The following is a 57,671-nucleotide window of genomic DNA, read 5'->3' as shown; positions in this document are numbered from 1 at the left end:
ATCCAGCAGGTTCTGCCCAACCAGTTCGGCGTTCACCGGATGGGCGCGCATGGTCATTTCCAGGTCATAGGCGAAGACGTAGAGACTGCCCTGTCGGAAGGCGCCCCGCGGATCGTTGCATTCCTGGAGAAAACGCTCGCGGCCGTGTTTGCGATAAAAGTCCACGGCTTTGCGGACCATTGCCTGGGCGTCGAGCGGCGTGACCAGCCCCGCCAGCGAGGTCGCGGTATCGCGGATCGGGACCAGGGCCGAAATCCAGGTGCCCCACCGATCGTCAACCGGCCCCTCGACGGTCGCGGTGCCGGTCTCGAAGACCTGGAGCAAGTCCGCCGAAACGTCTGGGTAGATCTGTCCGGGCGGAGAAGCGTCTACCGAGTCGGGCGGCTCGCTGTCGACGAGGAAAAACACCCGACCATCGGCCTGACGTCCCATGAGATAGACAAACCGAAACCGCGGGTTGGTCGAGCGGACCGTCGAAAGTTGTGCCTTCAGTTTGAGGTAATCGGCGTTCTCCAGATCCGCCGCCGTCCCGGAGAGCGACTGGAGTCGCTCGATATTCACCGTCTGAGACACCACCCGGAGTTGCTCCAGCAACGCCTCGCGAAGTTCGCGATCGGCCCGCGCGACGGTCCACCAAGAGAAGATCCCCCCGACCAGCAGAATCGTCACGGCCGCACCGACCCACCACAAGATGCGCCCTTCGCTCGGGCCGATCGCGCGCACTTCTCTCATCTCACCATAACACCCTGTGGATCGCGTATTGCTTTGCCGCGCCGTCGCGGCATCCTCCGCGAAGCATCCCGCGAACGGCCGAAAGCAGTCGACGTAAAAATGCTTTATTCTGTTTGCTTTATCCTCAAACCGAGCGGAAGAGATGTCAAATGGCCAAGCCTAATTATGCGTTTGCAAAACGTCAGAGAGACCTCGCCAAAAAGCAGAAAAAAGAAGAAAAGCAACAGCGGAAGGCCGTGACCACCGAGACGGAAACGCAAGAGACTCAGCTACCGTCGGACACCGACGAGAAAACGACCACGTCCTAAAACAGGTCGTCCATGACTCGCGGCGCCGAGCGTTTGACGGTCGTGGTCGGTTTTCGCGTGGCTGGACCAGCGACCTTGATCGGCTCGGGACCGAGTAGCATTAGGCGGTTTTCCTCCCGCACCATCTCCAGGATTCCGCTCTTGGATTTGGTTTCGGTCCCCCGATTCGGATCGACGCGAACCTGCACCAGACCGGGCGGCGGCTCAAGCGTGGCGAGCGGCTGATCCTTGAGTGCCTTGCGCATGAAATCGATCCACATTCCCAGCGCGGCCTTGCCGCCCTCCTCCCCCCGGCCAAGCTTGCCGAAGTCGTCGAAGCCCATCCAGGCAATCGTTACGAAGTTGGCCTGATAGCCCGCGAACCAGGAATCGCGGACATCGTTGGTCGTGCCGGTCTTGCCGACAATATCCTCGCGATTCAGCTTCTTGGCGCGCGTCCCCGTGCCATGCTCCACCACTTCACGCAGCAGCGAGGTCATCTGATAGGCAATCCGCGGATCGATCGCCTGCTCCGCGGGATTGCTCGGTTGGAGTCCCTGGGTGCTGGCCGTCGCCGTTCCGGTGCGGTACCAGCAATCGGCGCAGGCTTGCGGCGGATTGGCCTCGAAGACGATCCGACCGTTGCCATCCTCCACGCGCGCAATGAAATAGGGGATGACGTGATAACCGCCGTTCGCAAAGACGGCATAACCCTCGGCGAGTTTGACCGGCGAGAGTTCGCCGGTACCGAGCGCCATCGAGAGGCCCAGCGGCAGGGCTTCGAGATCGAAGCCAAAGCGGCGGAGATAAGTCTGGGCCTCCTCGATGCCGACGCTCTGCAACAGATTGATGCTGGCCAGGTTACGCGAAAGCGCCAGGGCCTTGCGCATGCGGATCGGCCCGAGTTCCTTGTGGTCGGCGTTTTTGGGGTTCCAGCGCTCGTTGCCGGGTATCTTGACCGCCTGGTCCTTGAGCAGACTGGCCGGGGTCCAGCCTTTGTCGAGCGCGGCGGCATAGATGAACGGCTTGAAACTGGATCCGGGTTGACGGCGCATGTCCACGGCACGGTTGAATTTCGTCTCGTTAAAAGAGTAACCGCCGACCAGCGCGCGCACGGCTCCGTCGCGCGGGGCAATGGACACCAGGGCGCCGCCGACGCGCGGGATCTGACTCAGCTCCCAGCCGCCTTTTTTTGCCCGTCGGAGACGAATCAGGTCGCCCGCGAGCACCGCTCCGGAGGATTTACGCCGCGGACCGTTCCAGCGGGCCAGATTGCGCTGGGTCCGCGCCCAGGAGAGACGGCCTGCGTCCAGCGTGACGCGCTGACCCTGGCCAAGATAAATCTCCGCCCCGGCCGAGGTAACCCCGGTCACCAGCCCTGGCTCCAGCTCCGGGATCCGGACCACTGTCGCCAGATACTCGTCCATCCGTTCCTCTGACATCCCGGCCAGATTCACGACCGCCTCGGGACCGCGATAGCCGTGTCGGCGGTCATATTGACTCAGCGACAGCCGCAGGGAATCCTGGGCCGCGGTCTGCAGCCAGGATTCGACCGTGGTCGTCACCCGATACCCCTGGCTGATCGCGTCCTCGCCGTAAAACCGCAGCATTTCCGAGCGCACCATTTCGGCGATGAAACCAGCGTCCAGCTCTGGCTGACGGCGTTGCAGGAGCGCGGTATCGGGCGCATTGAGGGCGATCTCATAGCGATTCGTGTCGATGTAGCCGAGTTCGCGCATCCGCCCCAAGATGTAATCGCGCCGCTCCAGCGCGCGGGCCGGATTCGTCACCGGATTGTTCGTGGACGGGGCCTTGGGAATGCCCGCCAGCATCGCCGCCTCGGCCTCGGTGAGCTCGTCGAGGCGCTTGTCGTAATACAAGGATGCGGCGGCGGAGATGCCGTAAGCGCGATGTCCGAAGAAAATCTGGTTCAGATAGAGTTCCAGGATCTCGTCCTTGGTCAGGGCCTGCTCGACATGCAACGTCAGCAGCACCTCCATGAGCTTGCGCTGAAAGGTCTTTTCCGGTGACAGGAAAAAATTGCGTGTGACCTGCATGGAGATGGTACTGCCGCCCTGGGCCTTTTCGCCGGTCGTGAGATAACTGATCAAGGCCCGTCCCATGCCGACGGTATCGACGCCGCCATGCTCGAAAAAGCGACTATCCTCGGTGGCGAGAAAGGCATTGACCACCAGCGGCGGAATCTCGCCGATGGCCACCGGACGGCGACGCTCGATGCCAAACTCCGAGATAAGCGCGCCATCGGCGCTGAAGACTCGCAGCGGTTCCTGAAACTGAACCGTGCGCAGACTCTCGACATCCGGCAGATCGGGAAGGGTCACGCTGATGAAAACCGCCAGGCCCAGCAGGCCCAGAGCCAGCAGTTGCAGGGGCATGCCCAGGAGACCCAGGAAATGGCCCAGCCAGCCCAAAAAGGAGCGCGGCGCACGCTTGGCTGGACGCGGCAAGCGGGTTTTGCGCCGGGATGCCGTACTCGCCTGCCGAGACACGTCCGGTTCTGCAGAGATGTCTGGCGGGGTGTGCGGGGAAGACGTCGACGTCGCCCGGTTGGGTTGTGGTTCCAAATTTCACTCCGCCCGCTTCGGACAAGCCGATGAAAATGGGGCTTTTTAAGATGATAGATATCGCAATGGTCTGTCGCTGGGATTGTACATCAAGGTCGATGTCGCCCGAATTCCAAACGCCCGCACCCCAGCAATTCTTAGTTTGAACGTCACTGTATCGCCTACAGCCGTTTCAGATACTCTAACCCACCGAGTTGCCGCATCTGGCGTCCAATCCAGGCGGCGCGTCGTTTGACGCGCGCGGACGGCGCGTCCAGGCGATAGAGGATCGGGTTTGGCAACACGGCTGCAAGCAAGGCCGCATCCTGGAAGCCGAGATCCGAGACATGGCGACCCAGATAACGCCCGCTAGCGGCGCCAACGCCATAGGTATCGGGGCTAAATTGGGCGATGTTGAGATAGACCTCCAGGATTCGCTGCTTTGACCAGAAGGTTTCGAGCAGGATGGTGAACCAGACCTCCAACCCCTTGCGCAAATAGTCGCGACCAGACCAGAGAAAGAGATTTTTGGCCGTCTGCTGGGTGATGGTGCTGGCGCCGCGCAGCCGCCCCCCATCCTGGAACGTCGCCAACGCCCGGCGAATTTCCACCAGATCGAAGCCACGATGGGTGGGAAAGCGCTGATCCTCGGCGGCAATCGCGGCCAGCGCCACGGGGAGCGGTATCAACTCCCAATCGACCCAGCGATGGAAGACGGATGGCGCGTTGCCCGACGTAACGCGGCTCGCGATCCAGTGTGTCGCCATGACTGCGGAGGTTGGCGGATTCACCCAACGCAACAGGAGTACCGCCGCCATCGACAGCAACAGGACGCCCGCGACAAGGGCCATCGCCCCTTTCGCAACGGCTCGCAGTCTGCGCTTCCATGGCACCTCAGACCGCATGGCGGATCGCCCAGGCAAGATCGGCGGCCTGACGATTCCCGGCCACGTCATGGACCCGAAACACCTGAACGCCGGCCATGACGCCAATGGCGGTGGTGGCACAGGTCGCGGGCATCAGGGCCGCGGGATCGAGCCCGCCGCAGAGGGTGGCCATGAAACGTTTTCGACTGGTTCCAAGCAGGATTGGAAATCCCAGCGCCACCAACTCCCGAAGTCCCGCCAACAAGGCCAGATTGTGCTCCATGCGTTTCCCGAACCCGATCCCCGGATCGAGCAGGATCCGGTCCTCGCGAATTCCCGATGCCAGCGCGGCATCCGCGCGGGCCGCGAGAACGTCACGAACCTCGCGCACGACATCCGTGTAGCTCGGACTGTCCTGCATGTCTTGGGGTCGGCCCTGACGATGCATCAGCACGATCGGCGCACCGGACTCTGCCGCCAACGGCAGCATCCGAGGGTCGTCGCATCCGGCCGAGGTATCGTTGATCCAGCTTGCCCCCGCCGCGAGCGCGGCACGGGCGACCTGGGCCGAGGTGGTGTCGATACTGATGGGCACGGCGGCCGGAATCCGTTCATGCAAGCGCCGGATCACGTCCAGGACGCGCCGCTCCTGTTCGTCCGCGGGAACCGGCCGCGCACCGGGACGAGTCGATTCGCCGCCCACATCGATGAGATCAGCGCCCTGATCGACCAAGGCGAGGCCCTGAACGACGGCGGCCTCCAGGTCGAGATAGCGGCCCCCGTCCGAGAAGCTGTCCGGGGTGACGTTGAGAATTCCCATGAGACGAGGCGGACGCTGGACCGGCGGATCCTGAGTAAGTCGTGAAAAGGTCTTCATGGATGGCACTCCCATTTGATAGTCTTTGGCGCTCCGAGAAGGAAGCGCGCATGATTCCGCCCGCGCGGCGCATCATGCCACGGGGGGATGAGCCCGGTGCAGCATCGCGAAGCCTGTCGGCAGCGGGAAAACGGCTCCTGGATTCACGCCGATATCAACCGAGATTCGTGCCTCATGACACAAGCCCCGACGTCCCGATATGCCCTGCTGGCCACCGTTGCGCTGATCGCCGGTTGCGCGAGCAGCGGCCCGGTCGGGCCAGCGCGGCCGGTTCACACCCCCTCGGAGGCCGGGCATCTCACCCTGCTTCGGGACGGCTCGCTGGTTGGACTCTGGGCGCCCATGCGGGTGAGGCTCGATCAAGATGACCTCTTTCGGCTGGGCCGCAACCAACAGGTCAGCCTTCAACTCGATCCTGGCGACTATCTCCTGGAATACTCCATCGGTTTCAACAACTGCAGCCGGGTGATTCACCTCAAACCCAGGCAGGTCTTTCGTCTGCGGTTACTGCCGAACTGCATGATGTACGAGGAATAACGATCGAGCACGATCAGTTTTTTCAACCATAACAAGGGTGGACGGATCGATGATGTCGAAGATGAACGTCGATGAACGCAGGGGGGCCGAGCGCGTGTCCTGGGAATATCAAGCCAGTCTCTTGCCGCTGACCCTGGAACCGAAGGCGCCAGCGGTGGGCATGCATCCTGTCACGGGACAGAATATCAGCGAGGGGGGGCTTCAGGTTCGCAGCACTCGCCTGTTCGCGCTCCACGCGAATCTGCTGGTGGAAATGCAGTCTCCCGAGCATCCAGAGGGTATTCAGGCCGTTGGTTCGGTCGCCTGGATCTCGCCGGGTGCCGCAGAGGATCAGTGGTATCTCGGCATCGAATTCTCGGATGTCGGAGATGGCGCACTGCACAGCATCCGCGCCCTGACGCACCTGTCATCCATCAACCGCTGAGCGGAATCCGTTCTGCCACCTGGAGCAACCCGCGCAGCACCAGATCCGGAATTTCCTGGAACGGCCGATCGAGCGCCGACCGCAGCCGTTGCGCATCGCCACCCGTCAACAGCAGACGGGGAGTCGCGCCGGCCTGTTCGGTCAGACGGTCCAATAAGCGCCTCGCAAGCGCGGCAATTGCCTGGACACTGCCGGCGGCCACCGCAGTGCCGGTATCCTGTGCCCAGGGATCGCCGACCGGTTCGGACTCGATACGCGGAATCTGCGTGCCAGCCAGGAGACTGTTGCGCATCATCTCGATGCCCGGAAGGATTAGACCGCCCAGATGACGCCCATCGGCCAGCAGCAGGTCGAAGGTGGCCGCGGTTCCGGCATCGAGAATCAGCGTGGGCTGCCGTGGCGCTGTCCCGGCATCGTCGAGCGCGGGCGCATGAGCCGCGATCAGCGTCAGCCAGCGATCAACCCCGAAACGCGCTGGCTCGGCATAGGCGATCCGCACCCCGCCGAAGTCAGCGCGGGTGCTGACGAACTCCGGATCCAGCCCCCAGTAGGCGCGGGTCACCCGCCGCAGCGATTCCGCCACCGCCGCGCCGCCGACATTGCTGACGAGGATGCGAGAGGGCGCCCCGAGCGCTTCCCAGGCGGCGAGCAGATCCAGCGTCATGCCGCCGCCATGGCGCAGAATCCGCACCTCCCCAAGCCGTCCGGCCGCCTGGGTGGTCCAGCGCAGATTTGTGTTTCCAATATCCAGCAACAACATGAGTAAAAACCCCTTGGGTGATTTCCGGAAAACGTCTTATCCACCGGTGGCTCTGACCGCCTAACGGCAGTCGGCTTGAAGGATTGATGCTCGCGACCCGCAATCGGGCCTTTGCGACGTTCGACTGTCGCACGCTTTGGTGATTGCCGTATGTTACGTCGCGGGGCCTGATTGATCTGCGTCGCGGGGCCTGATTGATCTGGACGCCGTCGGCCTGCACGAAAATTTTACCGCGATCTGAGAGGGTGTAGACAAAAATAATTGAGCTGCTATTTGTATACCAGTCTACAACTGAGCTGGTGTGCGCTGATGTCGAAAGCTGGTCGTCCCCCCAAGATTCACGAGGCGGAGCAAGCGGTATTGCGTCAAATTGTCACGGATCGCCCGACCTCCACGCTGTCAGAGATTGCCCGGGAACTCGCGGCACGGACGGGAATCGAGGCTCATGAAGCCACGATTCGCAAGTCCTTGCGGGAGGCGGGCGTCACGCGCCTCCGGGGCGAGAGTGGTCTCGAGGCGCAAGCGCGCGCAACGCCGCGTCGGTATGGGTATACGGATGCGCATCGTCGCCACGACCCCGACCAAAGCTACCCAAGTTGTCTGACCGATGCGGAGTGGGACTTGGTCGCCGCTCTCTTTGAGATGCCGGGCGGGCGGGGTCAACCGCCCCGCGTGTCGCGCCGGAGCATCCTGGAGGCGTGTTGCTACGTGGTGCGCACGGGGTGCGCGTGGCGGATGCTGCCGCACGATTTCGCGCCTTGGCAGAATGTCTACAAGACGTTTCGCCGTTGGAGTGCGGCTGGGAAGTTTGAGCAGATGCATGATCGACTGCGGGGGCAATGGCGCGAACGCGAGGGGCGTGAGATCGCGCCGACGGCGGCGGTGCTGGATGCGCAATCGACCCGCGGCTCGCCGCAGGGTGGACCGAGCGGCTTTGATGCGGGCAAGCAGGTCAAGGGGCGCAAGCGCAGCCTGGTGGTCGATACCTTGGGGTTCGTGTTGGCGGTGAGCGTGGTCGCGGCCAATCTTCAGGACCGCGATGCCGCCTCGGGCGCCGTCGCTGACGCGGCCGCCAAGTACCCCCAGATCAACACGCTGTTTGTCGATAGCGCCTACGCCGGTCAATTTGCCCAAACCACCGAGCAGACCCACGCGATCCGCGTGGAAGTCGTGCGCCATCCAGCCAACAAAAGCGTTGGCTCCTGGCACGTGGACGGGGCGCCTGACCGAGTGGTGATCGCCAACGCCGACGGCTTCGTTCCGCTGCCGAAGCGCTGGGTTGTCGAGCGCACCCATGCGTGGAATGAGCGTGCCCGTCGATTGATCATGCATCATGACCGTCTGCCAGCGGTCTCCGAAACCTGGGTTTGGCTGGCGGAGGCGCGCATCCTGCTGCGGCGGTTGACCACAACGGTTTGATTTTGTCTACACCCTCTAAGGCCGCAAACTCACCTCACCGGCCTGAAACCGCCTGAGTCCGTCGGCCGTTTCCAATTGCAGGGATCCGTCGCTGGCAATTCCGGCATGAATTCCCTCGATTCCCCGATGCGTGCCGGTCTCGGCCCCGCTCAACAAGCGGACCGGTTGGCCCAGGAAGGCATCGAAGCGGCGCCATTGGTCGAGAAAGGGTTCCAGTCCCTCGCGCCCGAAGGTCTCCAAGGCCGCCAGCAATGCCTCCAGCAGTCGCGCCACCAGTTCATTGCGGCTGAGCGGACGCCCATCCAGCACCTGATGCAGATCCGTCCAGGGTTGATCGATGTCGCTCCCCTGCGCCGGATCCATGCGCAGATTGATGCCGACCCCAACCACCAGATGGCTCGGTCCCTGCGACTCGCCCGCCACCTCCAGCAGCAGACCCGCGAGCTTGCGGCCATGCCAAAGCAAATCGTTCGGCCACTTCAGGGCCAGATCCCTGGCCCCAGCGGTCCGCAGGACATTCGCCACCACGGCGCCAGCGGCAAGACTCGCCCCGCCGAGCGCCGAGGGGGCCAGTGGCGTGCGCCACAGCAAGGAGAGATAGAGATTGACGCCAAACGGCGAGACCCAAACGCGGCCCCGCCGTCCGCGACCGGCACTCTGGCGCTCGGCCAGACAGGCAGTGCCGGATGGCGCCCCGGCGGCCGCCTCGCGCATCAGAAACGCATTGGTGGAATCGATCTGGTCATGGATCTCCAGACACGCCAGTCCGGCGCGTCCCGCCAGCGACAGGGACGCCAGGATACGCTCGGTATCCAGGAGTTCGAGGGACGCGGGCAGACGGTAGCCACGTCCGCGCACGGATTCCAGCGCGAGCCCGTAGTGTTCGGCGGACTTGCGCAAGGCTTTCCAGACCGCGACGCGACTGATCCCCAAGTGCCGGGCAATCGCCTCGCCGGAATGAAACTGACCGTCGGCGAGCAGGCGGATGAGTGCGAGATGACGTTCCACGGCAGACTCACGCAAGGCTGGCAAGCCAGGCGGCGCGGGCTTGCGCGACCCTGTCGGACACGGGGTCCAGCAGCGTCAGTTCGCAGGTATCGGCGCTCGCGGGCTGAGGGTCGGCGGTCAGGGTCATCAATTCGTCGCGCCGGAACAGATGCAGCGGGACGCCGCCGGGCTGTCCGGCAGCGCGCGCGACCAATCGGTCCAGGTTGTCGGCGGTCGCGCGCAAGCCGTCGACCGCGATCAGCAGATCGCCCGGCGCCAGACCGGCGCGCTCGCCCGCGCCGCCCGAGATAACGTGCTGAATCGTTGCCTCGGCGCCGTTCGGACGCAGGCGCACATCGAGCGTCGGTGCGGGGTCGATGGGATCGAAGCCTTCGACACAGCCGCCGGTATCCTTCGCTCCCCGGCTCGGCCGCAGACGCATCCCGACCCCGACGGTCGCGAGCAGCGCCGCCAGGTCGATATCCTCGGTGGAGTCCAGCGCCTGGGCGAAGAATCCATCCAGGTCGAGACCGGAAACGGCGCTGGCGACGTCCTCCACGCCACGTTCCGGCACGCCAATGCCGGTGCGCCCATGGCGGCGCCAGAGTTCGCGCATGACCTCGTCGAGCGAATGGACGCCGTCGGTCCCGTGACGGATGGTCAGATCCAGGGCCAGCGCGACCAGCGCGCCCTTTGCGTAATAGCTGACCAGCGCATTGGGCGCGTTTTCGTCTGGCTTGTAGAACTTGGTCCAGGCATCGAAGCTGGCTTCCGCCAGGGTCTGGACCCGACGCCCAGGGTTGCGCATGACACGGGTGACGGTCGCGGCCAGCAGGCCGAGATAGGTCTTATGGTCGATGCAGCCACTGCGTGCTAGTGTCAGTTCGTCGTAATACGAGGTGATACCCTCGAAGGCCCAGAGCTGACGGGTGTGGACCTCGCGATCCAGAACGCCGTCGACGAACGCCTGGGGTCGGATGCGCTTGACCTGCCAGAGGTGGAAATATTCATGGCTACAGAGTCCGAGCAAACGCTGATAGCCCTCGGACGGCTGGTCTTCGCCTTGCCGAGGCAGGTCGTCGCGCGGGCAGAGCAGGCTAGTGGAGAAACGATGTTCCAGGCCGCCATAGCCATCGCCGACCACGGTCAGTAGAAACAGATAACGGTCGATCGGCAGTTCGCCGAAGGGCGCCGACTGCTGGGCGCAGATCCGTGTCAGATCCCGAAGCAGGCGCGACTCGTCGAACTGGCCGTGGCCGCTGATCGCGATCCGGTGCGGAACCTCCCCGACCGTGAAGGACAGCTGCCGGAAGCAACCCATTTCGACCGGATGATCGATCAGATCGGCGTAATCGTCGGCCCGATAGACGCCGAAGCCCGGCGGCGTTGCATCCAGCGGGCACAGGCTGGTAGCGACCCGCCAGTCCCGACAGTCGGCATCGTCCGGCGGCGCCAGTTCGACCCGGCAGGGGCGGTCTTCCAGACCATGGACGCGCAGCAGCAGACTCGCCCCATTGAAATAGGCGTGGGTGGTATCCAGATGCGCCGCGCGGACCGAAAGCTCCCAGGCAAAAACCTGATACGCGACCGTCACGGCGCCCGTCACGTCCTCACAGAACCAGGTCTGTTTGTCCAGTTTCTCCAGCGCCAATGGCTGACCGTCCGCAGTCCTCGCGGTGACGCCGAGGAGATTGCGCGCGAAGTCGCGAATCAGGTAGCTGCCCGGAATCCAGGCCGGCATGGAGAGCGTCAGCCGTCCGTCCGGCGGACGCGCAATCAGGATCTCGACGCGAAAGAGATGGGCTCGCGGAGCATCCGGCCGAATGCGGTAGGTCAGATCGAAGGACCGGGGCAGAGAATCGAACATGGCGGACATCTGGCTTGAGAAACGAGCCGATACGGTAACAAAAAAATGCCGTCGGATGCGCGGGACGCATCCGACGGCATTCTCCGGGGCACGGCGCCCCGGGGCTTGAGTCGGCTTACCAGCGCGGCCCGCGGGACGGACGTTCCCCACGTGGCTTGGCCTGGTTCACCTTCAGGTTGCGGCCTTTCAGCGGGGTCTCGTTCAGACCCTTGATCGCGGCATCGGCCTCGGCGTTATTCGGCATCTCGACGAAGCCGAATCCCTTGGAGTCACCGGTGAATTTATCGGTGATCAAGTTCACGCTGGAGATTTCGCCATACGCACCAAAGGCGTCACGCAGTTCCTCTTGGGTCACGCCGTAGGCTAGGTTGCCAACATAGATATTCATTATTCAGGTTCCATTGGAGAGGGCATTGAAGAGAAAGAGAGAACGGTCGAAAAATCAATGCGCAACTGATTCGACAGTCTATGCCTCCAACCGCTGGAGACGAAGCTTGCGAGGATGACTTCAGGCGAGACGTTTTCTCGCGCGAACTCCCTCGAACCAGACAATAGTTGAAAAACCTGGCTCGCAATATCCGTACATCTACGCTAGCGCGAGGGCTTGGCCTGGGAAGCCGCATGGGGGCGAGCACGACGTCCCGGCTTCGGTCCCTGCCCTGCCCGCGGATTCGCGTGCGCTCGTACCACCGGCCGATTCTGTCGACGCGCCGCGCCATTGGCATCGGCGGCGCCACGACGCGCACCCGGCCCCGGCTCTGGATCGCAGGGTGGCGGCGTTAAGGATGGCTCGAAGCCCACGACTGGATTCAACGTAATTTGACGCCCCAGCAGGCGCTGGATGCCTTTGAGCAAACCCATCTCGTCATGGCTCACCAGCGAGAGCGCCTGGCCGCCAGCGCCCGCCCGACCCGTGCGGCCGATCCGATGCACATAGTCCTCGGCGACGTTGGGCAGCTCGAAATTCACGACCTGAGGCAGATGCGCGATATCCAGTCCGCGCGCGGCAATATCGGTCGCCACCAGTGCGCGCACGGCGCCGCGCTTGAACTCATCCAGCGCGCGGGTTCGCGCGGATTGGCTTTTATTGCCGTGAATGGCGGTCGCGGCAATCCCTTCCCGCCCCAGATGCTCCGCGAGCCGATTCGCGCCGGCCTTGGTGCGGGTAAACACCAGCACCTGGCTCCAGCCTTCGCGATGAAAGAGATGCGCCAGCAGATCGCGTTTACGCGACTTATCGACCGGGTGCGCGGCCTGAACCACAGTCTCGGCGGCCGTATTGCGGCGGGCGACTTCGATTAATTTGGGACGCGTGAGCAGGTTCTCTGAAAAACGCCGCATGTCGTCGGAATAGGTCGCGGAAAAGAGCAGGTTTTGACGCCGTTCCGGAAGCAGATTGATGATGCGCTTGACATCATGAATGAAGCCCATATCGAGCATGCGGTCGGCTTCATCGAGCACCAGGATTTCGATACGGGATAAATCCAGCGTGCGCTGACCGGCATGATCGAGCAAGCGGCCGGGCGTTGCCACTAAGATATCGACGCCACGATGCAATTGATTGACTTGCGGCTGCATTCCAACTCCGCCGAAAATAACGGTTGAGCGCAGGGACAAGTGAATTCCGTAGGCATGCACGCGTTCGCCAATTTGAGCGGCAAGCTCACGGGTCGGCGTCAGGATCAACGCGCGCGGCTGGCGCTGCGGATGTCCTTTTTCGGCGAGCAATTGCAAAAGCGGCAAAACGAATGCGGCGGTCTTTCCGGTGCCGGTTTGAGCGCCGGCGAGCAAATCATGGCCCGCCAGAATCACGGGAATTGCTTGCGCCTGAATTGGCGTGGGACGGCCATAACGCTGCGACGCGACAGCGCGCAGTAAATCGGCCCGAAGACCGAGTGAATCGAATGACATGAAAACTCCTGAAACCAGCCTAACCCATTCATTGTCATGGGGCCGGTCTAGGCGAAAAAGAGGGGCGTTCGAGGTGATGCCTGGAGAGAGAGAGGATTCAGCCGCGAGACGACGCATCGACCGGATGATGCGAGGAAGGCAGTGTAAGCGGTAATTGGATCAAAAGCTAGTCGCCGAATAAATTAGTTTTCGTCAGATTTTTCGTTCGCCCTTCGACGGCTCGATAAGTTCACGGTTTGGGGGCGAACGGAAAATCTTTCACTTCACGGCATTGCGTGACCGATACCCCGTTCTATCCGCTTAACAGGAATGAAAAGCATGATGGAACGGCATGCCAAATCAAAAAATTTCTTTAACCTTCAATGGCCTGAAGAGAATTTTCCTTAAATGCCTCACGATCGCTTTTTGATTTTGGATCGTAGCCTTGCTCTTGCATCTTCTGCTTCATCCAGCCGGGTAAAACACCCCGAACATAAATGTTCTCGGCATTATCGGGATCGACATAGCGGGTATATTGGCGATCGCTGACAGGCTTCCGCTGCGCGCCCGCGCCCCGCCGACGCTTCGGCGCCACCAACGGCAGAATTTCATCAAATTGATAGCCGTTATCTTCGATCAGACTCCTGATCTGCAGAACTACCTCTTCCCTGCCCTCCTGACGGCGAACTTTCAGGATACGATTTAGCTCAGCCTGCTTGGTTTCGGCTTCATCAAGCTGGCGCTTGATTTCCTCGACGCTAAGATCAGCGTACTCCACTTGCGATACCTCCAACACTTGATAAATCACGATTGAACTGTACGCGGACGGAAATGACCGCGTATGTTTCTAATTTATGCGATTCTTAATAAATGTCAAGAAGCCTATTCAAGTCTTGCGAGGCCGCCGGATTTTCAACCCGACCTAAAAATCTTTCAATGAGTCAAGATTGAGTGTGGCACGCCGTCGTCAAGCGGCGAAAGCGGATAATAATTGCTCAATCGCGACCCTGCCGCGCGAGGAACATCGCATCACCATAGCTAAAGAAGCGATAACGCTCGGCCACCGCGTGACGATAGGCATTCATCATCGGCTGATAACCGACGAACGCCGCGACCAGCATTAATAATGTGGACTCGGGCAGATGAAAGTTGGTCACCATGGCATCGACGACCCGAAAGCGGTAACCCGGACGAATGAATAACCGACTGTCGCCCCGATAAGGTTTGAGTTGACCATCGGCAGCGGCCGTCTCCAGACTGCGCACGCTGGTGGTTCCAACCGCGACGATCCGCCCACCGCGCCGCCGAGCCGTCTCGATACGCGCGCACGCCTCGGCATCTACGTCCAACCATTCGGCATGCATTTCGTGCCGGTCCAGATCATCGACGCGCACCGGCTGAAAGGTTCCCGCGCCGACGTGCAACGTGACTTCCGCCCGTCCCACACCCAAATCGTCCAGTCTTTGCAGCATGGCTGCATCGAAATGCAGACCGGCGGTCGGTGCCGCGACCGCCCCCTCGCGGCGCGCATACAGGGTCTGATACCGAGCCTCGTCGGCAAACTCGTCCGGACGCTGAATATAGGGTGGCAGGGGAATATGGCCCTGCGTGGACATGATCTCGGCAAAGGTCGCGCCGAGCGCCCGCAGACGGTAGAGCGCGCCTTCGCGCAGCATGACGCGCAGTCCGATCCCAGCGGCCAAATCGATCCGCGAACCCGGTTTCGGCGATTTGCTGGCACGGACATGCGCCAGCGCCTCGTCGGGCTCCAGCAAACGCTCGACGAGGATCTCCACCTGACCGCCGGTTTCCTTGCGGCCGTAAAGCCGGGCGCGCATGACACGGGTGTTATTGAAGACGAGCAGATCGTTCGGCCGCAGCAGTCGCGGCAGATCGGCGAACATCCGATCGCGTGGCGCGAACGCGGGCTCCTCCAGCATCAGCATCCTTGCCCCGGCACGTTCGGCAAGCGGTCGCTGGGCGATCAGATCGGGCGGGAGATCATAGTGGAAGTCGGAGCGGCGCATGGGATCAAGCGCCCGGCGCGGCAGGCGGGGTATGCGCTTCGGCTCGGATTCGCCAAGCCCCATCCGCCTCGCCGCGAACGCGGTTTGCGTGTTTCGTTGTCTGCATACTGTCAACCGCGCCTCGGTGATCGCCGTGCGTTTTACCGCCGAATGCGATTTACGTGAATGGTCTTGCCTGCCCCGACACTCGGATTCGCCACTGATTTCAGATTATCATGCCTGGCCTGCCGCACGCCCCGACTGAGGTTCGACAAACATGATACAACTCGGCATCGATCGCCTGCTGGAGATTCCCGATCTGCGTAAACCGCTCTGGGGCCGGCGCGTCGCCTTTCTGGGCCATCCCGCCTCGGTCACCGCGACGGGTCTGCACAGTCTGGACGCACTCATGGCCTTAGGCGAGTTGAACATCGTGGCCGCGTTCGGCCCCCAACATGGCATGCGTGGCGACAAGCAGGACAATATGGTCGAAACCCCGGACGCGATCGATCCGCGTCACGGGATTCCTGTCTATAGCCTGTACGGCAACGTGCGTTATCCGACCGCGGACATGCTCGACAGTTTCGACGTACTTCTCGTGGATCTGCAAGATATCGGAACCCGCATCTATACCTACGTCACGACCCTGGGCTATCTCATCGATGCCTGCGCCGCTGCCGGCAAGGGACTCTGGATCCTGGATCGTCCCAATCCGGCCGGACGCCCGATCGAGGGAACCATCCTGGAGCCAGGCTGGGAAAGCTTCGTTGGGGCTGGATCGCTCATCATGCGCCACGGACTGACCCTCGGCGAACTGGCCAAATGGTTCGTCGCCGAACGCGGCTGCGCCCTGGATCTCCATCTGGTCGCGATGGAGGACTATCGCCCCACCGAAGGCCCGGGATTCGGCTGGCCGATCATGGAGCTGTCCTGGGTCAATCCCAGCCCCAATGCCTCCAGCCTGAACATGGCCCGCTGTTTCCCCGGCACCGTGCTCCTCGAAGGTACGACGCTCTCCGAAGGCCGCGGCACGACGACCGCGCTGGAACTGGTTGGCGCGCCCGACCTGGCGATCGAGCGCATCCTCAAGCGGATGCGGGACACCTGCCCGAGCTGGACCGAAGGCGCCTTGATGCGGCCCTGCTGGTTCGAGCCGACCTTTCACAAACATGCCGGCCAGCTTTGCTCGGGATTTCAGATTCACACCGACAACGCCAACTATCGGCATGATCGATTTCGTCCCTATCGACTGATCGCGCTGTTGCTCAAGTGTCTGCGTCTGGAAGATCCGGATTACCCGCTCTGGCGCGACTTCCACTACGAATACGAAACCGAGCGGCTGGCCATCGACCTGCTCGCCGGCGGCCCCTTTCTGCGCGAATGGGTCGATGACCCGGAAGGTCAGCCCGGCGATCTGGAGCGACGCCTGCTCGCCGACGAGGAACGCTGGGCCGAGATCAGCGCGCCGCTGCGGATCTATGCTTAAAAACACCGATAAGCCTTAACGGATCCTTAATTCTTGTTGGGCATCTTTCGCGGTTGCGGCTTAACGCAACGCAAGGTACCTTGCACAGGCTCCAAGTCCTCGCTCGCCAAATCTACCAAACCTCATTTGCAACGGAACCTCGACCAATGAAAAAAAGAATGTCTGGTTTCCCCCTTGCCTGCGCCATGATCTGCGCAACCGCCACACTCGCGCCCGCCGCCTTTGCCGCAACCGAGACCATCCCGGTCACGGGAGCCCTGACCACCAGCGAACTGACGGGGACCGTCACCGTCGTCGATCAGGAACGGCGCATGCTGACCATCCAAACACCGGAAGGGACGTTTGAAGTCATCCATGTGCCGGATCAGGTCACGCGTCTCGACCAGGTCAAGATCGGTAACAAACTGACCATCAACCAAACGGATGCCGTCGTGGTCGATCTGCAGAAAGGGCCGGGAACCGGATCCGTGAGCGTCACCAAGGAGACGGTCACCGAGCGCGCGCCTGGGAACAAACCCGGCGGCACGATCGTCAACACCATGACCCGCTCCGGTCGGGTCGAGGCGGTGGACAAGGCCAATTCCACGGTCACGGTGCGCGGTCCCACACAAACGCAGACCTACACGGTGCGCGATCCCGCCCTGCTCAATTCGGTCGTGCCAGGCGATGGCGTGGTTCTGACCTACATGCACGTTCTGCGTGGCGAGGTCAAATTCCGCTGAATCTCGTCAGGGATTCGAGTCGTCGCGGCCCGAACGCTTCGCCGCGCCAGCATTCATCCCGAGCAGCACCCGATAGAGCGCCGACGAATCCAACTCGCCCAACCCCTGTTCGACCAGCGCGCTCAACGCTTGGTCGAGCAGGGCCACGGACGGCAGGTTCAGGCCCAGTTCCCGAACGGTCTCGGTGACGATACGCAGATCCTTCCGGTGCAGCCGCGCCTTGAATCCGGGGCTAAAATCCCCGTCGATCATCCGCTGGCCGTGGACCTCCAGGACACGACTGCTGGCGAACCCACCCAGCAGCGCCTCGCGGACTTTCGCGGGATCCACCCCGGCGGCCTGGGCCAGTAACAGCGCCTCGGCCACCCCGGCGATGGTCGCGCCGACCAGGATCTGATTGCAGGATTTGCAGACCTGACCGGCGCCATGATCGCCGATGCGAACGATATTCCCGCCCATGATTTCAAGGAGATACCGCACCCGCTCGAAAGCAGCCACCGAGCCGCCCACCATAATGGAAAGGGTTCCGTTGACCGCCCCCGCCTCGCCGCCCGAGACCGGCGCGTCCAGCATCTCGACGTCCCGCCCGCGCAATCGTTCGGCGATGACACGGGTCGCAGAGGGCGAAATGGTGCTCATGTCCACCACCACCGCGCCCGCGCGCGCGCCTTCGATCACGCCGTTTGCGCCCAGGATCACCGCCTCGACATCCGGAGTGTCCGACACCATGGTGAAAATCACGTCCGCCTGACAGGCCACCTCGGCGGGACTCGCGCAGGTCCGCGCGCCCGCCTCCGCCAACGGGCGCATGGACTCCGCCCGGCGCGCATACACCGCCAGATCGAAGCCCGCACGTCGCAGGTTTAGGGACATCGGGCGGCCCATGATGCCCAAGCCGATAAAGCCGATGCGGTCCGTCATGCGCTTTCTGCCTCCGGTCGATCCAGTAATTCCAGCCAGTGCACCACGGGGGTTGTGGTTCCCGCCTCCAGATGGAGCTGGCAGCCGATATTGGCGGTCGCGATCACCTCGGGCGTCTCGGATTCCAGCGCAGCGATCTTGTTGCGCCGCAACTGCTCGGACAGCGCCGGCTGGGTAATGGAATAAGTGCCGGCGGACCCGCAGCACAGATGGCCGTCCGGAACGCTCGTCATAGTAAACCCGAGCCGCATCAGAATCGGCTCGACCACCTGCTTGAGCTGCTGACCGTGTTGCAGGGTGCAGGGCGAATGGAAGGCGACCCGACGCCCCTGCCCCGGCGCGCCCAGGGCCGACAGATCCTCCCGACCCAGAATCTCGGCGGGATCGCGCGCCAGCGCGGCGACCCGCGCGGCCTTCGCAGCATAGTCCGGGTCATGAGCGAGCGCCTCGCCATATTCCTTGACCATGGCGCCGCAACCGCTCGCGGCGATCAGAATCGCCTCGCAGCCGGACTCGATCTCGGGCCACCAGGCGTCGATGTTCCGGCGCATCGCGGCCAGCCCCGCCTCCCGGTCGCTGAGATGATAGGCCGCCGCGCCGCAGCAGCCCGCCTCGGGCGTCACCCGCAGGTCGATCCCGAGACGCGACAGAATCCGCGCGGCGGCGGCATTGGTCAGCGGCGTGGACACCGACTGCACGCAGCCGGCCAGCGCCAGCACGCGCCGGCGGCCGGTCGGCGCGGGCCAGTCGCCCGGCGGACGCGGCGTCGTGACCTTGGCCTTGAGGGTCGCTGGCAGCAGCGGCGCAACCAGACGCGCGAGCCGCATCAACGGACCGAACCGCGTCGGATAGGGGACGATGCCAATCAGCGCCTTGCGCAAGAGTCGCTCGACGAAAGGCCGCTCGACCCGTTCTTCGACCAGATGCCGGCCGATCTCCGCCAGTCGCGCGTAACGCACCCCAGAGGGACAGGTGGTCTCGCAGGCGCGGCAGGTCAGGCAACGGTCGAGATGTTGCTGGGTCACGCGGGTCGGCGTCTGACCTTCCAGCACCAGTTTGATCTGATAAATGCGTCCGCGCGGGCCGTCCAGTTCGTCGCCCAGCAATTGATAGGTCGGACAGGTCGCGGTGCAGAACCCGCAGTGCACGCAACTGCGCAGGATGGCGTCGGCCTCGCGCCCCTCCGGGGTACGCATGAATTCGGGCAGGATCTCGGTTTGCATGGCGGATTCTCACAGCCCCGCGTACAGCCGTCCGGGGTTCAGAATGCCCCCCGGATCGAAGGACTGTTTCAGTTGACGATGCAGCCGCATCAGCCCATCGGGCAGCGGGTGAAAGACCTCGCCGGCCCGATCCCCGCCGCGAAACAGAGTCGCATGCCCACCAACCGCCGCGACGCGCTCCCGGATGGTCGTGCCGTCCGCCGCGTCGCCGCGCAGCCAGCGTTGCGACCCGCTCCATTCGATCATCTGCCGGCCGGGCAATGCCAGGTCGGGCGTCGCCGGGGGAAGCGAAACCCGCCACAGCGGTTGATCTCCCGCGAAAAACGAATGCCCCTGCTCGCGCACCCGATCACGCCAGAAGGCATCGGCCAGGGCGTCATCCACCCGTTCGCCGCCGAGACGACCCAACACCTCGTCGACGCCCTGAGCGGCGCCGGACAGACGCACCCACAGCCGTTCGCCATCGCAGCAGGTCGCCGTGATCGGCAGCGGTTTCAAGGCCCAGGCATTCATCCGGGCCAGGGCCTCCGTCAGCGAACAGTCTTGGACGGCAGTCCGCGTGACGGGTGGCACGGGCATGACCTTGAGACTGACATCCAGCAGGATACCGAGCGTCCCCAGCGCGCCGACCATCAACCGCGAGACATCGTAACCAGCGACGTTTTTCATCACCTCGCCGCCGAAACGCAGCACCTCGCCGCGTCCGGTCAACACCCGCGCGCCCAGCACCAGATCCCGCGCCGCGCCACCGCTTGGCCGCGCCGGGCCGGACAGAGCGCAGGCGACGGTGCCGCCCAGGGTGGCGTCGCGACGGTCGGTCGCGAAGTGCGGCGGCTCGAAGGGCAGCATCTGTCCGTGCTCGGCCAGCGCGGATTCGATCTCGGCGAGCGTCGTCCCGCCGCGCGCAGTGATGACCAACTCCTGGGGTTGATAATTCAGGATGCCGGCATGGCCGGACAGCGCCAGCGTTTCTCCCGCGCCGACGCGGCCGAAAAATGACTTGGTGCCATGGCCGAGCAGCGCTAGCGGCGTGCCGGCCGCCAGCGCGGCACGCACGCGGTCCTGTAATTCAGTCGTCAGATCGTGATTCACCGAGTGTCCTCAAGCCATGCGCCACGCGCCATGCGCCGATCAGAGAGGCTTAAGCTGCGATCCGGTGCGGGAAGATTCAAGCGCGCCAGGTCAACACGCACAACCGCCATGATCAGACTTCAAGCCAGTCCGGGCTGGCGGTCAGCAGGGCGTCGAGTGTCTGGAGCGCGGTTTCATAGTCGAAGTCGTCGATCCGACGCTCCAGATCCACGGCGGCTGGGCCGAACGCGCGGTGTAGCAGATCGGCGTGGGCGTGCGCGACCTGGGCCGCGCGCGTGTTATTTTCGGCTAACAGGCCCATGAGTTCGGACAGAACCGCGCGCAGCCGATCCCGATCCGGCGAACTCTCGGCGGGCGGTGCGGGCGGCGCGAGATGACACCGGATGCCATCCAACAAGGCGACGAGTTCGGTATCCAAGGACGCGATCGTCGGTTCCAGATCCGTGCTCGATCCGGCATCCCGGAGCGCTGTCTCCAGGGACGCGGCCAGCGCCTGAACGCCGGTCGCGCCCAGGGTGCCGGAGACGCCCTTGAGGGTATGCGCGAGACGCCGCGCGGTTTCGCGGTCGCCATTGGCGAGACAGGCGCGCAGGGCGGCCATGTCGCCGCCGTGATGATCCGCGAAGGTTGTCAGCAGACGGCGATACACGTCCGCCTTGCCGCGCACGCCGCGCAGGCCGCTCGCGGTCTCAAGACCGGGGATGGCGGCCAGGTCGGCGAGAGCCGGCGCTGGCGATGCCGCAACGGCGACTGGCTCGGGCGGAGTTGCCGGTAAGGCGCCGGATCCGGCCGGAGGCAGCCACTTCAGCAGCGCGGCGAACAACGCGTCCGGCTCCACCGGTTTTCCGACATGATCGTTCATGCCCGCCGCCAGACATTGCTCGCGATCCTCGGCGAAGGCGTTGGCGGTCATGGCGAGAATCGGTGTGTCGCTCCGGCCCGGCAGCCGACGGATGGCGCGCGTGGCCTCCAGCCCGTCCATCGCCGGCATCTGCACGTCCATCAGGATCAGGTCATAGTCGATGGCGCGCGCCATCTCGACCGCCCGCGCGCCGTCATCGGCCAGATCGACCTGGAGTCCCACCGCGCGTAGCAGTTCCAGGGCCACCTCCTGGTTGATCCGATTGTCTTCGGCCAGGAGCAGCCGCGCCCTCCGGTGCGCGGCGGCCAGCTCGCGTTCGACTGCGGACGGCTGCATCGACGACCCCGTGTCCGCCGCGAGGCGCAATCCGCGCGGTCCGACAATGGAGGCGTCCAGCGCCCGTATCAGTGCGTCGTGCAGGGCCGAGGGGGTCACGGGTTTCGCCAGACAGACGCGCACCCCGGCGGCCCGCGCCGCCGCGCACCGCGCGGCATCGTCGGCATGCCTGTCGACCAGCAGCAGGGTCGGCGGCTGGATCAACGGCAGTGCGCGCAGACGGCGCGCGGTCTCCAGTCCATCCGAGTCCGGCATGTCCCCATCGAGCAGCGCCAGCACGAACGGATCCTGCGCCGTGTCGGCCTCGGCGACCGCCGCCAGCGCGGCCGGACTGTCATCGACCGCCGTCACCCGCAGCCCGAGATGAACCAGCATCTCGCGCAGTGCCGTGCGTGTCTCGGGCTGATGTTCGACCAGCAGCACGGGTCTCCCGCGCAAGCGCATGACCTCGGGCCGTCGCCCGGACGGATGCGCCTTGCCGAAGCGAGCGGTGAACCAAAAGGTACTGCCCGCGCCAGGTTGGCTCTCGACGCCCACCGTCCCTCCCATCATTTGGGCCAGGCGCCGGTTGATGGCAAGCCCGAGCCCGGTTCCGCCGTAGCGGCGGGTGGTCGAATTGTCGGCCTGACCGAACGCCTCGAACAACCGCGACCGATGCTCCTCGGCGATGCCAATCCCGCTATCGCGGACCTCGAACCGCAACCGCCAATCGTCGCCCTCCTCCGCCTCGACCCAACCGCGCAGCGTCACCGTGCCGCCCTCGGTGAACTTCACCGCATTGCCCAGATAGTTAAGCAGCATTTGGATCAGACGGGTCGGGTCGCCGTGCAGGACGGGCGCGCCGGAGAGTCGTTCGTCGAGATCCAGGACCAGTTCCAGCCCCTTGGCCCGCGCCTGCCCGCTGACCAGGGAACAGACCCGATCCAGCACCTCGTCCAGTTCGAAATCGATCCGCTCCAGGGACAGTTTGCCGGCCTCGATCTTGGAAAAATCCAGAATGTCGTTGATGATCGTGAGCAGATGGTCCGCCGCGGTCATCAGTTTGCCGAGCTTGTCGCGTTGTTCCGGATCGCGGATCTCGCGTTGCAGCAGATGGGCCAGCCCGACGATGGCGTTCATCGGGGTGCGAATCTCGTGGCTCATGTTGGCCAGGAAGACGCTCTTGATCTGGGTCAGATGCTCGGCCAACGCACGGGCGTCCTCCAGTCGCCGGTAGAGATCCAGGTTGTTCAGTCCGACCGCCGTGGCATCGGCCAGCGCCTGTTGCAGTCCGAGTTCCTCTACGCTGATCCGATAGGGCCGCGCCCAGTAACAGCCCAGCGCGCCCGCTGGATCGCTGCGCCCGACGGGTACCAGGCTGAGTCCCCGAACAAAGGTCCGGGAATCGACATCCTCCGGGGTGCCGGAGAGGATCCCGGGATCGTGCGCACGGTCTTCAATGACGATCGGCTCCGCCTGCTGGATCGTCCAGCCGGAAACGCAGGCCGCGAGCGGCAGCCGTTGGCCCTTCCACAGCGGACCGATGGCGTCCTCGTCGAGACAGGCGCAGTCATCCCCGTCACGCAACGCCAGGGTCGTCCCATCGGCTCCGGTCAACTGGCGCGCGGCGGCGCAGACGATAGCCGCGAGACTGGCCAGGTCGCGGACCCCGGCGATGCCCTCGACCGCCCCGGCCAGGCGTCGCAGCTTTTCTTCCAGGCGTTTGCGTTCGGCGAGGTCCAGAAAACTCACAACCGCGCCGACGATGTCGCCATTGCGGAGCATCGGGCGGATGGAATAGCTCACCGGAATTGGCCGGTCGTCGGCGTTCCAGAACACTTCGTCGTCCACCGTGGCCGAGCGGCCCTCGCGCAGGGTCGCGCAGGCGGGGCAATTCTCTGGCGGATAGGGGCTGCCGTCGGGTCGCCGATTGTGGAACAGGGCGTGACTGTTGCGGCCCAGGAGTCGGTCGGTGGGATAACCCAGCAGGTCGCAGGCGGCGGGGTTGACGAAGGTGATTCGCCCTTCCAGATCCAGGCCATAGAGTCCGCCCGCACTGCTTTCCAGGATCAGACGCAGGAACTCCTCGGACTCTCGCAGTTCGGCGGCACGCCGCTCCACCGTTTTTTCGAGTCCGATCTTGTATTGCTCCAGCGCGAGTTGGGCGGTATGCGTCTCGCTGATATCGCGCACCGTGCAGATCATCCCGGCAAAGGCGTCACGCTCGCTGGTCGGAATCAGCCAGCCGGCCTGCCAGCCCTCCCGGCCCGCGGGCGTCGTTACCTGAATCTCGTAGGGAAGCGATTGGCGGGATTCCATCACGTTCAGATACAGCGGGCGGAACTCGCGCAGGGTCTCCTCCGGGAACTCCTCCAGCACCTGCCGGCCCCGGATCGCCTCGACCGGGAGCCCCGAGATTTCGCAGAGCGCGGCATTCGCGTAGAGGATCCGATGCCCGGCGTCGGTGACGAAGATGCCGTCATGGACCTTCTCCAGAATGCCTTCGTAGAAGGAACGTTGGCGTTCGATCCGACCCAGGGTCTCGTCCAGGATCCGCGCCCGTTCCAGATTATCGAGCGCATAGGAGATGTCGCTCGCCATCTCCCGGAGCAGGCCCATCACCTCGTCGTCGAAATAGCCGGTCTCGGTCGAACCGATCTCAAGCACCCCAACGGTCTGATCGTTGCGGAACAGGGGCAGGCAGACGATGGCCGACAATCCCTCCTTGAAGGGCAGCCGGCGCCCCCGTTCATGCTCGCCGAAGGCTTGACAGTCGTTGCACAGAATCACCGTGCCGTCACGGAAACAGTCCGCCGCGAGTGTCTGGCCTTCCGGGGTTTCGGGATCGAGCGAGAGTTCGAACCGCAATAGGATCTCCGCGTTCTCGCCCCTTGCCGCCCGAGGGATCAACCGATTGCGAGCGGGATCGTGCAGCCCGATCCAGACCAGCCGGAAACCGGCCAGTTGTTGCACCAGGGCGCAGATCCGCTCGAACAGTTCGCCCTCGTCGACGATGCGAACGATCGCCTGATTGGTATCGCTCAGGGTTTGATAGAGACGCGCCAGCCGCGCCAGCCGTTCCTCGGCCCGCTTGCGTTCGGTCAGATCCAGCATCGCGCCGATCATGCGCAACGCATGCCCTTGAGCATCGCGCATGATATAGCCGCGATCCAGCACCAGGGCGTCGTTGCCATCCTGGCGCCGTAAGCGGTATTCGTCCTGCCAGCGATCGCAATCCGCGTTCTCGACCGCGGCATGGAATCGCGCGGCAACGCGCGGACGATCATCCGGATGGATGCGCTCCAACCACCAGTCGGCGCTGACGGGATGCTCGACCGGCTCGGTCCAGCCGAACACCAGCGTTCCCGCTTCGTTCCAGCGTTGCGCATCCCGCGGAATGTCCCAGTCCCAAATCACATCGTTGGTCGCGCGGGTCGCCAGACGCAGCCGCTCCTCGCTCTCGCGTAGTGCGTCGGCGGCGGTCTTCTGTTCCGTCACATCCTCGAAGGTGGCGTAGACCTGATAGGGCCTTGGCGCGCCGGGTTCGAATTGGGGGGTTGCGTGGACATTGATCCAGCGATAGTCCTCGCGCTCGGGATTGAACACCCCCATGAGGACGCCGGAAACCTCGTGACCGGTCCGCAGCGCCACCATGCCGGGGTGATCCGTGCCGGGGAAATCCGAGCCGTCCTCCCGCACCGCGCGCCACTGCGGATCCAGCGAGGTTCGGCCCTGCATCTGATCCAGCGTCAGGCCGAGGATGCGCTGTGCCGCCGGATTCGCCGAGAGGATGTGGCCATCGGCGTCCTGATAGACCACCCCCTGAGCCATGGTCTCGAAGAGGTTGCGATAGCGCGACTCGCTCGCGCGCCGTGCCGCCTCGGCGCGCTGTGCATGCAGCAACGCACGCCCCAGCACCAGCACCACAAGCGATAGGAGCAGGAACGCCGCCAGGGCGCCCCACACCAGTTCCCGATTCAGGCTGTAAAAGGAGAGCGGACGGTTGATGACCAGACTGCCGGGCGGCAGATTCTCGATACGCAGCCCGAAATGCTGGAGTCGCTCCGCGTCGAAGGCGGGAAGCCCCCGACTCTGCTCCACCGGGATTTGGCCGGGATCCTCACCCGCCAGCACCCGCAGGGCGAGCACCGCCACCTGGGCGCCATGCTGACGACCATCGAGCAGCAGACCGCCGACGATGCCGTGACCCAGGCGCACCGCGTGCATGGCATAGAGCGGCGCCGGGCTGGCCGCGCTGATTCGCCGGGTGCTGTCCTCCCGGCTGAAGACCTGACCCGCCTGATCGGTGACATAGGAGAGCATCAGCACGACCCAGTCGGGTGGCAGTTCCGCCACTTGCCGCGTCAGTTCCGCGAACGTCCCGGCGGGCGCGAACTCGATCCGCGCGCGTGACCGGAAAGCCGGCAGCACGGACTCCATTTTGCGCCGCACCGCGCGCCCCGTGGCGGTGTCGTCATTGACCAGCAGAATGCCCTGGGTCCGGGGATGCAGTCGCAGCAACAGTTCCAGACTTCCCGCCAGGTCCAGAACCTCGGTCACGCCGGTGATGTTGCCACGTTCACGCAGACGCTCGGGCGGCACGCCGCTGATCCCGCCAAAGACGACCGGAACCCCCGCGAACAGTTCGTGTGGAAAGGCGGACAACAGATCCAGCGCGGGGTTGTCGAGCGCGATCACCAGATCGACCGGGCGATCCCGGTATTTGCGGACCAGAAACTCCTTGAGCAGGGACGGATAGTCAGAGCCGGGGAAGCGTTTGGTATCCAGATACTCGATCGCCGGCGGCCGTTCCGGGCGGACCTGCCGGAAGGCTTCCAGCAGACCGGCCAGTTCGCTATCGGACCAGTCGTCGCCAGGGTGGTAGGCGTTGAGGATCACCACCTCGGACGGATGCTTCGGGACTGCTCGCGCGAACGGCACGGGTAGGGCCAGCGCGAGCATCAGGAGCGCGAGGAGCAGGCGCCGCCAGCCGCGGCCCGAATGCGCCAGCTTCTCGCCAGAACGCCACGGCGGCGCCGTTAAAGCCTCATACCGCCACGTCACAACCAGGTTCATCGCCACCTCGGAAAGCGGCATCCCGTCCGGATTTCGATGGATCCTTGCGGATACCATCGGTTTCACGCCAGCGCACCGCCTTGCAAAGAATAGACGCTTTCGAAGGCTCCGCCCGGCGCGGTCAGGCCGGATTGATCGACCGCAGGGCGGCGCGAATGATCTCCTCGGCGGTTCTGGCGCCATCGTCGGCGGCGCGCGCCATGCGGCTAGCGTCTGGCGGCCGATAGCCGAGCGCCTCCAGCGCGCTCACCGCGTCCGCGAGCATCCGGTCCCGCGCGTTGCCCGGTGCCGAGGCGGGGCCGCCGGGCATTCTGACGACACCGCCGACGAGACCGTCGAGCCGGTCGCGCATCTCGATCACCAGACGCTGCGCTGTCTTCTTGCCGATGCCGGGGATGCGCGTCAGGGCATCGCTGTCGTCCTGCTCGACGCATTGGGCGAAGCGCGCGGCGTCCATGCCGGAGAGGATCGCCAGCGCCATGCGCGCGCCCACCCCGGTGACCTTGAGCAGGGCGCGAAAAAGCGCGCGGTCGCGTTCGTGGAGAAAACCGTAGAGGATTTGCGCATCCTCGCGCACCACAAAATGGGTGATGAGCGTCACCGTCTCGCCCACCGCCGGCAGATCGTAGAAGGTCGTCATGGGGGCATCGACCTCATAGCCGACCCCGCCCACGTCCAGCAGCAATTGCGGAGGGTGCTTGGAGAGGATCACACCGCGGAGTTGGCCGATCATTTTTCAGTTCTCAGGTTTTCAGTTGGCAGTTGGCAGTTGGCAGTTGGCAGTTGGCAGTAAACCTTGAGAGGAATCGACATGTCACGGTTTGTTTTTCCGAAATAAAGAGACGACAGCCGGAAACAAAAATCGCTATTTGCTGCCGCGAAACAACTGACAACTGACAACTGACAACTGACAACTGACAACTGACAACTTCTGCAAACTAAGGCCGCCAGTCGCGCCAGGAAGCGGCGGCACGCTTGCGCGCCGGGATCCCCATCGAGTGCGCATGACAGAGCGCGATGGCGAGCGCGTCGGCCTCGTCCTCGCCGGGAATCTCGGTCAGCGCCAGCAGAATCCGCACCATATGCTGAACCTGCGACTTTTCCGCCCCACCGGTCCCGACCACCGCGAGCTTGACCGATTTCGGGCTGTATTCGTGCACCGTCACCCCACCCTTGATCCCGGCGCAGAGCACCGCCCCGCGCGCCTGCCCGAGCTTGAGCGCGGCGGTCGGATCGCGGGCGAAAATGAGCTGCTCGACCGCCATTTCATGCGGCTGGTGCTCGGCGACGATGGCCGCGACCCGGTCGAAGATCACACCGAGCCGATCCGGCCAGGGCTGCTCGCCGACCCGAATACAACCGCTGACGACCCGCTGACTGCGATGTCCATCGGTATCGATGACCGCGAAACCGGTCGTGCGCGAACCGGGATCGATCCCGAGGATGCGATGGCGCAGAACACTGTGAGTCGGCATCGGCGCGTTATGCTATTCGGGCAGCCAGTCTGGCGCCAAAATCTGGGTGTGCGGCCAGGGGCAATCGTCAGGGAAGCTGTCCAGCCCTGTCTCGGCGATCGCGGCGGTGACGGCATCCGCCCAGATTTCTTCCCACCAATCGGCCTCGCGCAGCATGGCCTTGAGGCTTGGGGTCCGTTTGAGACGGAGCGCAATCGCGTGCCGTTGGGCGCGAATCGTGCGCTGCCAACTGCTGCCGCGCCTTCCGGGCTGATAGGACCATTTCAGCAAATGGGCCAGCAGGACGGCCATTCGGCCTGCCAACTCGCGCTGTTCGCTCTTGCCCACGTCCTCGATCTCCTCGGCGATATGCGCGATGTCCAGCAGGTCGAATCGACCGGCCCGCAACAGGCTGGCCTGCTCGTTCGACCAGGCGAGGATATCCTCTTCGTAGGTTTGCACGGGTTAGCGTTCCTCGTGGCTGGGTCGGAACCATGAAATCCTGTCAATCCTGCGAAATCCTGTCAATCCTGTCCGTTCACAGGCGAATCATTGGTACTTAGTTGATTTAATTGAAAAACTTTACCGATTTTCCGTTCGCCCTGAGTCCTGAGCCCTTCGACTGCGCTCAGGACTCACCACGAACGGATGCAATGTCACCACGAAAGTGGGTATGAGCTTTTCCGGAAATCGCCTTAAGGTTCGCTGGAAATCGTCTAAACGTCGAGCGCCGCCAGGATCTCGTCGGAGATGTCGGCATTGTGATAGACCTCTTGCACGTCATCCAGGTCTTCCAGCATCTCGACCAGTTTCAGCAGTTTGTCGGCGGTCTCCTGGTCAAGTTCGACCTCGGTCGCGGCGTTGAAGCCGATCTCGGCGATCTCGGTCTCGAATCCGGCCGCGGTCAGCGCATCCTTGACGGCGGCGAAGGTCTCGGGGGCGGTGATCACGTCCAGCGAGCCGTCATCATTGGCGGTCACATCCTCGGCGCCGGCCTCCAACGCAGCCTCCATGACCGCATCCTCGTCGGAACCGGGCGGAAAGCTGATCACCCCCTGCTTGGTAAAGAGATAGCTCACCGAGCCGTCGGTACCCAGATTGCCGCCGCGCTTGGTAAAGGCATGACGGACCTCCGAGGCGGTGCGGTTACGGTTGTCGGTCATGCAGTCGACCATGACCGCGACCCCGCCGGGACCGTAGCCCTCGTAGCGAATTTCCTCGTAATTCTCGCCCTCCATCCCGCCCGCGCCGCGCTTGATCGCGCGCTCCACGGTATCGCGCGGCATGTTGGCGCCGAACGCCTTGTCCATGGCCAGGCGCAGCCGGGGATTGGCGCCGGGATCGCCGCCGCTCTCGCGCGCCGCGACCGTGACCTCGCGGATCAGCTTGGTCCACATCTTGCCGCGCTGTTTATCCTGCGCGGCCTTGCGGTGTTTGATATTGGCCCACTTGCTATGACCGGCCATCGATAGATTCTCCTGACTGGAATACGTCCCGACGCTGGACGCCGGGCAATGCGGGCGCGAAACCCTTGGATGAGTCGGCCGGTGCGCGAGCCGATCGCGCGGCCTGATCTGCCAGAAAGCGTCGTTCGCGCCGCCGGTTGAGCGACGCGGCATTCTAGCATCGGCAAGCAAAGCCTTGGTAAATTGGAAGCGGCGCCAGCATTTCTCGGAGGCCGAGGCGAGCGGCGAAGCGGCCCAGCGACCCAACAGGCGGTTTGAGCGATCCCTGCGTTCAGTCGGCGTTCAACAGGCCTTTTAGCCGGTGGAGATGGCTCAATCCGCGGGCCTTGCGGTTCTCCGGCGTTTGCGCGCGTTCGTTGTCCCAATCCAGTTGGTCCTTGGGCAACTCGCCGAGAAAGCGACTGGGCGCGCTCAAGACCCATTCGCCATAACGCTTGCGCCGCCGGGTCAGGGTGAAGGTGAGCGACTGTCGAGCGCGGGTGATGCCGACATAGGCGAGTCGGCGTTCTTCCTCGATGCTGTCTTCCTCGATGCTGACGCGATGGGGCAGGAGTTCCTCTTCCATGCCGACCAGAAAGACGTGCGGAAACTCCAGCCCCTTGGCGGCGTGCAGGGTCATGAGATGGACGCGGTCGCCGCCCTCGGTCTCTTCCTGGCGGTCGAGCACGTCCATCAGCGTGAGATGACCGACCATGTCGGCGAGCGTTTTGTCCTGAAAGTCGCCCTTGTGCAGTTTGCCGAGCCAGCTCAGAAGATCGGTGACGTTCTCGTAGCGACGATCGGCGACCGGCTGGCTGGAGGCGTTTTCGCGCAGCCAGGCCGGGTAGTCGATGGCCTCGACGAGCGCGCTCATGGCGGCGGTCGGATCGGCGGCGACGCGCTGGCCGTGGTCGGCGATCAGACGGGCAAAGACGCCGAGCCGATTGCGTTGACGTTCGTTCAGGTGCTCGGCGAGACCCAACTCGCCGCAGGCGGCGAGCAGTCCGATGGCGCGTGCGCGGGCATAGTCGGCGAGCTTTTCCAGGGTGGTCGGGCCGATCTCGCGCCGCGGGGTGTTGACGATGCGCAGAAAGGCGGCGTCGTCCTCCGGGTTTGCGAGCAGGCGCAGATAGGCCATGGTGTCCTTGACCTCGGCGCGGGCAAAAAAAGAAGTTCCGCCGCTGAGAAAATACGGAATGTTGTGCTCGCGTAACGCCTTCTCGAAGGGGCGCGCCTGATGGTTGCCGCGATAGAGAATCGCCATGTCTCCGAACGCGGTTTCCTCCGCGAACTTCAGATGCAGAATTTCGGAGGCGACCTTTTCGGCTTCGTGCGCCTCGTCCTTGCAATGCAGGACGCGCGGGCGTTCGCCGGGACCGAGTTCGCTCCAGAGCCGTTTCTCGAAGACGTGCGGATTATGGGCGATCAGCGCGTTCGCCAGCCCGAGGATGCGGGCGCTGGAGCGATAGTTTTGCTCCAGCATGATGACCTTGAGGGTCGGATAATCGTCCTTGAGCCGAGCCAGATTTTCCGGACGCGCGCCGCGCCAGGCGTAGATCGACTGGTCGTCGTCGCCGACCACGGTGAAGGCGCCGCGCGGTCCGGCCAGATGACGCACCAGTTCGTATTGGGCGCCGTTGGTGTCCTGGTATTCGTCGACCAGCAGATAGCGGATGCGCCCCTGCCAGGTCTCCAGCAGATCGGGCTGGCTCCTGAAAAGCCGTGCCGGACCCAGGATGAGATCGTCGAAATCCACCGCGTTATAGGCGCGCAGGCTGCGCTCGTAGCCGGCATACAGTGTCGCAAGCTGTGCCTCGAAATCATCCTCGGCGCGGCTCATGGCCTGCTCGGGATCGACGAAATCGTTCTTCCAGCGCGAGATACGCTGCTGCACGGCGGACAGGCCGATGGCGTCGGCATTGCGCGTCCCGCGCAGGTGTTCCTTGATCAGCGATTCCGAGTCCTGGGCGTCCAGCAGCGAGAATCCGGCGCGCAGTCCGATTCGCTCGGGGTGGCGGCGCAGGATGTCGAGTCCCAGGGTATGAAAGGTGGAAATACCCAGGCCGCGCGTGTTGATGCCCTTGACCTGCTGACCGACCCGCTCGCGCATTTCGCGCGCGGCCTTGTTGGTGAAGGTGACGGCGCGAATGTGGCGTGCCTGGATGCCGACGTGCCCGATCAGGTGCGCGATCTTCTGGGTGATGACGCGCGTCTTGCCGGAGCCGGCTCCGGCCAGCACCAGGAGGGGGCCGGCGGTGTAACGCACGGCTTCGATTTGACGGGGGTTGAGTCCGCTCATGTGGGATCCAGCGGAGGCTCCATAAACGTTGTTTGAGAAGATCAGCCAGACTCCAGCAATACGCTGGCGGCCTTGTCATGGGGCGGCTGTCGAACGTTCGACCTTGAACCGGTCGGCGAGCGGCCGTCTGAGTCGGAAAGCGAAAAGCTGGCGGCTCTGATCGGAATTATGCCTGACCCAGCGAGACGACGCTCGGGCGAGCAATCCGGCCGGGTTCGTATTACCATTCTCCGTATCTTTCGCCACGCAACGGTGACCCCTGTGTCCAGTCGAGTTCTCACCATCCTAGTCCTGACGCTTGCGTTCGGGATGTCGCACGCACAAGAAGAGGAGGCGGTCGGCGACGGGTTTCTGCAGGCGCCGACGGTCGAGCCGTCGCCGGTGACCGGCGAGTCGGTGGAGCCCGACATCACCATTACCGAGTCCGGCAGCGATATCGTCTATGAATATCGGGTGCGGGGCATGCTGTACATGGTCCGGGTGCAGCCTCAGATCGGCCCCCCGTATTACCTTTTCGATCACGATGGGGACGGGGTCATCGACGCGCAGGAGCGGTCGGCGAGGAATTCCTCGATTCCTCAATGGGTACTGTTTCGCTGGAATTAAACCGCGCCTAGCGCGGTAGGCGATGTTTTTGGATTGGAGATGGCAAGCGCGCACTCCGGCAGTGCGACAAGTGCCGTGGGGGGCGGAACGGAGATCTGCTCCAGTCCGGGTAACAGCTCCGGCTGTGGCGTGGCGAAGAGCACCTGAATGCCCGCGCTATCCCGATGAACGACGGTCGCCTCGATCCTCCCGTCCTGGTCAAATCCGTGGAACTCAAGGTTGACCTGGGTGCCGGTCGGCAGGGTCAGGTTACGAACTTCCAGATACATTCCCCGCTGGGACAAATCACGGCCCCTCGCGCAAAAGAAGCGTCGTTTGCCGTAATGAATGTGTACTTGAAGCTCGATCGGATGGGGGGTGTGTTGGGTCGGCTCGATGGTCATCGCGGGAGGTTCCAAAATTCGCACAAATTCTCGACGAATCTTAAGCAGCCATCTTGACCGTCCGATGCAATCCCGATGACAGAATCGTGAAGATTGGCGAGTCGTCGTTCGCGCCTGTCCGAGCCATGGCGTCACGACCGGTTCGACTGAGGATGCCGGGTGGCGGCGCTTACAGTGCCCGACGTTAGCCGTGACTGACGACGGCAACCGCAAAGGTGCAAGCGGCACGGAAGATTTCAGGCCCCCCGCACACTTTGCGGTTCAACCGTCGATCAGGGTTCGATGACGATTTCTTCGAGGTTCGACATTAAACGGCGCCAGCTCCAAAAATCGTCGATTCTGCCGGAGCCGATCGAATCCAAAAATATCGCATACCGCGCTGGGCGCGGTTTAGTCGGCTCGCACCTCGATCTTGCGGGGCCGCACCTCTTCGCGTTTCGGGATCCGCAACCGCAGTACGCCGTCCTTCAGGCTGGCGTCGATGTTCTGGGCATCTAACTCCCGGCTCAGCGCGAAACTGCGGCTGTAACGCGTCTCGCGGATATCGGCGTACAAGGCATCGATGCCTTCCGGCATGGCGATCTGAAGCTCGCCCTCGATAAGTAGCGAATCCTTGTCGGCCTGAAGCTGGAGTCGATCACGGGGGACGCCAGGCATGTCAGCCTCCAGGGTGATGCCCTCGGCATCCTCGAAGACATTGACGGCCGGTCGTAGCGTATAGGCGCTCTCGCGATTTTTCTGGATTTGCGTCGACTCGCGGGGCGCGATTTCGGTTTGATCGTTCATCGTCCGCGTTCCTCCCAATCACTTCACTTCGATCTGGCGGGGCTGCGAAGCCTCGCGCCGCTGTATCGAAACATGCAGAACTCCCTCGGCATAGCGTGCATCCGTTTTGTCCGGATCCACGTCCTCCGGCAAGGTAATCACACGCCGGAAGGAACCGGAAAAGCGTTCCTGGCGATAGTGTTCCACCTGCTCGGGGGCGGTGACCTTCCGCTCGCCGGCGACGGTGAGCAGATTTTGCTGAAGCGAAATTTCCAGGGTTTTTGGATCGATTCCGGCGGCGAAGAGATAGACATCGACGCTCTTCGGCGTCGCGCCGATGTTGATGGGCGGATAGGCGCCGCGAGCGACGGAACGGATTGCCGCAGGCCATGCGCGCGGGGTAAACACCTCGTCTATTTCCCGTTGCATGCGTCTGAGATCGTCGAATAGACCGCCTTCAAAGTTCGTCAGGCTTCCAAACATCTCGGTACCTCCTCAATGTCGAGTGAGTGGGCGGACGCCCGTCGTCATTGGAGTGGCGTTCTCCAGGCGGGCGGGCTCTCATGGAGCCAGGCATCCACCTCTCCTTGAAAAGAGTCCCTCCAGGAAACTGGCAAGGGGTTTCTTGGCACTCCCGTCCTGAGAGTGCTAAGAAATGTAGCCGGTTTTGGGAGTCTTCAAGTCACCTAAACGGTGGCCTCTTCGCCTGTCCGCTTGGGCATCAGTGCGTGACGGACGCGCTCGAAGCGCGCGTTTAGACGGTCGTCGCGGGGGGCCGGTCCGCACAGATACCAGTCGCGCAACAGCTGGGTCGCGCCCTGGAGCGGATCGTCCTCGCCCTCGACCATGCGTTCGGCGAGCCTGGCGACCTGAAATTCCAGGCGTTGTTGTGCCAGTTCCGGAGGCGAATCCACGCCAGCGATGATCTCAAGCTGAAGACACAGCCGACTGCGTTGTCGGGCATTGTCCGCGAATCGTCGCCTGAGTTCAGCCAGTTGTCCGGTCTCCCCTACGGCGGCGGCGAGCGCGAATTCAAAGCGCGCCGAGAGCGCCTTGTTCAACGGGCTGTCCGCTTCCGATCGAAGCTGATTCCACTGTTGACGCGCGTCGGCCGGGTCGAGCGCGTCGGGGGTTTCGCCGAGCACGCCGAGTTCGAACTGCTCGCAGAGATCGGCCTGGCGTTGCAGCAGATCCAACGCGGCCTGCCGTTGCTGTTCCTCGCCCACGCGCGTGCGCCGTTCCAACTCGTCGCGGCAGTCGTGCCAGCGGCGGGCCAATTGGCTGGCGGACTGACGCGGAATCGGCAGAGCCTGGAGATCGCGCCAGCGCTCGTCGAACTCGCGCAGTCCGGCGGCGAGCCGTTGCGGATCCGTTTCGCTCGCGGCGAATGTCCGCGCCTCGGCACAGAGGCTCTCGCGGGCCGCCAGATTATCCTTGAGTTCATTGGTCTGCGCCTGATGCAGCGCGACTCGACGCTCGAAGACCGCGTCGCAGGCGGCCCGGAAGCTCTGCCAAAGTCGGTTTTCGTCTTTCTGGCGCGCGGGCACCGTTGTGCGCCACTCGCGTTGCAGCGACTTGGTCCGTTCGATGGCGGCATCCAGATCTGGAGCATCGACGAGTGTCCGAACCCGCTCGATCAGGTTGCGTTTATGGGCCTGATTGAGCTTGCGCTCGGCGTCCAGGCGCTGGTCGAGCTGTTTGAGCGAGCGGTGGAAACGGCGTTCCAGCGCCTTGCGATGGCGGCCTTCGGTCGCGCCGATGGCGGCCCAAGTCTGACGGGTTTCGCGCTCGGCACGCAGGATCTTTTTCCAGTCCACCCGCTCCCAATCGACCTTGCTTAAAAAATCTTCGATCTGTTGACAAACCTGCTCGCGCGCGAGCCGATTCGACTCGCGTTCGGCGGCTTGGTGTTCCATGAAGGGTCGGCAACGCGCATAGACGGATTCCGAGGCGGCGTGAAAGCGTTCCCAGAGTGTCTGGTTGGCGGGCGAACCGGATTTGTCGAGCCCCTTCCAGTCCATTTGCAGGGTATGCAACTGATCGGCCAGCGCCTCCAGCGGCAGTTCCTTGTCAACGAGCGCTTCCATATCGGCGCACAGCCCCTCCCGATGCTGATCCGCGCCCCAGCGTCGCCAGTGCTGAAGTTCCCGCAGTTGAGGGGCGAGGACGCGCAGCCGGTTGGCAATCTCAGCCGTAGCCTCGGTGGGGAGTTCGCTCGCCTGGATCAGCTCGAGTCCGGCCTGTAGACTTTGGTAGAGCGGGTCGGCCTTCTTGAGTTCGCCGGCCGCGAGACGGCTCTCCAGTTCGGCGAGCCGTTGCGGAAGCTGCGCCAGCCGCTGTTCGGCGTGCCGGCGTTGATGGGAAAGCCGGGATTCGAGCCGCTCGGCCAGAATCAGGAAATTCCGCGCGTCATCATTGTCGGGCAGATCGGCCGCCAGCGCGCGGCCCTGAGCGAGGACGACCCTGGCTTTTCGGTGGTCCAGCGCCCGAGTGTCGTCGAGCAGTCGCTGGGCCTGCGCAACCGTGCGCCGCAGCCGTTCGGCATGACGATGTCGATCCGCCAGGGCTTGCCGCGCGGTGTCCACTGCCTGAATGAGTTCCTGGTAACGCGCATCGAGACCGCGCTGCTGGGGATCCGGAAGGGCGGAAAGCGCGTTCCAGGCCATGGCGATTCGCTCGCGCCGCACGCCGATTTCGGACTCATCGGTCAGATCGGCAACGCCGGACAATTCGTCCAGCAGCGCCTGACGCTCCGCGCGCGTCGTATCGAGCGCCTCATGCCGCGCAATCTGGGTTGCATTCTCTCGGCGAAAGTCCGCATCGGTTTTCAGGAAACGTTCGCGCTCGGCCTGATAGCGCGCCCGCACGTCGGCTTCGGCCTCGGTTTCAGCCTCCAGCACCGCCCATTGTCGGTCCAGATGTTCCAGTAGCGCGCGGTCCTGACTCCAGTTGCCCAGGCGTCCCAGCCGCTCGGCCTTGGTGCAGATGTCCTCGCGCTGGGCGCGAATCCGCGATGGCAGCTCTTCGCGCTCGGCGATCATGCATAGCTTTTCGCGCGCGGTGCGATAGACATGCTTATCCTTTTTGCCAATCTGTCGCACGACGAGTGCCAGCGACTGCCTGTCGTGCAGACGCTCGATGGCAAGGCCGCGATTGAGCGCCAGAGGATCCTGGACTGCGCACTGGGCCAGCACTGCCGGGGATTGAACGCGGTCGAGCGCGGCGCGGCGGATCTCGGGGGCGCTCGCCTGAGAGGCGATCTGCTCGATGAGTTGAAGGTCATCGATCCGGGACAACTCGTCGATCCGCTCCGCGAGGGAGACTGTCTGCAAATCGCTATCGCACAGCAAGTGCCGTAAGCGCGCGGAGGCGGTTTCACGCACTCCGACATCGACGTCGTCGCTCAGAATCTGGCGGAGCAGCGGGAGATTCTGGAGCTGGCGGACCGCGTCGCGTCGTCGCGCGGGGTTCTCCGATTGACGCGCCTGCTCGGCAAGCGAGTCCTGACTTTTGGATGCGACGGCCTGGTGGGCTTCGGCAGCGGCCTGCTGTCTTTTTTTGAGGAATCGCGCGAATAGCATGTCAGCTCCGTCATTCGTTGCGTACAGCCCGACATTGTACCCGAGCAAACCGCGGCGTCGGTGCCTGACTGTGCATGCTCGGCAATTCTCGGTATGAACTTGACGTTCGCTGTCTCCTGATACCGTTCGTGGTGAATCCTGAGCGGAATGACGCCATCAGACCACGCGCCGATCATGAGTGCGAGTAAAGCACCGAGTTATTCTGGACTGGATCCTGAGAGGCAGCGAGGCGGGAATTCCGGAAACGAAAAAGCCCCGCCGAGGCGGGGCTTTTTGAGGCTGGGGCCAGACGCGGGCTTACATCATGCCGCCCATTCCGCCCATACCGCCCATGCCACCCATATCGCCGCCGCCCGGCATTGGCGAATCGTCCTTCGGCTCGTCGGCGATCATGGCCTCGGTGGTGATCATCAGACCCGCCACCGACGCGGCATTCTGCAGCGCCGAACGGGTGACCTTGGTCGGATCCAGGATGCCCATCTCGACCATGTCGCCATATTCGCCGTTGGCCGCGTTGTAACCGAAGTTACCCGAACCCTCGACCACCTTGTGCAGGATGACCGATGGCTCGCAGCCGGCGTTGGCGACGATCTGACGCAGCGGCTCTTCCATCGCGCGACGGGCGATGGTGATGCCGACATCCTGATCGTGATTGGAACCCTTGAGTTCCTTGACCGCGGTCTGTGCGCGCACCAGCGCGACGCCGCCGCCGGGCACGATGCCTTCCTCGACCGCCGCGCGGGTGGCGTGCAGTGCGTCTTCGACGCGCGCCTTCTTTTCCTTCATCTCCATCTCGGTGGCCGCGCCAACCTTAATGACGGCCACGCCGCCGGCCAGCTTGGCCAGACGTTCCTGGAGCTTTTCCTTGTCGTAGTCAGAGCTGGTCTCTTCGACCTGCGAGCGGATCTGCTCGCAACGCGCCTTGATGTCGATCTCGGAGCCGGCGCCGTCGATGAGGGTGGTCTCGTCCTTGGCGACCTGGACCCGCTTGGCGGTACCCAGCTCGTTCAGGGTGGCCTTCTCCAGCGACAGACCGACTTCCTCGGCGATGACGGTTGCGCCGGTCAGGACGGCGATGTCCTGCAACATGGCCTTGCGACGGTCGCCGAAGCCGGGCGCCTTGACGGCACAGACCTTGACGATCCCGCGCAGGGTGTTGACCACCAGCGTGGCCAGCGCCTCGCCTTCGACATCCTCGGCGACGATCAGCAGCGGACGACCCGCCTTGGCGACGGCTTCGAGCACCGGCAGCAGCTCGCGGATATTGGAGATCTTCTTGTCGTGCAGAAGGATATAGGGATCTTCCAGCTCGGCGCTCTGGCTCTGCTGATTGTTGATGAAATAGGGCGACAGATAGCCGCGGTCGAACTGCATGCCTTCGACGACATCCAGCTCGTTGTGCAGCGAGGTGCCGTCTTCCACGGTGATGACGCCTTCCTTACCGACCTTTTCCATCGCATCGGCGATGATCTTGCCGATCGATTCGTCGGAGTTGGCGGAGATGGTGCCGACCTGAGCGATCGCCTTGTTCTCGGTGCAGGGCTTGGAGAGCTTCTTCAACTCCTCGACGGCCGCCTCGACCGCCTTATCCATGCCGCGCTTGAGATCCATCGGATTCATGCCGGCGGCCACCGCCTTCAGACCCTCGCGGACCATGGCCTGAGCCAGCACGGTCGCGGTGGTGGTGCCGTCGCCGGCGATATCGGAGGTGTGCGAGGCCACTTCCTTGACCATCTGCGCGCCCATGTTCTCGAACTTGTCCTTGAGTTCGATTTCCTTGGCGACGGAGACGCCGTCCTTGGTGACGGTCGGCGCGCCGAAGGACTTGTCCAGAACCACGTTACGGCCCTTGGGACCCAGGGTCACCTTGACGGCATTGGCGAGGATGTTCACGCCTTCCATCATGCGGGCACGGGCATCGCCACCAAACTTCACGTCTTTTGCGCTCATTCTTTACCTTCCTCGAATTGATTCGTTGCTTGCGGAACTGGGATCACGGAGCGGACAGGGACGACGGAGGCGACTTAGCCCTCGACGACGCCCATGATGTCTTCCTCGCGCATCACCAGAAAATCGGTGCCGTCGAGCTTGACCTCGGTGCCGGAATACTTGCCGAACAGGACGCGGTCGCCGACCTTGACATCCAGCGGACGAACTTCGCCGCTCTCCAGGATCTTGCCGTTGCCCACGGCGATGACTTCGCCCTGGATCGGCTTTTCGGTGGCGGAATCCGGGATCACGATGCCGCCGGCAGTCGTGCGCTCCTCTTCCATGCGACGGACAACGACGCGGTCATGCAAGGGACGGATGTTCATGAAGGATCTCCTGGTGCGGTTGAGAAGGTTGATTGGCGCCACGATCCACGCCGAAAAGCGCGGTTGTTAGCACTCACTAGGAACGAGTGCTAATGGTAGAGACTAATCGTCGGGTGTCAAGGGCTGCGTGGCGTTTAACAGACCATCGAACTCTACCGGCGCGGCGGCGGCGATACCTGGGCGCTGCACGATATCGCCGCTGGCGAACCGCTGCCGCTGATCAGCCTGGAGATTGAGATTGGTTGGAATCGGATCTTCAGAAATCTGGATTGACCTGCCCTGACGTAACGTTCAGCCATGCACGCAACCCTTGCCGACGCCAGAAACGACGCAACTGTCCGCGGGAGATTTGAAAGCGCGAACCTTGACAGGGATCGATGACGAGCCGCGCTAGGCCACCCTCGCGAAGCTGGTTTGCGGTCACGGCAAGACGGCCTTCAAGGTCCGTCAATGACCGGCTCCAGGCAGGTAAATCCCGCGCCTGAAGCGCCGTCCACAAGGAATCCCAGTACACCAAAACACGACCGGTCGATGCCGTCGCACCCTCGCGCCACTGCTCCAGGGTCAGGTGCCGCAGGCTCGCGTGCCGTGCCAGACCAAGCGTCAGGGGGTGATCGCCGACAATCAGGTCGGGACGTTCGCCCGACAGCGTCGGCAGGCGTCCGCCGCCCCAGATCCAGAGGCCGCTGATGACTGGTCGGCGCCGGCGTTCACGGTCGCGATTGACCGCGCTGTCGAAGAACAGCATCTGCGCCTCGTTCAGCAGCCCATTCCAACGGTTGGCGTCCAGTCCGCCGGGGAGATCGTCACCGATCGCGCCACCGAGCATCCGATGGAGCGGCTGCGTGCGCAGATCCAGACGCCGGTCGGCCCTTAGATACCAGCGGCCCGGCGTCGGGGCCAGCAGCCGCAGTCCGTCGCCCCCGAAATGGTCGTTGAATAAGGCCGTCAGGGCATCGGCCTCGGCGCGATCCGGGACGATTTCAGCGCCAGCGAAGAGCAGTAGCCGATCCCGATCCGCGCGCAGATGCACCGGATCGGCGTGCATCCACCAGGCGTCCAGATCGGCATCCGGATCCTCGCCCAGGAGACAGAGCGGCGCGGTCGGAAAATCCCGGTCCGGCTCGTCGAAGACGCCGAACTCGGCAAGCAGGACGGCCGGCGGATCGGTCAAGAGGACGGCACGTTTGTCCGCCCGGCTCAACAGCCGATCGAGCGTCGGCGTCTTCGGAAAAGGCGGCGGCAAGGTCGGAATCGGCCCCAGCAGGCCGGGGCAGATGAGATCGAGGGTTGGGGCGCTAGACATGCTGCAAGGCCGGCCCCGGCCCCTTTGCCTTGATCGCCAAGGCTTTGGCGACCAGAAACGTGGATGCCCTGGTGACGAATAAACCGAATAGCATCGGCAACACCAGGTGCGTGGCGATCAAGGCGTCCATCTGACCTTGCGCTAGCTCCGGGATCGATGATCGCAACACAAAGACATAAACGGCAGTCAACCAGAACCCGGCCGAGTCCAGCAGAATGGCGACGACAATCCCCCAGATCGAACAGCCGAGGGCCAGCGTCAAGCACAGCGTCGTCACTAGAATACTGACGATCATGCTCAGGATGGCGATTGACTTACGGCCTGTATACCAATAGTACCAATGACTCTTGAATGGCCATGGATGGCCGGTAGCCCACCAACCGGAGAACGCTTGCTTTATTCTCATGGCATCACCTTGCTGGAGCTGAGTGCCGTTTCAAGGTTGCAAATCCGCCAGTCCCGGCAGCAGATCCGCCTGGATATCCGCGATGTCCTCCAGCCCCACGGCGACCCGCACCAGACCGTCACCGATCCCGGCCGCGCTCCGCTCCTCGGGGCTGAGACGTCCATGCGTGGTGGTGGCTGGATGGGTGATGGTGGACTTGGTGTCGCCCAGGTTAGCGGTGATGGACAGCAGCCGGGTGGCGTCGATCAGCCGCCAGGCGCCGGTCTGACCGCCGCGCATGTCGAAGGCGACGATGCCACCACCGGTGCGCTGCTGGGTGCCGATCAGACGATGCTGGGGGTGCCCGCTCAAACCTGGATAATAAACGTGCTCCACGGCAGGCTGCGCGAGTAGCCAGTCGGCCAGTTGGGCCGCGCCGCGCGCGTGCGCGAGCATGCGCAATTCGAGCGTTTCGAGCCCCTTGAGAAACACCCAGGCATTGAAGGGACTCAGGGTGGGGCCGGCGGTGCGCAGAACGCCGAAGACCTCCTCGCCCACAAGTTTATGATCGCCGACCACGGCGCCGCCGACACAGCGCCCCTGACCGTCCAGATATTTGGTCGCCGAATGGATGACCAGATCGGCGCCCAGTTCGAGCGGACGTTGCAAGGCCGGGGTACAAAAGCAATTGTCGACCGCCAGCAGGCAGTCATGGCGGTGGGCAATCGCGGCCAACTGGCGCAGATCCGCCATTTCGGTGAGCGGATTCGAGGGGGTTTCGCAGAACAGCAGACGGGTGCGCGAATCGATCGCGGCCTCCCAGGCATCGGGATCGCTCAGTGGCACATAGGTGGTCTCGATACCGAATCGCGCGAGATATTTATTGAACAGCATCGTCGTGCTGCCAAACAGACTGCGCGAAGAGAGAATCCGATCGCCGGCCTTCAGCAGCCCCATGCAGACCGCCAGGATGGCCGCCATGCCCGAGGCAGTCGCCACGCAACGCTCGCCGCCTTCAAGAGACGCGAGGCGTTCCTCGAAGGCGCGCACCGTGGGATTGGTGAAGCGCGAGTAGATATTGCCGGCTTGATCTCCGGCGAAACGCGCCGCCGCCTCGGCCGCGCTGGAAAAGACATAGCTGGAGGTGGTGAAGATCGGTTCGCCATGCTCGCCCTCTGGCGTGCGCCAGTGTCCCGTGCGGATGGCGCGGGTGGCGAAGCCTGCCTCCATCATTTGACGCTCATCCTCGGGCATGGCTGATCAAGATTCCCGTTTAAACCGCGCCCAGCGCGGTCTGTGATGTTTCTGGATTCGATTCAGCCTCGGCAGAATCAGGGACTGCCGGAGCTGGCACGGTTTAATCGGTATTGCTGAGATCAATGGCACTCTCGCTGCACGATAAACGACTGTCCTTGGCGCCGTCGTTGCGCCGGGCCTCCAGCGAGGCCAGATAGTCCGGCGTCACGTCACCCGTCACATAGACGCCATCGAACACCGAGGTATCGAAACGGTCGACATGGCTCTTGCCCTTTTTCTGGACCGCCTCGATCAGATCGCCAAGATCCTGAAAAATCAGTCCGTCGGTCCCCAATTCGCGCGCCACCTCCTCCTCGGTGCGGCCATGGGCGATGAGTTCGCTGGCCGCGGGCATGTCGATCCCGTAGACATTCGGATAGCGCACCGGCGGCGCGGCCGAGGCGAAATAGACTCGATGCGCGCCCGCGTCGCGGGCCATCTGGATGATCTGTTGCGAGGTGGTGCCGCGCACGATGGAGTCGTCGACCAGCAGCACGTTCTTTTTGCGGAACTCCAGATCGATGGCATTGAGCTTCTGACGGACCGATTTCTTGCGCACCGTCTGACCGGGCATGATGAAGGTACGCCCGATATAGCGGTTCTTGATGAAGCCCTCGGCATAGTTGATCCCGAGTTGATTCGCCAGTTGCAGGGCCGCGGTGCGGCTGGTGTCGGGGACCGGGATCACCACGTCGATGTCATGACTGGACCAGTCGCGCTTGATCTTGGCCGCCAGCTTTTTGCCCATGCGCGAGCGGGCCTTGTGCACCGAGATGTTATCGATGATTGAGTCCGGGCGGGCGAAATAGACGAACTCGAAGATACAGGGGGACAGCACCGGCTGCGGCGCGCATTGGCGGGTATGGAGTTCGCCATCGACGGTGATCAGCACCGCCTCCCCTGGCGCGACATCGGCAATGAGTTTGAATCCGAGGGTGTCGAGCGCCACGCTTTCGGAGGCGATCATGTACTCCGCGCCTGCGGGAGTCTCGCGGCGGCCATAAACAAGCGGCCGGATCCCGTTGGGATCGCGGAACCCGAACACCCCGAAACCGGGGATCATGGCGACCGCCGCGTAGCCGCCCCGACAGCGACGATGCACGCCCGCCACGGCCCGGAACACATCCTGCTCGTCGATCCTCAGTTTGCCCTGAATCTGCAACTCATGCGCGAAGATATTCAGCAGGATCTCGGAATCCGACTCGGTATTGAGGTGACGCAGGTCATCGACGAAGAGGTCGCGCTTGAGATCCTCGGCGTTGGTCAGATTGCCGTTATGGGCCAGCACGATGCCATAGGGCGAGTTGACATAAAAAGGCTGCGCCTCCGCCGAACTGGCCGCCCCAGCGGTGGGATAGCGCACATGCCCCACGCCGGTATTGCCGCGCAACTGGATCATGTGACGGGTCTGGAACACATCCCTGGCCAGACCGTTATCCTTGCGCAGATAGAGCTTATCGCCCTGACAGGTCACGATGCCCGCGGCATCCTGACCGCGATGCTGCAAGACCAGAAGAGCGTCGTAGAGAGACTGATTGACCGGACTTTTGCCGACGATGCCAACGATACCGCACATAGGATACTCGCCCTCGCCATCGGGTAGGCTACGCTGAATCGAGCCGCGGACTCTGATGCGAGCCGCCGGCCCAGCGAAGCCGAAAGGCTTGCTGCGAGCAAAGCCGAAGGGCTTGCCCTGAGCGGAGCCGAAGGGATGGAGGAAGATGATTGAAAGCAGGCGACGCTAACCCAGAACAATGGCTGCAATCAACCACGGAGACTCCTGGATGACGCGCGGGAAGCCCTGCAAGACCGTCACATCATTAAAGCATGAAAAACCCTAAAGCTGCTTGATCCGGGCTTGAATCTCGTCGGGCACCATTCCAAGCATCCAGTCGGCGAATTCCTGGAATTGACCGATGTAACGAGACTCCTGCCACCAGGGATCGCTCGGTAACGGTGTCAGGCCGGCGAGAAACACCGCCATCGCCACCATCACAACCCCTCGACCGGCCCCGAAGACGAGCCCTAGAACACGATCGGCACCCGTCAGACCAGCCTTGTCCACGAACGCGGTCAGCACGGCGCCGAGGATCGCGCCCAGGATCAGGGTGACGAGTACCAGCGCGATAAAGGCAACCGCAAGCCGCACCGATGGCTGCGAAAACTGCGCGACGAGAAGATCGGCAACCTCCCGGTGAAAGACCCAGGCAACCGCCAGGGCCGCGACCCAGACGCCCAGCGAGAGCAACTCCCGGACGATGCCGCGCGCCAGCCCGACCAATGCGGACAGAACGACGATGGCGATGATCGCGAAATCGACCCAGTTCACCTTCCACTCCCGATCGTTGACGTCAACCGATGACCCTGGAAACCGCAGCATCCCATGATACAACGCGGAAAAGCCTGCAAACATTTAGAATTACGGATAGCGTTGGATCAAGGTATCCAGCTTTTGCTGCTGACGCAGCCTGGTGGCGGCACGCTCGGCACTCGCGCGATCCACTTCCGGCCCAACCCGCACGCGATAGTACTGCTTACCCCGGACTTCGGCCTTTTCCACAAAGGCCGAAAACCCGGCGCTCCGCAATTTCGTTTCGAGCTCGGCCGCGCTCTGCGCCGTTCCCAGACTGGCAACCTGAATGACCCAGGAGGGCATCCCATCGTCCCTCGCCTTGGGCGGCGCGACCGCCTCGACCTCCTTCACGACTGGCGGCGATTCGGTTGACAACCGGCCGAGCCGATCAGGCTGCGTGGCCGGCGAATCGCGACGAACAGGCTTTTCCGGCTGGCGATCCTGGTCCGCTTCGCCGCCGGGATTGGCCTCATCGGCGCCAGCGGGCACGGGCAGCGTCAGCGGATCGCTTTCGATCGGCAAATCGGCATACCTCTCTTCAGTCACCTGACCAGTCGGCGGATCTGGCGCGAGTTCGGTCAGGGCAGGATCGTCGAAGTCCGGTTCATTCGGTCGCGCAAGATCGCGCGATGGCGGCGCCAGCGATTCCTTTTCAAAAAACATGGGTACGAAGATCACCGCCAGCGCGACGATCGCAACCGCGCCTGCCAGACGTCTTTTGGCCCCTTCCCGCATAGCTCTTACTCCGATGCCGAGCACGTCCTCACAGGGATCGCGCGATGAAGCCGATGGATCGAAGAACCCAAATCAGGATCGAGTATAACCCCTCATGGAACTTTGGAGGAACAGCGGCCAGCGCCCACGGGCGTTTTCAATGGCCGTCGCGCGCGGTCGTCGCGACGGATTAAAAATCGCCTCTTGCGCGATCTCCCGATCTTGGATCAAATCCGCGCCCAAGCGGTCTATCCGACTTGCCTCAGACTTCCCAGCGAACGAAGGAGTTGCCCCCAATGATCGAGGTTCGCGAGCTTTGTCGCCAGTACGGCGAACTCAAGGCGGTCCAGGACGTCTCGTTCGACATCGGTCACGGCGAGATCGTCGGTCTGCTCGGCCATAACGGAGCCGGCAAGACCACCATCATGAAGATGCTCACCGGCTATCTCGAACCGAGCGCCGGGACGATCCGCGTCGACGGACTGGATATCGCCAAACAGCGTCGCGCCATCCAGCGGCGCATTGGTTATCTGCCCGAAAACTGTCCGCTCTACCCCGAAATGACGGTGCTGGATTACCTGGATTATCAGGCATCGCTGCACGGACTCGCCCCGCCCCGCCGCGCGACCGCGATCCGCCGCGCCGTGGAGCGCACCGAACTCGGCGCCAAGGCGACCGCCATCATCGGCACCCTGTCGCGCGGCTACCGCCAGCGGGTCGGCGTGGCCCAGGCGATCCTGCACGAGCCGGTCATCCTCATCCTGGACGAGCCGACCAACGGGCTCGATCCATCCCAGATCCAGCACATGCGCGGTCTCGTGCGCGAACTGTCCGCCGACGCGACCCTGATCATCTCGACTCATGTGCTACAGGAGGTCGAGGCGGTCTGCGGGCGGGTGCTCATCATGCGCGGCGGACGGCTGGCGCTTGATAGCCGCCTGAACGCCATCGGACGCCAGCCGCGGTTGCTCGTCACGCTCGACCGCGCGCCAGCGGAGGCGGAACCCCTGCTGTCCGGAGTGGCCGGAATCGCTGGAGCGGCCATGCTGGATCAGGATGGCGATCTGCGCCGCTATGCGCTGGAGACGACCGATCCGCGCGCCACCGCCCCGGCGGTTGTCGAGGCGGTCAGTCGGCAACGCTGGCCGTTGTTTGGGCTGGAGACCGAGCGCCAGGATCTGGAGGCACTGTTCGGCGCCGTCACCCTGGAAACGCGCAACCTGGAACCGGCGGAGGCCACCCATGTCTGAAATTCTGCGTGTCGCCCGCCGTGAACTCGCGGCCTTTTTCGGTTCCCCGGTCGCCTATCTTTTCATCGGCACCTTTCTGGCGGTGTCGCTCTTCGTCTTCTTCTGGGTCGACGCCTTTTTCGCCCGCAACATCGCCGATGTGCGTCCATTGTTCGAGTGGATGCCGATCCTGCTGATCTTCCTCTGCGCGGCGCTCACCATGCGTCTGTGGAGCGAGGAGCGGCGGGCCGGGACGCTGGAGACGCTGCTGACCCTGCCGGTGACCACGCCCCGACTGGTGCTTGGCAAATTCCTCGCCGCGCTGGGTCTGGTGAGCGTGTCGCTGGCCCTCACGCTGCCCCTGCCGCTCACCGTCGCGCTGCTCGGGCCACTCGACTGGGGGCCGGTCCTCGGCGCCTATCTGGCGACCCTGCTGCTCGCCGCGGCCTATCTGTCGATCGGTCTCTTCGTCTCGTCGCGCACCGACAACCCCATCGTGGCGCTCATCGGCGCCACACTCGTCTCCGCGTTCCTCTATCTGATCGGCTCGCCGGCACTCACCGCGCTGGTCGGTCATGGCGGCGGCGAGTTGCTGCGGCTCATCGGCAGCGGCGCGCGCTTCGAGTCGATCACCCGTGGCGTTCTCGACCTGCGGGATCTTTACTATTACCTCAGTCTCGTCGGCGTCTTTCTGACCCTGACGGTCTACAGCCTGGAGCGTCTGCGCTGGGCCGAACACGGCGCCAATCCGCGTCACCATCGCCGCTGGATTCTGATCACGGCGCTCACCGTCGCCAATCTGGCCGCCGCCAATCTTTGGCTGCATCCGGTCTCCGCGATCCGCGCCGATCTCACCGAGGGGCGGCTCTACAGTCTCTCCGAAGCAACCCGAACCTATCTCGACCAGCTCCAGGAGCCGCTGCTGATCCGCGGCTATTTCAGCGCCCAGACGCATCCCTTGCTGGCCCCGCTGGTGCCGCAGTTGCGCGACCTGCTGAAAGAGCTGGAGATCGCGGGCCAGGGCCGGGTACGGGTGGAATTCGTCGATCCGCAGCAGTCCCCGGAGTTGGAGCGGGAGGCCGGCGAGCAATACGGCATCCGCCCGGTCGCCTTCCAGACCGAGACCAAATATCAGGCGTCGGTGGTCAACTCCTATTTCGATTTGCTGGTGAAATACGGCGATCAATTCGAGACCCTGGGTTTTCAGGATCTGATCGAGGTCAAGGTGCGGAGCGAATCCGATCTGGACGTGCGTCTGCGCAACCCCGAGTACGACCTGACCCGTACCATCAAGAAGGTGCTCTACGGTTATCGGGGTGGCGGCGATCTTTTCGCCAGTCACTCCAGCCCGCTGCACTTCCAGGGTTTCATCTCGGATGCGGCGGCGCTGCCCGAGCCGCTGCCGGCACTGCGCCGGGAACTGGAAGCGCTGCTGGGCGAACTGGCCGCGACATCCGCCGGACGCTTCAGCTTCGAGATCGCGGACCCGGCGGCCGGCGACGGGTCGCTGGCAAAAAGCATCCAGGAGCAGTTCGGTTTTGAACCGCTATTGACCAGTCTGCTGGATCCGACCCCCTTCTATTTCTACATGGTGCTCCAGTCCGACGACCGGGCCACGCCGATTCCGATTCCGCCCCCCGAATCGCTCGACCGCGCCGGACTGAGCCGCGCCATCGAGGCGGCGATCAAGCGTTTTGCCCCCGGCATGCTGAGAACGCTAGCCCTCTACACGCCCTCCCCCGCCCCCCAGGACTTCGGGATGGGCATGAGCGCCGGGAATGAGTACGGCCTGCTGCAAGAGAGCCTGCGGGAAAACTTCAGCCTGCGCGAAACGGATCTGACCTCCGGACAGGTTCCCGAGGACACGGATCTGCTGCTGGTCATCGGGCCGGAGGATCTCGACGAAAAACAGCAGTTCGCCATCGATCAGTTTCTGATGCAGGGCGGCACGGCGATCCTGGCGGCTTCCAGTTTCCACGTCGACCTGACCGGCGGCTCGATCGCGGCGCGCCGCGCGGCCACCGGGCTGGATGACTGGCTCGCGCATCAGGGGCTGCATCTGGAACCGACGCTGGTTCTCGATCCTCAAAATACCCCTTTCCCGATCCCGGTCCAACGCGACCTTGGCGGCTTCGTCGTCCAGGAGATCCAGACGCTCGACTATCCTTACTTCCCGGACGTGCGCGCGGACGGACTCGCCGAAACGTCTGGAATCACGTCCAATCTGGGCCAGATCACCCTGAACTGGTCCTCTCCGATCCGCGTCGACGCCGACCGCAACGCCGAGCGCCAGGTCATCGAGTTGATCCAGAGTTCCGCCGGGGCCTGGACCAGCGATTCGGACGACATGCAGCCTGACTTCGAGCAGCATGGCCCGCTCGGCTTCGCGCGCGGCGACGATCAGGGGCGCAAGCTGCTGGCGGTGGCGGTCGAGGGGCGTTTCCAGTCGCCCTTCGCGGGCCGGCCCTCGCCGCTTCTCGCCCGGGAGGAGGACGGCGCAGCGGCGGATTCATCCATCCCCGATGAGTCGGAAGAGACGGAAAAATCCCAGCCGGTGTTTTCCGGCGTCGTGGAATCGTCACCGCCCTCGGCGCGGCTGATCCTGATCGGCTCGTCGAGTTTTCTCACCGATACCGCGATCAGTCTGGCGGGCGAGGCGACCCAGAGCCGCTATCTCAAGCCCATCGAGTTGATCCAGAACGCGGTGGACTGGTCGCTTGAGGATCGCGGACTGCTGACCCTGCGCGGACGCGGCCAATTCAGCCGGCTGCTCGAACCCATCGGACAGCAGAGGCGTCTCTTCTGGGAATCGCTCAACTATCTGCTGGCCCTGGGCGGACTGGCCCTGGTCTTTTGGCTGTATCGACGACTGCGCGCACGCCGCGAACAAGGCTACGCGGCCATTCTGAGCAACGGAGGAACCTCGTCATGACCTCGCCGAACACGACCGCCCCCCGCCCGGATTCCGGCTGGGCGCCCGATCTGCGTTCGCCGCTGGTGATCGCGCTGGCCCTGCTGCTGGGTCTGCAACTGTTTCTCGCGCTCGGGCTCAGCCTGAGAGCGCCGGGAATGGCTGCCCTGACCGCCCAGACGCCCCTGCTCGACTTCGCCCCGGATGACGTGACCGCTATCCGCATCGAAGGCGCGGACGGCGGCGTGACGCTTCGCCGCGCGCCGGAGGAAACCTGGGTGCTCGCCGATCTGGCCGATTTTCCGGTCGCGCCGTCCAGGGTCGATCCCTTGCTCGCGCAACTCGCCGACCTGAAGCGCCCGCTGCCCATCGCCACCAGCGAGGAGGCGCGCAAGCGCTTCAAGCTAGCGGACGACGGCTTCGAGCGCCGCCTGACGCTGGAGGGAAAAGACGGGCCGCTCGCGACCTTGCTGCTCGGCGACTCGCCCGGTTTCCGGCGGCTCTTCGCCCGACCGGCGGACGATCCAGGGGTCTACGAACTGAGTCTGGCGCTATCCGACCTGTCCGCGCGTCGCGACGACTGGCTCGATACCGGGCTTCTGCGTTTGGATCGGGAGCGGATCGCGCGCATCGCCAGCCAGGATTGGGCCTTAGTCAAGGACGGGGACGTGTGGCGCTTGGAGAACAGCGAACAACCGGTCGACCAGAGCACCGCCAATGCGCTGGTCACGCGGCTAGCCAATCTCGGCTATCGCGGCGTGCTCGGCACCGAGGACGCCCCCGCCTACCGGCAGCAAGCACCAAAGCTGGTGCTCGACCTCGGGCTCACCGATGGCACCGCACGGAGCTACCGCATTTCGCAAGCCGAAAACAGCGAGGACTATGTGCTGAAGGACGTGGAAAAGCCCTATTTCTTCAAGCTCTCCGCCTTCGATCTGGACGGCGTGCTCGATCTGGATCCGGCCAAATTGACGCTAAAACCCGCGTCGCCGGACACGTCATCCGCGGATACACCGCCGCCGTCCGCGCCGACCGTGGAGACGGAACAGCCCTAGCGAAACCGAAGGATGCCGCGCGCCGAGACTCGCCGCTATAACTCGCTCAAGCGATCCCTGGCCCAGGCGATCGATTCGAGATAGAGGCGCGAAAGCGCTTCCGGGGAGACATCCAGTTCGTCGGGCAAGGGATTGTCCGTGTGCTCGAAGGCGTCGATGACCTCCAGCACGAGGGCCATCTGCCCTTCCCGGTTGAGCAGCGCGGCGGTCATCTCCGGGCTCAGATGAATCTGGCGCAGAATCTCGGCCAGCGGGACGCCGAAGAGCCGGTCGATGCCCGAGAGCAGGCCGAGCGTGAAAAAGCGCTCGGCATCTTCCTGGCGTCCGCACGCCGGCGCCAGCAGTTCGCTCATACGCGCCCGGATCAAGGCCAGTTCCATGGCCTGCGGATTGCCGGATGCCGCGCGCAGCGAGAGCAGCAACGCCCATTGGCCGATGAGTTTCCGACCCAGCAGCAGCAGCGCCTGACGGATCGACTCGATCGGCGCGGGCCGGCGAAAACGCGCGCTATTGACCAGCTTCAGCATCTCGATGCTCAAGGCCGCGTCGCTGGTCACCAGCCGCTCCAGCTCGTCCAGCGTACTGTCCGCCCGCTGCAGGATCTCCAGCAGACGCAACAGCGCCAGCGCGCCGCCACCCATGCGGTGACCCTCGACCACGTTGGGATAGGAGAGAAAAAAGCCCTGGAAATAGGTGAAACCCAAGCGCCTGGCAAGCTGGTACTCGGCCTCCGTCTCGACCTTTTCAGCCAACAACCCGACCCCCAGTGACACGCAATCCCTGGCTTGCCGCGCCAGGGTCGTGCGATCCAGCCCGCGGACATCGATCCTGACGATCGCGGCAACCTCGCGCGCCACGGCCGGGTCGGTCAGCAAGTGTCGAGCGTCCATGACCAAGCGGAATCCCCGCGCCGCGAGCGCGCGCGCCACGCCCACGCTGTCAGGGTCAAGCGGGCGATCCCGAAAAATTTCGAGCGCGGTCTGTCCGGCGGGCAAGGCCGCGAGCAGATCGCTGTCAAGAAAACGACGAGGCAAGGTAATGAAGGCAAGGCGGTCGCCCACCAGATTCTCGACGCCGATATCGACGAAGATGCTACGCAAGAGGTCGGAGGTCGTGGAGTCCTCGTCGCTGTCCGGATGGCTCGTTCCTGGAGCGGGTGCCGAATGACCGCCGCGAAACAGCAGTTCGAAGCCAACGATCGATCCACCGGCATCGAAAATCGGCTGCCGGCCCACGAAGACCGGCTGCGTGTTCGATGGCAAAGCCATTCAGGATTCCGCGCTCGCGTAGCCGCGTTCGCTCAGTTCGGCGACCGTCTGGCGGGCAAGCTCCGGCAGCGTCGTCATGACCGAAGAGGTCATGTCCGCATCCCCCTCGCGGGCATGACGTTCCAACGCCGCCGCCGTCTCGGAAAGTGCGATCGCGCCCAGATTGCCCGCGCCGCCCTTGAGAGAATGGGCAATGCGGGCGATCTCGGCGAAATTCGTCTGCTCCAGCTGCGTATCGAGAGCGGTTAACTGATGACCAAGCTGCTCGACGAAACTGTCCGTGATCGAGCGCAGATCCTCGTCTCCCAAGATTTCAAGCAACTCATCCAATACATCAGTATCCAAATAGGTCATTCGGACCCCCAGTCCTGTTCGCGGCAGATCGTTCGCGCAAGCGGCATCTTCAATCTCAAGCGCTTCCTTGAGAGGTTGCGGTTGATTATAGTGCCGCTAGGCATCCGATTTAACCGGTAAATTGGCTCGACGGGCGGAGACATAGAGTGGGCGATCACGAAGACAGGCAGGACCATCGCGATCTCTTGCTGATCGTCGACGATGATACACCGACCCGCCGGTTACTTCGTGGTGTCCTTGACCGCCAGGGATTTCGAGTGAGCGAGGCGGCGGATGGCGCGGAGGCCGTCGAACTGTTCGAGCGAGAACGCCCCGCGCTGGTGCTGCTCGATGTCATGATGCCGGTCATGGATGGTTTCGAGGCCTGCGCGCGCATGCGCGGGCTCGACCAGAGCGAAGGGACGCCGCTGATCATGCTCACCGGCGCCGACGACATCAAGGCCATCGACAAAGCCTTCAGCGCCGGCGCCACTGATTTCATCACCAAACCGATCAACTGGACCCTGCTCACCCAGCGCGTCCGCTACGCCCTGCGGGCCGGTCGGCTCGGCCGCGAGGTACGTCAGAACCGTCTCCGCCAGGCAGCGACTCGACGGATCGCCAAGCTGGCGTTTTGGGAATGGCGCCTCACCGACGATTCGCTCCACTGGTCCGACGATCTGGAGGCGGTCATCGGCGTCTCCAGCCAGGCGATGAGCCAGGTGGAGGATTTTTACGCGGCACTCCATCCGGAAGACCGCGGACGCGCCCAACGTCTGATGAATCTGTTCCGTCAGTCCAAGGGACAGATCGAGATGGAACTGAGAATGGGCGCGGCTGGACAGGATCGGCTGGTGCGCATGGTCGGCGAGCGGGGCGTCCAGGGCAGCGATAACGATCTGGTGCTCGGCGCCTTGCAGGATGTGACCGACCTGCGTCACACCGAGGCCCTGGTGGATTATCTGGCCCTGCACGACGAACTGACCGATCTCGCCAATCGCCGGCTGTTCCTGCGCCGGATCGGCGAAACCCTGGAAGAATTGAAGGCGGGTTCGGACGAGATCCTGCTCGTGGGCTGGATCGATATCGCGCGCTTTCATCGCCACAACGATGCCTTGGGCGAAGCGGGCGGGGATCTGCTGCTGACCCGGCTGGCGCGGCGTCTGCGCGAACTGGTCGCCAAGCAGGACGCGGTCGCCAGGGTCGGCGGCGACGAGTTCGCCCTGATGCTGCGCGCCCCGCGGATGGCCGAGGCGGTCGATCGTTTCGAATCCATTCTGCTGCATCTACGGCGGCCTTTCCATGTCGATCAAGGCGAAACGATTTTGACCTTTTCCTCGGGTGTCGCCTGCTTTCCCGAGCATGGAATCGATGCCAACCAGTTGCTGCTGCTGGCACAGGACGCGCAACGGCTGGCACAGAGTCAGGCTCGGCCGATCCTCGTGGCAACCCCCAACGCCGCATCGAAATCGCGCTTCATCGAAGCCCTGGAGGTTGAACGTGCATTGCACGCCGCGCTGGAGAGACAGGAATTCTTTCTGGTCTATCAGCCGCAGATGGATCTGCGCACCGGCACCATCGTCGGGGTCGAGTCGCTCCTGCGCTGGCGGCATCCGACCTGGGGCCTGGTTCCGCCAACCCGCTTCATCACCCAGTTGGAGAGTCTCGGATTGATTTCGGCGGTCGGACAGTGGGTGCTTGAAGAAGCCTGCCGTCAGTCCAGACGCTGGGAGCAGGCCGGGCTGAATCTGCGCGTCGGCATCAATCTTTCGCCACGACAGTTTCTGGAACCGGACTTGTTCGCCAGGATCCAGCAGGCCATCCGGACTAGCGGAGCCAGTCCTGCCCGGATCGAGCTGGAGATTACCGAAAGTCTCGCCATGCAGGATCCGGCCAATGCGATCGCGCTCCTGGGGCGGTTGCGGGAGGCGGGCATCAAAATCGCCATCGACGATTTCGGCATCGGTCATTCCTCCCTGGAATATCTGCTGCGCTTTCCGATCGACGCCATCAAGATCGACCGTGCCTTTGTCTCCAATATCACCTGTGTCCAGGCGGATCGGGTGATCGTGCGCGCAGTGACCGCGATTGGCCAGACCATGGGCCTGAGCGTCATCGCGGAGGGGGTCGAAACCCTGCGCCAATGCGACTTTGTCGATGCGTTGGGAGTCAGCGAAATCCAGGGATATCTGATCGGAAAACCGATGGAGCCGGAACGCATCGAATCGCTCCTGGAAACATTTGTTCGCCCCGGATCCGCAACGCACGAACACGTTGACCGCTCAACCGCCTCATGAGTGTGTCCGCCGAAACCGCGCTGCTCTACGAACTCGCGCTCGCCATCGGCGACAGCACGGAACTGGAGCCGATGCTGCGCCGGTTTCTGGTGGACATGCTGCGACTCCTCGACGGCAGCGGCGGCGCCATCCTACAGATGCAAGGTCAGGAGGACGCCGACACCGATCCGATCGTCTGCATGCTCCCCCGTAACCTGGCCCGACATCCCTGTTACAGCGCCTTCTGGAAGCACTGGTCGCCGACGACCCTCTATGAAGCGCTGGCCCAGCAGCCAGACGAATTGCCCCTAATCTCCCTTCAGGATGGCTGCGCCGTGCATGCCTTCCGTCTGACCGATTTCGGTCTTCTGATCTTTCTCCGCCGCTGCGACGCCGGGGTCTTGCCGAGCCATGTTCAACTTGCCTTTGCCCCTCTGGCGCGCAAACTGGCCAACGCCTCCCGGGCCTGTCTGTTCGAGGGGCAGATGCGCCGGGCCGAAGCGGAGATGCGCCGGGCGCTGGACAGCGCGGAGGCGGCGAACGCGGCGAAAAGTCAGTTCATCGCCAACATGAGCCATGAAATCCGCACCCCAATGAACGGCATCCTGGGCATGACCGAGCTGGCCCTGGACACCGAGCTGACCCCGACCCAGCGCGATTATCTCAACATCGTCAAGTCATCGGCCGAAACGCTGCTGACCATCCTGAACGACATCCTCGATTTCGCCAGGCTCGATGCCGGCAAGATGCACATCGAAGCAATCCCCTTCGATCTGTCGGAGCTGGTCGCCGAGACCCTCAAGGCGATCGGCATGCGTGCCCGGAACAAGGGTCTGGAACTGGTCTGCGATCTGCCCGCCGACCTCCCCCGGCAAAGCCTGGGCGATCCGGGGCGTCTCCGTCAGGTGCTGATGAATCTCTGCGATAACGCCATCAAATTCACTCCGACGGGCGAAATCGAGGTCAAGGTACGGTCTAGCCCCAATCGGGATCCGCGGCTGGACGACATCCAGATCACCGTTCGCGATACCGGCATCGGGATTCCCGCCGCAAAACTCGCGGAGATTTTCGAGGCATTCAGTCAGGCCGATGCCACCATCACCCGCCAGTTCGGCGGCACCGGATTGGGTCTGAGCATCAGCGCCCGTCTGCTCGAACTCATGGGCGGACAGATCCGGGTCGAAAGCCGCGAGGGTCAGGGCAGCGCCTTTCATCTGACCCTGCCGCTCGCCCGCATCGAACCTTCCGCGTCTTCCCCGCCGCCGTCGCCGTGGCGGCACAAGCGCGCGCTCGTCGTCGACGACCATCCGATCAATCGCGAAACCCTGGCTGGCTGGCTGCGTCACTGGGGGTTGACGACCCTGGAGGCCGGCAGCGGACAGGAGGCGCTCGCACTGGCCAGAAGCGGCCAGTCCAGTCGCACGCCTTTCGATCTTCTGCTGCTCGATGCCCGCATGCCCGACATGGACGGCCTGGAACTGGCCGCCCGACTCGTTGCGGAAGGCTTGATCGCTCAAGGCCGGATGGTCATGCTCTCGTGCGGCGGAAGCCCCGGCAATGCGCAACGCGGCCAGGATCTTGGAATCGCGGCCACGCTGACCAAACCCGCCACGCCACGCGAACTCATCGAAACCCTGACCCGTCTTCTCGACCCCATGGTCTCCGCCGCGTCACCGCCGCCGCAAACCCCGCCGCCGCAAGACGAGCGGCAGGGCGCGCGGATCCTGTTGGTCGAGGACAACCCGATCAATCAAAAGCTCGCCCGTAAGCTGCTCGAACGATGGGGTCATGAAGTAACCCTTGCCGAGAATGGCAAAATCGCCGTCGACCTCTTCGAGCCATCCGCCTTCGACCTCGTGCTCATGGACATGCAGATGCCGGTCATGGACGGCATCGAGGCGACCCGTCGGATTCGCGACAAGGAGCGGGGATCCGCGCGCACCCCTATCGTCGCCATGACCGCCAACGTCATGGCCAGCGACCGGGCACGTTGTCTGGAGGCCGGCATGGACGAACATCTCCCCAAACCGCTCCGGCCTAAACATCTCGAAGAGATGATCTCGCGGTTCACGGAAGCCCGATTGAGTTAGGGGCAAGGGGCAAGGGGCAAGGGGCAAGGGGCAAGGGGCAAGGGGCAAGGGGCAAGGGGCAAGGGGCAGGATAAGGCGATTTTTGGAAAAGCTCATACCAGATTGCATCCGTGACATTGAATCCGTTCGTGGTGAGCTTGTCGAACCATGAACGGGTTCAATGTCAGCATCGGAGCGAAGATCTTCCGGAAATCGCCTTACCTTGCCCTTGCCCCTTGCCCCTTGCCCCTATTATTCCGCTGGCCGATAGCCTTACACCTGGCTTTCAGTCAGACCGACGCGAGCCAGTAAACGCGGCAACTCCCGATGAGGATCGCCCATCAACAGCAAGCCGGCGATGCGCATCACGACGGAATCGATCCTGACCGTTCCCGTCGGCAGCAGATAGGCGGAGCCGATGCGTCCGCGGATGGTGTTGGGGATGTTCCATTGGGTCTTGATCCGATTCCCGGCCTGGCTCGAATGCGTCTTCAGGACCGACGCGCAGACGCTGTCATCGATCACGTTCCCCAGATCGATCCATGACTGCATGAGTTGCAGCAGGGAGAGCTCGCCGACCCGCAAGAGCATGCAGGCAGACCGGCAGGCAGGGAGATCGAAGGTCGCGTTCGCGCCGAGCTTCGTGACGATTTCGGCCAGCGACAGAGAATCGCGGTGGAATTGCACCCGCCGGGTCTTGAGAAAATCCGCTTTC

47 protein-coding genes (2 of these 47 cut by a window edge) are annotated in these 57,671 nt (G+C 63.6%); 12 read left to right on the top strand and 35 right to left on the bottom strand.

Features of this window, described 5'->3' with window-relative positions:
* Positions 1–732, bottom strand: the beginning of a protein-coding gene (locus THIVI_RS22500) for a response regulator (protein ID WP_014777241.1). The gene continues 3,843 nt to the left of window position 1, outside the view; only the first 732 of its 4,575 coding nucleotides appear in the window; it begins with the start codon at positions 730–732; its stop codon lies beyond the left edge, outside the window.
* Between the two features lie 149 nt (positions 733–881).
* Here THIVI_RS22500 and THIVI_RS24405 point away from each other — a divergent pair, with 149 nt between their 5' ends.
* Positions 882–1,040: a hypothetical protein gene (locus tag THIVI_RS24405; RefSeq protein ID WP_014777240.1), complete on the top strand. Its 159-nt coding sequence runs from the start codon at positions 882–884 to the stop codon at positions 1,038–1,040.
* On the opposite strand, the gene THIVI_RS03370 is transcribed toward THIVI_RS24405, so the two are convergent.
* The 3 genes from THIVI_RS03370 to folP all read right to left on the bottom strand — a co-directional run bounded on the left by THIVI_RS03370 (position 1,037) and on the right by folP (position 5,326).
* Positions 1,037–3,487, bottom strand: coding sequence for a penicillin-binding protein 1A (locus THIVI_RS03370; RefSeq protein WP_342610441.1), 2,451 nt, complete (start codon positions 3,485–3,487; stop codon positions 1,037–1,039). The two genes, THIVI_RS24405 and THIVI_RS03370, sit on opposite strands and share 4 nt — an antisense overlap.
* Before the next feature lie 278 nt (positions 3,488–3,765).
* On the bottom strand, positions 3,766–4,434 hold the full coding sequence (mtgA, locus tag THIVI_RS03365) for a monofunctional biosynthetic peptidoglycan transglycosylase (RefSeq protein WP_014777238.1): 669 nt from the start codon (positions 4,432–4,434) through the stop codon (positions 3,766–3,768).
* A 43-nt stretch (positions 4,435–4,477) separates the two neighbouring features.
* Entirely contained in the window at positions 4,478–5,326 is an 849-nt protein-coding gene (gene folP / locus THIVI_RS03360) for a dihydropteroate synthase (protein WP_014777237.1), read from the bottom strand.
* A gap of 174 nt (positions 5,327–5,500) precedes the next feature.
* Here folP and THIVI_RS03355 point away from each other — a divergent pair, with 174 nt between their 5' ends.
* Entirely contained in the window at positions 5,501–5,863 is a 363-nt protein-coding gene (locus tag THIVI_RS03355; RefSeq protein WP_014777236.1) for a hypothetical protein, read from the top strand.
* Positions 5,864–5,924: 61 nt separating this feature from the next.
* Entirely contained in the window at positions 5,925–6,287 is a 363-nt protein-coding gene (locus THIVI_RS03350; protein WP_245537367.1) for a PilZ domain-containing protein, read from the top strand.
* Here the strand turns inward: THIVI_RS03350 and THIVI_RS03345 are convergent.
* Positions 6,277–7,047: a type III pantothenate kinase gene (locus tag THIVI_RS03345; RefSeq protein ID WP_014777234.1), complete on the bottom strand. Its 771-nt coding sequence runs from the start codon at positions 7,045–7,047 to the stop codon at positions 6,277–6,279. The two genes, THIVI_RS03350 and THIVI_RS03345, sit on opposite strands and share 11 nt — an antisense overlap.
* Positions 7,048–7,356: 309 nt before the next feature.
* Between THIVI_RS03345 and THIVI_RS03340 the strand changes: the two genes are divergently transcribed.
* Entirely contained in the window at positions 7,357–8,466 is a 1,110-nt protein-coding gene (locus THIVI_RS03340; protein ID WP_041447215.1) for an IS5 family transposase, read from the top strand.
* A gap of 15 nt (positions 8,467–8,481) precedes the next feature.
* Here THIVI_RS03340 and birA read toward each other — a convergent pair whose 3' ends face one another.
* The 6 genes from birA to queA form a co-directional block, all read right to left on the bottom strand.
* Complete coding sequence (birA, locus tag THIVI_RS03335; RefSeq protein ID WP_014777233.1) at positions 8,482–9,474, bottom strand: bifunctional biotin--[acetyl-CoA-carboxylase] ligase/biotin operon repressor BirA; 993 nt, start codon at positions 9,472–9,474, stop codon at positions 8,482–8,484.
* 7 nt (positions 9,475–9,481) lie between these two features.
* Positions 9,482–11,320 carry a M61 family metallopeptidase gene (locus tag THIVI_RS03330; RefSeq protein WP_014777232.1) on the bottom strand — a complete coding sequence of 613 codons (1,839 nt, stop codon included), beginning with the start codon at positions 11,318–11,320 and terminating at the stop codon, positions 9,482–9,484.
* Between the two features lie 115 nt (positions 11,321–11,435).
* A complete protein-coding gene (locus THIVI_RS03325) occupies positions 11,436–11,708 on the bottom strand; it encodes an RNA recognition motif domain-containing protein (protein WP_014777231.1) in 273 nt (90 codons plus the stop codon).
* 203 nt (positions 11,709–11,911) lie between these two features.
* Complete coding sequence (locus tag THIVI_RS03320) at positions 11,912–13,231, bottom strand: DEAD/DEAH box helicase (protein WP_014777230.1); 1,320 nt, start codon at positions 13,229–13,231, stop codon at positions 11,912–11,914.
* Between the two features lie 352 nt (positions 13,232–13,583).
* Positions 13,584–13,988: an H-NS histone family protein gene (locus THIVI_RS03315; protein WP_014777229.1), complete on the bottom strand. Its 405-nt coding sequence runs from the start codon at positions 13,986–13,988 to the stop codon at positions 13,584–13,586.
* A 217-nt stretch (positions 13,989–14,205) separates the two neighbouring features.
* Positions 14,206–15,237, bottom strand: coding sequence for a tRNA preQ1(34) S-adenosylmethionine ribosyltransferase-isomerase QueA (gene queA, locus THIVI_RS03310; RefSeq protein WP_041446802.1), 1,032 nt, complete (start codon positions 15,235–15,237; stop codon positions 14,206–14,208).
* A gap of 256 nt (positions 15,238–15,493) precedes the next feature.
* Between queA and THIVI_RS03305 the strand changes: the two genes are divergently transcribed.
* A complete protein-coding gene (locus THIVI_RS03305; protein WP_014777227.1) occupies positions 15,494–16,702 on the top strand; it encodes an exo-beta-N-acetylmuramidase NamZ family protein in 1,209 nt (402 codons plus the stop codon).
* Positions 16,703–16,860: 158 nt separating this feature from the next.
* Positions 16,861–17,424: a copper-binding protein gene (locus tag THIVI_RS03300; protein ID WP_245537366.1), complete on the top strand. Its 564-nt coding sequence runs from the start codon at positions 16,861–16,863 to the stop codon at positions 17,422–17,424.
* Between the two features lie 6 nt (positions 17,425–17,430).
* Here the strand turns inward: THIVI_RS03300 and THIVI_RS03295 are convergent, their stop codons facing one another.
* The 9 genes from THIVI_RS03295 to rep form a co-directional block, all read right to left on the bottom strand.
* Positions 17,431–18,345, bottom strand: a complete 915-nt coding sequence (locus THIVI_RS03295) for a 2-hydroxy-3-oxopropionate reductase (RefSeq protein ID WP_014777225.1) — start codon at positions 18,343–18,345, stop codon at positions 17,431–17,433.
* The gene (glcF, locus tag THIVI_RS03290; protein ID WP_014777224.1) at positions 18,342–19,568 is read right to left on the bottom strand and encodes a glycolate oxidase subunit GlcF; all 1,227 of its coding nucleotides are present in this window, start codon (positions 19,566–19,568) and stop codon (positions 18,342–18,344) included. Before glcF ends, THIVI_RS03295 begins: the two co-directional genes overlap by 4 nt.
* A 9-nt stretch (positions 19,569–19,577) precedes the next feature.
* Entirely contained in the window at positions 19,578–20,660 is a 1,083-nt protein-coding gene (glcE, locus tag THIVI_RS03285; protein ID WP_014777223.1) for a glycolate oxidase subunit GlcE, read from the bottom strand.
* 112 nt (positions 20,661–20,772) lie between these two features.
* On the bottom strand, positions 20,773–26,913 hold the full coding sequence (locus tag THIVI_RS22495) for a PAS domain S-box protein (RefSeq protein ID WP_014777222.1): 6,141 nt from the start codon (positions 26,911–26,913) through the stop codon (positions 20,773–20,775).
* A 121-nt stretch (positions 26,914–27,034) separates the two neighbouring features.
* The gene (gene ruvA / locus THIVI_RS03275; RefSeq protein ID WP_014777221.1) at positions 27,035–27,646 is read right to left on the bottom strand and encodes a Holliday junction branch migration protein RuvA; all 612 of its coding nucleotides are present in this window, start codon (positions 27,644–27,646) and stop codon (positions 27,035–27,037) included.
* A 205-nt stretch (positions 27,647–27,851) separates the two neighbouring features.
* Complete coding sequence (ruvC, locus tag THIVI_RS03270) at positions 27,852–28,388, bottom strand: crossover junction endodeoxyribonuclease RuvC (RefSeq protein WP_014777220.1); 537 nt, start codon at positions 28,386–28,388, stop codon at positions 27,852–27,854.
* Between the two features lie 12 nt (positions 28,389–28,400).
* Positions 28,401–28,829 (bottom strand): DUF29 domain-containing protein, encoded by a 429-nt coding sequence (locus tag THIVI_RS03265; protein ID WP_014777219.1) that lies wholly within the window; start codon positions 28,827–28,829, stop codon positions 28,401–28,403.
* A 254-nt stretch (positions 28,830–29,083) separates the two neighbouring features.
* A complete protein-coding gene (locus THIVI_RS03260) occupies positions 29,084–29,833 on the bottom strand; it encodes a YebC/PmpR family DNA-binding transcriptional regulator (protein ID WP_014777218.1) in 750 nt (249 codons plus the stop codon).
* 271 nt (positions 29,834–30,104) lie between these two features.
* Positions 30,105–32,111, bottom strand: a complete 2,007-nt coding sequence (gene rep, locus THIVI_RS03255) for a DNA helicase Rep (RefSeq protein ID WP_014777217.1) — start codon at positions 32,109–32,111, stop codon at positions 30,105–30,107.
* A gap of 261 nt (positions 32,112–32,372) precedes the next feature.
* Between rep and THIVI_RS03250 the strand changes: the two genes are divergently transcribed.
* Positions 32,373–32,717: a DUF2782 domain-containing protein gene (locus THIVI_RS03250; RefSeq protein ID WP_245537365.1), complete on the top strand. Its 345-nt coding sequence runs from the start codon at positions 32,373–32,375 to the stop codon at positions 32,715–32,717.
* Here THIVI_RS03250 and THIVI_RS03245 read toward each other — a convergent pair.
* The 12 genes from THIVI_RS03245 to THIVI_RS03190 form a co-directional block, all read right to left on the bottom strand.
* Positions 32,714–33,124, bottom strand: a complete 411-nt coding sequence (locus THIVI_RS03245; protein ID WP_281054908.1) for a PilZ domain-containing protein — start codon at positions 33,122–33,124, stop codon at positions 32,714–32,716. The genes THIVI_RS03250 and THIVI_RS03245 overlap by 4 nt on opposite strands.
* A 366-nt stretch (positions 33,125–33,490) precedes the next feature.
* Entirely contained in the window at positions 33,491–33,886 is a 396-nt protein-coding gene (locus THIVI_RS03240; RefSeq protein ID WP_014777213.1) for an Hsp20/alpha crystallin family protein, read from the bottom strand.
* 18 nt (positions 33,887–33,904) lie between these two features.
* A complete protein-coding gene (locus THIVI_RS03235) occupies positions 33,905–34,294 on the bottom strand; it encodes an Hsp20/alpha crystallin family protein (RefSeq protein WP_245537364.1) in 390 nt (129 codons plus the stop codon).
* A gap of 257 nt (positions 34,295–34,551) precedes the next feature.
* On the bottom strand, positions 34,552–37,446 hold the full coding sequence (locus tag THIVI_RS03230; protein WP_014777211.1) for a DUF349 domain-containing protein: 2,895 nt from the start codon (positions 37,444–37,446) through the stop codon (positions 34,552–34,554).
* Between the two features lie 297 nt (positions 37,447–37,743).
* Positions 37,744–39,396 carry a chaperonin GroEL gene (gene groL / locus THIVI_RS03225; RefSeq protein WP_014777210.1) on the bottom strand — a complete coding sequence of 551 codons (1,653 nt, stop codon included), beginning with the start codon at positions 39,394–39,396 and terminating at the stop codon, positions 37,744–37,746.
* Positions 39,397–39,470: 74 nt separating this feature from the next.
* Complete coding sequence (groES, locus tag THIVI_RS03220; protein WP_014777209.1) at positions 39,471–39,761, bottom strand: co-chaperone GroES; 291 nt, start codon at positions 39,759–39,761, stop codon at positions 39,471–39,473.
* A gap of 256 nt (positions 39,762–40,017) precedes the next feature.
* On the bottom strand, positions 40,018–41,067 hold the full coding sequence (locus THIVI_RS03215; protein WP_014777208.1) for a phosphoglycerate mutase: 1,050 nt from the start codon (positions 41,065–41,067) through the stop codon (positions 40,018–40,020).
* Positions 41,060–41,362 (bottom strand): hypothetical protein, encoded by a 303-nt coding sequence (locus tag THIVI_RS03210; protein WP_041446800.1) that lies wholly within the window; start codon positions 41,360–41,362, stop codon positions 41,060–41,062. Before THIVI_RS03210 ends, THIVI_RS03215 begins: the two co-directional genes overlap by 8 nt.
* Before the next feature lie 141 nt (positions 41,363–41,503).
* Entirely contained in the window at positions 41,504–42,706 is a 1,203-nt protein-coding gene (locus THIVI_RS03205) for an O-succinylhomoserine sulfhydrylase (RefSeq protein WP_052314944.1), read from the bottom strand.
* Between the two features lie 103 nt (positions 42,707–42,809).
* The gene (purF, locus tag THIVI_RS03200; protein WP_014777205.1) at positions 42,810–44,324 is read right to left on the bottom strand and encodes an amidophosphoribosyltransferase; all 1,515 of its coding nucleotides are present in this window, start codon (positions 44,322–44,324) and stop codon (positions 42,810–42,812) included.
* Between the two features lie 261 nt (positions 44,325–44,585).
* The gene (locus tag THIVI_RS03195) at positions 44,586–45,077 is read right to left on the bottom strand and encodes a CvpA family protein (RefSeq protein ID WP_041447255.1); all 492 of its coding nucleotides are present in this window, start codon (positions 45,075–45,077) and stop codon (positions 44,586–44,588) included.
* Between the two features lie 90 nt (positions 45,078–45,167).
* Positions 45,168–45,836: an SPOR domain-containing protein gene (locus tag THIVI_RS03190; RefSeq protein ID WP_014777203.1), complete on the bottom strand. Its 669-nt coding sequence runs from the start codon at positions 45,834–45,836 to the stop codon at positions 45,168–45,170.
* A gap of 275 nt (positions 45,837–46,111) precedes the next feature.
* Here THIVI_RS03190 and THIVI_RS03185 point away from each other — a divergent pair, with 275 nt between their 5' ends.
* Genes THIVI_RS03185 through THIVI_RS03175 form a run of 3 tightly spaced genes read left to right on the top strand, consistent with a single transcriptional unit; the run spans position 46,112 to position 51,010 of the window.
* Positions 46,112–47,065, top strand: a complete 954-nt coding sequence (locus THIVI_RS03185; protein WP_014777202.1) for an ABC transporter ATP-binding protein — start codon at positions 46,112–46,114, stop codon at positions 47,063–47,065.
* Positions 47,058–49,976, top strand: coding sequence for a Gldg family protein (locus tag THIVI_RS03180; RefSeq protein WP_014777201.1), 2,919 nt, complete (start codon positions 47,058–47,060; stop codon positions 49,974–49,976). Before THIVI_RS03185 ends, THIVI_RS03180 begins: the two co-directional genes overlap by 8 nt.
* Positions 49,973–51,010: a DUF4340 domain-containing protein gene (locus THIVI_RS03175; RefSeq protein WP_014777200.1), complete on the top strand. Its 1,038-nt coding sequence runs from the start codon at positions 49,973–49,975 to the stop codon at positions 51,008–51,010. Before THIVI_RS03180 ends, THIVI_RS03175 begins: the two co-directional genes overlap by 4 nt.
* A gap of 35 nt (positions 51,011–51,045) precedes the next feature.
* On the opposite strand, the gene THIVI_RS03170 is transcribed toward THIVI_RS03175, so the two are convergent.
* Both THIVI_RS03170 and THIVI_RS03165 read right to left on the bottom strand, forming a co-directional pair.
* Positions 51,046–52,278 (bottom strand): EAL and HDOD domain-containing protein, encoded by a 1,233-nt coding sequence (locus THIVI_RS03170; RefSeq protein ID WP_014777199.1) that lies wholly within the window; start codon positions 52,276–52,278, stop codon positions 51,046–51,048.
* Positions 52,279–52,632, bottom strand: a complete 354-nt coding sequence (locus THIVI_RS03165; RefSeq protein WP_014777198.1) for an Hpt domain-containing protein — start codon at positions 52,630–52,632, stop codon at positions 52,279–52,281.
* A gap of 146 nt (positions 52,633–52,778) precedes the next feature.
* Here THIVI_RS03165 and THIVI_RS03160 point away from each other — a divergent pair, with 146 nt between their 5' ends.
* The gene (locus tag THIVI_RS03160; RefSeq protein WP_014777197.1) at positions 52,779–54,908 is read left to right on the top strand and encodes a putative bifunctional diguanylate cyclase/phosphodiesterase; all 2,130 of its coding nucleotides are present in this window, start codon (positions 52,779–52,781) and stop codon (positions 54,906–54,908) included.
* Positions 54,905–56,977, top strand: coding sequence for a response regulator (locus THIVI_RS03155; protein ID WP_014777196.1), 2,073 nt, complete (start codon positions 54,905–54,907; stop codon positions 56,975–56,977). The genes THIVI_RS03160 and THIVI_RS03155 overlap by 4 nt, the downstream gene beginning before the upstream one ends.
* A gap of 252 nt (positions 56,978–57,229) precedes the next feature.
* On the opposite strand, the gene THIVI_RS03150 is transcribed toward THIVI_RS03155, so the two are convergent.
* Positions 57,230–57,671 carry the final stretch of a response regulator gene (locus THIVI_RS03150; RefSeq protein WP_245537363.1) on the bottom strand. 701 nt of this gene lie beyond the right edge of the window, so 442 of the gene's 1,143 nt are visible here — the last part of the coding sequence; the start codon falls outside the window, past its right edge; it ends in the stop codon at positions 57,230–57,232.

Source organism: Thiocystis violascens DSM 198 (assembly GCF_000227745.2).
Classification (GTDB): Bacteria; Pseudomonadota; Gammaproteobacteria; order Chromatiales; family Chromatiaceae; genus Chromatium; species Chromatium violascens.
Note: the sequence above shows the minus strand (reverse complement) of the source record. Positions and strands in the feature narration are given on the sequence as shown.

Bases quoted from the DNA above. Each gene is read 5' to 3' on its own strand.
- THIVI_RS03185 (WP_014777202.1), top strand. From the start codon at position 46,112: ATGATCGAGGTTCGCGAGCTTTGTCGCCAGTACGGCGAACTCAAGGCG.
- THIVI_RS22495 (WP_014777222.1), bottom strand. From the start codon at position 26,913: ATGAACCTGGTTGTGACGTGGCGGTATGAGGCTTTAACGGCGCCGCCG.
- THIVI_RS03330 (WP_014777232.1), bottom strand. From the start codon at position 11,320: ATGTTCGATTCTCTGCCCCGGTCCTTCGATCTGACCTACCGCATTCGG.
- THIVI_RS03325 (WP_014777231.1), bottom strand. From the start codon at position 11,708: ATGAATATCTATGTTGGCAACCTAGCCTACGGCGTGACCCAAGAGGAA.
- THIVI_RS03210 (WP_041446800.1), bottom strand. From the start codon at position 41,362: ATGATCGTCAGTATTCTAGTGACGACGCTGTGCTTGACGCTGGCCCTC.
- queA (WP_041446802.1), bottom strand. From the start codon at position 15,237: ATGCGCCGCTCCGACTTCCACTATGATCTCCCGCCCGATCTGATCGCC.
- THIVI_RS03205 (WP_052314944.1), bottom strand. From the start codon at position 42,706: ATGCCCGAGGATGAGCGTCAAATGATGGAGGCAGGCTTCGCCACCCGC.
- folP (WP_014777237.1), bottom strand. From the start codon at position 5,326: ATGAAGACCTTTTCACGACTTACTCAGGATCCGCCGGTCCAGCGTCCG.
- glcF (WP_014777224.1), bottom strand. From the start codon at position 19,568: ATGCAAACCGAGATCCTGCCCGAATTCATGCGTACCCCGGAGGGGCGC.
- THIVI_RS03175 (WP_014777200.1), top strand. From the start codon at position 49,973: ATGACCTCGCCGAACACGACCGCCCCCCGCCCGGATTCCGGCTGGGCG.
- THIVI_RS03240 (WP_014777213.1), bottom strand. From the start codon at position 33,886: ATGAACGATCAAACCGAAATCGCGCCCCGCGAGTCGACGCAAATCCAG.
- THIVI_RS03355 (WP_014777236.1), top strand. From the start codon at position 5,501: ATGACACAAGCCCCGACGTCCCGATATGCCCTGCTGGCCACCGTTGCG.
- THIVI_RS03170 (WP_014777199.1), bottom strand. From the start codon at position 52,278: ATGGCTTTGCCATCGAACACGCAGCCGGTCTTCGTGGGCCGGCAGCCG.
- groES (WP_014777209.1), bottom strand. From the start codon at position 39,761: ATGAACATCCGTCCCTTGCATGACCGCGTCGTTGTCCGTCGCATGGAA.
- THIVI_RS03235 (WP_245537364.1), bottom strand. From the start codon at position 34,294: ATGCAACGGGAAATAGACGAGGTGTTTACCCCGCGCGCATGGCCTGCG.
- THIVI_RS03295 (WP_014777225.1), bottom strand. From the start codon at position 18,345: ATGACGGACCGCATCGGCTTTATCGGCTTGGGCATCATGGGCCGCCCG.
- THIVI_RS03190 (WP_014777203.1), bottom strand. From the start codon at position 45,836: ATGCGGGAAGGGGCCAAAAGACGTCTGGCAGGCGCGGTTGCGATCGTC.
- THIVI_RS03180 (WP_014777201.1), top strand. From the start codon at position 47,058: ATGTCTGAAATTCTGCGTGTCGCCCGCCGTGAACTCGCGGCCTTTTTC.
- THIVI_RS03155 (WP_014777196.1), top strand. From the start codon at position 54,905: ATGAGTGTGTCCGCCGAAACCGCGCTGCTCTACGAACTCGCGCTCGCC.
- groL (WP_014777210.1), bottom strand. From the start codon at position 39,396: ATGAGCGCAAAAGACGTGAAGTTTGGTGGCGATGCCCGTGCCCGCATG.
- THIVI_RS03215 (WP_014777208.1), bottom strand. From the start codon at position 41,067: ATGTCTAGCGCCCCAACCCTCGATCTCATCTGCCCCGGCCTGCTGGGG.
- THIVI_RS03230 (WP_014777211.1), bottom strand. From the start codon at position 37,446: ATGCTATTCGCGCGATTCCTCAAAAAAAGACAGCAGGCCGCTGCCGAA.
- ruvC (WP_014777220.1), bottom strand. From the start codon at position 28,388: ATGCCGACTCACAGTGTTCTGCGCCATCGCATCCTCGGGATCGATCCC.
- THIVI_RS03350 (WP_245537367.1), top strand. From the start codon at position 5,925: ATGAACGTCGATGAACGCAGGGGGGCCGAGCGCGTGTCCTGGGAATAT.
- purF (WP_014777205.1), bottom strand. From the start codon at position 44,324: ATGTGCGGTATCGTTGGCATCGTCGGCAAAAGTCCGGTCAATCAGTCT.
- THIVI_RS03305 (WP_014777227.1), top strand. From the start codon at position 15,494: ATGATACAACTCGGCATCGATCGCCTGCTGGAGATTCCCGATCTGCGT.
- THIVI_RS03340 (WP_041447215.1), top strand. From the start codon at position 7,357: ATGTCGAAAGCTGGTCGTCCCCCCAAGATTCACGAGGCGGAGCAAGCG.
- ruvA (WP_014777221.1), bottom strand. From the start codon at position 27,646: ATGATCGGCCAACTCCGCGGTGTGATCCTCTCCAAGCACCCTCCGCAA.
- rep (WP_014777217.1), bottom strand. From the start codon at position 32,111: ATGAGCGGACTCAACCCCCGTCAAATCGAAGCCGTGCGTTACACCGCC.
- THIVI_RS03320 (WP_014777230.1), bottom strand. From the start codon at position 13,231: ATGTCATTCGATTCACTCGGTCTTCGGGCCGATTTACTGCGCGCTGTC.
- THIVI_RS03300 (WP_245537366.1), top strand. From the start codon at position 16,861: ATGTCTGGTTTCCCCCTTGCCTGCGCCATGATCTGCGCAACCGCCACA.
- THIVI_RS03165 (WP_014777198.1), bottom strand. From the start codon at position 52,632: ATGACCTATTTGGATACTGATGTATTGGATGAGTTGCTTGAAATCTTG.
- THIVI_RS03345 (WP_014777234.1), bottom strand. From the start codon at position 7,047: ATGTTGTTGCTGGATATTGGAAACACAAATCTGCGCTGGACCACCCAG.
- mtgA (WP_014777238.1), bottom strand. From the start codon at position 4,434: ATGGCCCTTGTCGCGGGCGTCCTGTTGCTGTCGATGGCGGCGGTACTC.
- THIVI_RS24405 (WP_014777240.1), top strand. From the start codon at position 882: ATGGCCAAGCCTAATTATGCGTTTGCAAAACGTCAGAGAGACCTCGCC.
- THIVI_RS03260 (WP_014777218.1), bottom strand. From the start codon at position 29,833: ATGGCCGGTCATAGCAAGTGGGCCAATATCAAACACCGCAAGGCCGCG.